The organism is Myroides sp. DF42-4-2 (assembly GCF_030326445.1).
Classification (GTDB): Bacteria; Bacteroidota; Bacteroidia; order Flavobacteriales; family Flavobacteriaceae; genus Flavobacterium.
Genome location: NZ_JACAKI010000020.1, coordinates 1 through 57,671 on the forward strand (window position 1 = coordinate 1; position 57,671 = coordinate 57,671).

The window sequence follows — 57,671 nt, forward strand, 5'->3', positions numbered from 1 at the left end:
TTAGTCGTATTGATCGACGACCAATCTATAGTTCCCTCTGTTCCATCGTCTTGGATGTAGTAGAATCTGTTCTCGTCTACATTGTAGTATACGTTTCCGTATTTGCCTTTTAGCTTGTTGACAATATTAGTAATCAACGTCTGATTATTCCCTACATTGGTAATAAACTCGTCATTAGTTGTCAACTCAGTGATAAAACTAGAATTGCTAGCGATCTCTTTAACGTCTAACTGCACTTTGTTGCCATCGGAATCAGTCACCGTCAACATATCCGCATCAAGCGTAAAGCTTACGTTAGTCGTATTGATCGACGACCAATCAATAGTACCCTCAGTTCCATCGTCTTGGATATAGTAGAACCTGTTCTCGTCTACATTGTAGTATACGTTTCCGTATTTGCCTTTGAGCTTGTTGACAATGTTAGTAATCAACGTCTGGTTATTCCCTACATTAGTAATAAACTCGTCATTAGTTGTCAACTCAGTGATAAAACTAGAATTGCTTGCAATCTCTTTAACGTCTAACTGCACTTTGTTCCCATCGGAATCAGTCACCGTCAACATATCCGCATCAAGCGTAAAGCTTACGTTCGTAGTATTAATTGACGACCAATCAATAGTACCCTCTGTTCCATCGTCTTGGATATAGTAGAACCTGTTCTCGTCTACATTGTAGTATACGTTTCCGTATTTACCTTTTAGCTTATTGACAATATTGGTAATCAACGTCTGATTATTCCCTACATTGGTAATAAACTCATCATTAGTTGTCAACTCAGTGATAAAACTAGAATTACTAGCGATCTCTTTAACGTCCAGTTGCACTTTGTTGCCATCGGAATCAGTCACCGTCAACATATCTGCATCAAGGGTAAAGCTTACGTTTGTCGTATTGATTGACGACCAGTCTATAGTTCCCTCGGTTCCATCGTCTTGGATATAGTAGAACCTGTTCTCGTCTACATTGTAGTAAACATTTCCGTATTTGCCTTTGAGCTTGTTGACAATGTTGGTAATCAACGTCTGGTTATTCCCTACATTGGTAATAAACTCGTCATTAGTGGTCAACTCAGTGATAAAACTAGAATTACTAGCGATCACTTTAACGTCTAACTGCACCTTGTTCCCATCTGAATCAGTTACCGTCAACATATCCGCATCAAGCGTAAAGCTTACGTTAGTCGTATTGATCGACGACCAATCTATAGTTCCCTCTGTTCCATCGTCTTGGATGTAGTAGAATCTGTTCTCGTCTACATTGTAGTATACGTTTCCGTATTTGCCTTTTAGCTTGTTGATGATTTCTGTGATGAACTCACTGTTGTTTGTAATTTTCGTTACAAACTCTTGATTTTGTGTAAGTTCCTCAATGAAGGTAGAGTTGTTCGCAATCTCTTTAACGTCCAGTTGCACTTTGTTGCCATCGGAATCAGTCACCGTCAACATATCTGCATCGAGGGTAAAGCTTACGTTAGTCGTATTAATCGACGACCAATCAATAGTTCCCTCTGTTCCATCGTCTTGGATGTAGTAGAATCTATTCTCGTCTACATTGTAGTAAACATTTCCGTATTTGCCTTTTAGCTTGTTGACAATATTGGTAATCAACGTCTGGTTATTCCCTACATTGGTAATAAACTCGTCATTAGTGGTCAACTCAGTGATAAAACTAGAATTGCTTGCAATCTCTTTTACATCCAGCTGCACTTTGTTCCCATCGGAATCAGTCACCGTCAACATATCCGCATCGAGGGTAAAGCTAACGTTTGTGGTATTGATCGACGACCAATCAATAGTTCCCTCTGTTCCATCGTCTTGGATGTAGTAGAATCTATTCTCGTCTACATTGTAGTAAACATTTCCGTATTTACCTTTTAGCTTGTTGATGATTTCTGTGATAAACTCATTGTTGTTTGTAATTTTCGTTACAAACTCTTGATTTTGTGTAAGTTCCTCAATAAAGGTAGAGTTGTTCGCAATCTCTTTAACGTCTAACTGCACTTTGTTCCCATCGGAATCAGTCACCGTCAACATATCTGCATCAAGGGTAAAGCTTACGTTAGTAGTATTAATTGACGACCAATCTATAGTTCCCTCTGTTCCATCTTCTTGGATGTAGTAGAACCTGTTCTCGTCTACATTGTAGTAAACATTTCCGTATTTGCCTTTGAGCTTGTTGACAATGTTGGTAATCAACGTCTGGTTATTCCCTACATTGGTAATAAACTCGTCATTAGTGGTCAACTCAGTGATAAAACTAGAATTGCTTGCAATCTCTTTAACGTCTAACTGCACTTTGTTCCCATCGGAATCAGTTACCGTCAACATATCTGCATCAAGCGTAAAGCTTACGTTAGTCGTATTGATTGACGACCAATCAATAGTACCCTCTGTTCCATCGTCTTGGATGTAGTAGAATCTATTCTCGTCTACATTATAGTAAACGTTTCCGTATTTGCCTTTTAGCTTGTTGATTACCTCCGTAATGAACTCGTTGTTGCTTGTAATTTTCGTTACAAACTCTTGATTTTGTGTCAGTTCCTCAATAAAGGTGGAGTTATTGGCAATCTCTTTTACATCCAACTGTACCTTGTTCCCATCGGAATCAGTCACCGTCAACATATCTGCATCAAGGGTAAAGCTTACGTTAGTCGTATTGATTGACGACCAATCTATAGTTCCCTCTGTTCCATCGTCTTGGATGTAGTAGAACCTGTTCTCGTCTACATTGTAGTATACGTTTCCGTATTTGCCTTTTAGCTTGTTGATGATTTCTGTAATGAACTCATTGTTGTTTGTAATTTTAGTTACAAACTCTTGATTTTGTGTAAGTTCCTCAATAAAGGTAGAGTTGTTGGCAATCTCTTTTACATCCAACTGTACCTTGTTCCCATCGGAATCAGTCACCGTCAACATATCTGCATCAAGGGTAAAGCTTACGTTAGTCGTATTAATTGAAGACCAATCAATAGTTCCCTCTGTTCCATCGTCTTGGATGTAGTAGAATCTGTTCTCATCTACGTTGTAGTATACGTTTCCGTATTTGCCTTTGAGCTTGTTGATGATTTCTGTGATGAACTCGTTGTTGCTTGTAATTTTCGTTACAAACTCTTGATTTTGTGTCAGTTCTTCAATAAAGGTAGAGTTGTTCGCAATCTCTTTAACGTCCAGCTGCACTTTGTTTCCATCAGAATCAGTTACCGTCAACATATCCGCATCGAGGGTAAAGCTTACGTTAGTCGTATTGATCGACGACCAATCAATAGTACCTTCGGTTCCATCGTCTTGGATGTAGTAGAATCTATTCTCATCTACATTGTAGTAAACGTTTCCGTATTTGCCTTTTAGCTTGTTGATTACCTCCGTAATGAACTCGTTATTGTTTGTAATTTTCGTTACAAACTCTTGATTTTGTGTCAGTTCTTCAATAAAGGTAGAGTTGTTCGCAATTTCTTTAACGTCTAACTGCACTTTGTTCCCATCGGAATCAGTTACCGTCAACATATCTGCATCGAGGGTAAAGCTAACGTTAGTCGTATTGATCGACGACCAATCTATAGTTCCCTCTGTTCCATCGTCTTGGATGTAGTAGAATCTGTTCTCGTCAATGTTGTAGTAAACGTTTCCGTATTTGCCTTTTAGCTTGTTGATTACCTCCGTAATAAACTCGTTATTGCTTGTAATTTTCGTTACAAACTCTTGATTTTGTGTAAGTTCCTCAATAAAGATAGAGTTGTTCGCAATCTCTTTAACGTCTAACTGCACTTTGTTGCCATCGGAATCAGTCACCGTCAACATATCCGCATCGAGGGTAAAACTTACGTTTGTCGTATTGATCGAAGACCAATCAATAGTTCCCTCTGTTCCATCGTCTTGGATGTAGTAGAATCTATTCTCATCTACATTGTAGTATACGTTTCCGTATTTGCCTTTGAGCTTGTTGATGATTTCTGTGATGAACTCATTGTTGTTTGTAATTTTCGTTACAAACTCTTGATTTTGTGTAAGTTCCTCAATAAAGGTAGAGTTGTTCGCAATCTCTTTAACGTCTAGCTGCACTTTGTTCCCATCGGAATCAGTTACCGTCAACATATCCGCATCAAGCGTAAAGCTTACGTTAGTCGTATTAATCGACGACCAATCAATAGTACCTTCGGTTCCATCGTCTTGGATGTAGTAGAACTTGTTCTCGTCAATGTTGTAGTAAACGTTTCCGTATTTGCCTTTTAATTTGTTGATGATTTCTGTGATGAAGGCAGGGTTTTCAGTTAACTTATTTACAAAAGTCAAATTACTAGCAATATCTTGCACAGCCAAACGAACAGATCGATTATCAAGATCCGTGATCATTAAGAAATCATCTTCTAAGGTAAAACTAACGTTTGTAGTATTGAGGTCTTCCCACGTAATTAGGATAGGTGCTCCGTTGTCATCGAGATAATAAAACTTATGATCTTCCGTATTGTAGTAAACATTACCGTATTTGCCTTTTAATTTATTTACAATTTCGGTAATGAAGTTTGAATTATTTACAATTTCATCCAACGACAGCGATACCGTATTTCCATCAGAATCGGTGATTGTCAGGTGATTATCAATTAAAGTGAAGCTTTGGTTGGTTGTATTCACATAGGATTGTGAATTTAACAGGCGAACCCATTTATCTTTTTTCCAGTAGTAAAAACCAGAAGGAAAATCTTCGTGTCCAAGGTTATAAACGAATAAACTTTCAGTTAGATCACCTGAAATTGCATCTTTATCCGTTTCACTGTTTAAAATGACTCTAGGAAATAAAACCCCCTTATTTGTAGAGACGATATCTAGTTGACTTGAATTAGCTGGAGTTACAGTTCCAATACCAACTTGGGCAGTTACAAAACCAGTTGCAAACAACGCCATCAATGGAATAACTTTTCTAATCATATTACAATTTTTAATAAATTTTACTCAATTTTTTATTAAATTTAAACACAATTACCCCATCAAAAACACCAAAAAAATAGAAAACCAACAAGCAAACTATAGTCTTCCATTAAATTATCTCTATTTTTAAACTTCATTTTGAGATTTATTCTCAACTTATTGTTCTCAAAAAGCACTTTTATTTAAAAATAAACGCTGAGAACTATAAGAATTAAGGGATATTGAATCGAAAAATGAAAAATCAAATAAGTAAAAAAGAAAGATAATGAGTAATTAACACCTAACTACTTCCCTTCCCCTAGGAAGCATATAGATAAATAACACCATAGTAAAATCGAAAAACACAAATAATAAACACCTTTTTAGATTCATCTAAATGCCTCAACCCCCCGTAATCCTTTGAAAACCACAGCTATTAGCTTTATTCTATATAGCAATAATTACTTTTACTTCTAAAAAGGGTGTTTTTTCACTCGAAGGAAGACAAAAAAAACACCCCAAAAAGCGCATGCTTTTTGGGGTGTTATATCTACGTATTGCGAATTTAAAATCTTACAATTTCTCTTCTCTAATTTTCTCAATCACTTCTGGATTGATTAAGGTTGATACATCTCCAAAGTCTTTGGTTTCTCCTTCAGCAATGGATCGTAAAATGCGGCGCATAATCTTTCCAGAACGTGTTTTAGGCAAGCTATCCACGAATTGAATTTTATCCAACTTCGCAATTGGTCCAATGTGACTGCTGATATATTGGTTGATTTCTTTTTTAACATTCTCTCGATCTCTGTACTCTCCTTCTACTTTGAGTGTAATAAATCCATAGAGGGCATTTCCTTTGATTTCGTGTTTATATCCTACGACAGCACTTTCTGCCACAGCTGGATGTTCGTTGATCGCATCTTCAATAGGTGCCGTACCTAAATTATGTCCTGAAACAATCACAACATCATCAGCGCGTCCTGTGATTCTGTAGTATCCTACTTCGTCTCTCAATGCGCCATCCCCTGTAAAATACTTTCCAGGGAACTGGCTAAAGTAGGTGTCTTTATAGCGTTGGTGATCCCCCCAAATGGTACGAGCCATCGAAGGCCAAGGGAATTTGATGCAAAGAGAACCGTCAATTTGGTTGTCGTCAATTTCGTTTCGCTTTTCATCCATTAAAACGGCTTGAATACCTGGCAATGGCAACGTAGCATAGGTTGGTTTTGTTGGGGTAATAAACGGCAAAGGAGAGATTAAAATACTTCCTGTTTCTGTTTGCCACCACGTATCCACAATGGGACATTTTTTCTTTCCAACATGATCATTGTACCAGTGCCATGCCTCTTCGTTAATTGGCTCTCCTACGGATCCAATCACACGTAGACTCGATAAGTCGTGTTCATTGACATACTTATAATCTTCTGTCATCAACGAGCGAATGGCCGTTGGGGCTGTATAGAATTGGGTTACTTTATACTTGTCGATGATATCCCAAAAACGGCTCGGATTGGGGTAAGTAGGTATTCCTTCAAACATAATCGTTGTTGCCCCGTTTAACAAGGGACCGTACACAATATAGGAGTGCCCTGTAATCCATCCACAGTCTGCCGTACACCAAAAAATATCATCGTCTTTGTAATCAAATATATTTTTAAATGAATAGGCCGTTTGTACCATATAACCTGCTGTGGTATGCACCATCCCCTTTGGTGTTCCGGTTGAACCCGAAGTATACAGAATAAATAAAGGATCTTCAGCGTCCATCACTTGAGCGACGTGATTCGTAGAGGCCGCATCTAATAAAGGGTTTAACCAAATGTCGCGTTCAGGCATCATCTCGATATCCGCTTCTGTGCGCTGCACAACTAGTACACGCTCAACCGAAGGACACGATTTTAACGCTTCATCAATAATGGGTTTTAAGGGGATACTCTTGCTTCCTCTAAAACTTCCATCAGAGGTGATAACAAATTGACAGGCAGCATCGTTAATTCGCTTGCTAACCGCTGAGGATGAAAATCCTGCAAAAATCACACTGTGCACTGCGCCAATTCGTGCACAAGCCAACATAGCCACCGCTAATTCTGGAATCATTGGCAAATAAATACAAACGCGATCGCCTTTTTTTACGCCTTGTTCTTTTAAGACGTTTGCCATTTTGCAAACGCGATTAAACAAGTCGTTATACGTAATGATTTGTGGATGTTCCTCAGGATTGTTCGGTTCAAAGATAATAGCGGGCTTCTCTCCTCTTTTCGCTAGGTGTCTATCCACGCAGTTTTTTACGATGTTTAATTTTGCGTTGACAAACCACTCAAACTTAGATTCTTCCATATCAAATTGAAAAACCTTATCCCAAACTTGATACCATACAAAGTTTTCTTCTGCTATTTTGCTCCAAAACTTTCTAGGTTCTCGCACAGATTTTTTATAATGCTTAAAATACTGTTCGAGATTCTCTATTTTATAATAACTCATATGTAGTGTGTGGTTTTTATTTTATTTCGTTTATGTTACTTCCTATAAAAATAAAAGATTATTAGTATATAGCAAAAAACCATACGAACTTTTTATTTAAAATTCGCATGGTTTCTCTTCTAGTATAAAAAAATAAATCACTCTTCTCAAACTAATGAAAGGTTGGATTCATTTACTTTGGTTAAAAATTAAACATTCGCTGTTTGGCTTGTTCAAATTCGCGCATAATAGTAGCGATAATAGCAGCTACAGGCTCGATGTGGTGAATTAATCCTGCCACTTGTCCTGCTTCTAATTCTCCTTCTACTAAATCGCCTTCGAACATTCCTTTTTTCGATCGTCCTTTGCTTAGGTAAGCGCGTAAATCTTCTTTGCTAGCTCCTGCTTGATACAGTTCTTCAATACCTTGATAAAACTCATTTTTTATCAAACGAACGGGCGCTAATTCTTTTAGGGTTAGAATGGTATCTCCTTCTTCTACTTGGGTCACCTTATGCTTAAACGCTTGGTGTGCTGAACTTTCCGTAGACGCGATAAAACGCGTACCCATTTGCACCCCATCCGCACCGAGAATCATCGCAGCTAACATACCACTTCCTGTTGCAATTCCCCCAGCAGCAATCAAGGGGATTTGTACCTTTTCTTTGACCATGGGAATTAACGTAAAAGTGGTCGTTTCCTCTCTTCCGTTGTGTCCCCCAGCTTCAAACCCCTCTGCAACAAGGGCATCGACTCCTGCATCTTGTGCTTTTAATGCAAATTTAGACGAGCTAACTACATGGGCTACTGTGATCCCATGTGACTTTAAGAAAGGAGTCCACAATTTGGGATTACCCGCAGAGGTAAACACAATTTTAACGCCTTCTTCTACAATAATATCCATCACTTCTTGTAGGTCCGGATACAATAGGGATACATTGACACCAAACGGCTTATCCGTCGCTTGCTTGCACTTTTGGATATGCGTTCTCAAAACTTCTGGATACATCGATCCTGCGCCAATTAGTCCTAATCCCCCTGCATTGCTTACGGCACTGGCAAGTTTATAGCCACTATTCCAAACCATTCCCCCTTGAATAATGGGGTATTGTATGTTAAAAAGCGAGGTAATGCTGTTCTTTGCCATCTGTTTTGATCTTTCTTTTAGTTTACTTTCGATATTACACCAGAGCCAATTAATTCTTCTCCGATATGCCAAGATACGAATTGTCCTTCAGTAATCGCTGATTGTGGCTCATCAAAACGCACATACATACCGCTATCCATTTTGTGTAAAGTCGCTTCTTGTAAGGGTTGACGGTAGCGAATACGCGCTTTTATACGCATTGTTTCACCTGATTTTAGCTGTAAATCTTCGCGTATCCAATGGATTTCACCCTCTTGTACAAAAAGCGTTTTATGGAACAAACCAGGATGTGTATTGCCTTGTCCTGTATAGATGATATTGTTTTCTACATCGGTTGCAATAACAAATAAGGGATCTACTGTTCCACCAACATTCAATCCTTTGCGTTGTCCTGTAGTGAAATAATGCGCGCCATAGTGATCTCCCACTTTTTTACCCATCTCTGGGGTATACTGAAACGCTTTGGCTTCAGCATATAATTCTTCTGCTAAGGCTGTAGGTGCTACTCCTGTACTAGCAAAAATCGGTGCATCTTTCGGAATCTCGTAGATAAAACCATCTTTGGGTTTTAATTGTTGTTGTAAAAATTCAGGTAAGCGAACTTTTCCAATAAAACACAACCCTTGGGAATCTTTTTTCTCTGCGGTAATTAAATCTGCCTCGGTGGCAATTTCTCTTACTTTTGATTTGTACAATTCTCCAACGGGAAATAAGGCTTTTGCCAATTGCTCTTGTGACAATTGACATAAGAAATAGGATTGATCTTTTGACGGATCAACTCCTGCTAATAATTTATATACGGTTTGGGTTGTGCCATCTGCAGCTACCACTTCTTCTTCCGCTTTTCTACAATAGTGTCCTGTCGCTACATAATCCGCGCCTAATTCTAAGGCAATTTTCATGAAAACATCGAACTTAATCTCTCTATTGCACAATACATCTGGATTTGGGGTACGACCATTTTCGTACTCCTTAAACATATAATCTACAATCTTCTCCTTATATTGTTCACTTAAATCCACGGTTTGAAAAGGGATGCCTAATTTCTCAGCAACCATCAGAGCGTCATTGCTATCTTCTAGCCAGGGACACTCATTCGAAATGGTAACGGTATCATCATGCCAATTTTTCATGAATAATCCGATCACTTCGTATCCTTGTTCTTTCAATAAGTAGGCGGCAACACTTGAGTCTACCCCCCCTGAAAGTCCTACTACTACTCTTTTCATATTTTAAAAAAACTAAGAGGCAAAGTTACGGAGAATTGCGGTAAACTCATGCGATTTTAGATTTTCTTTAGAATTGCTCTTTGCACTTTGCTCTTTGCACTTTGCACTTTGCTCTTTGCACTTTGCACTTTGCTCTTTGCACTTTGTTGTTTAGTGAGTGGTGAATAGTGAGTACCACTCACCACTCACCTATAATCCGATACTATAGCGCAACTGAATCCCAAAATTGTAATTTTTAAAAGCAGTGGTTGTACTTTCTTGTAGACTGTGATAGGTCAAAGCTTGCTCGCGAACAGGCTGATAAGCTACCAATTGTTTGGGTTTCTCACTTCCACTTGATTTTTGGTTGTTTAACCCCAAGTCAACATACAACCCTATATAGAGGTTTTGATTGTCTCGTAGGTTGTGTCTGACTCCAAACTCTCCAATCCAAGCCCATCGATTTTTTAATTCTGCATCGGGTTTGTATTCCACTTGTTCTTGATACCCAAATCCCGCATACAACAAATCTTGATCGAGGTGTAAATTGTATTGCGGAAAATATCCTGAAGTCTGCAATTGATTCCACGTCAGGGTAGCTTTGGTATTCATCATCAAGGAATACTGAACCCCAGTTCGAATATACAGTGCCGTTTCTCCTTTTCCGACATAGTGTACGGTTAAGGGAATATTGAGTTGGGAAACCTTCCATTGTTCTTTGTACTTTTTTCCGTCATAGCTAAACGTAAAAGCCTCGTTTTCCCAATCGGTTTCTTGACTTACTCCCTTGAGGTTTCTCCCTGTAAAATCAGTAGTTTGACTGGCATATTGAATGCCAACTCCCATACTCCAATTGGGTGTTAAATAGTAATCATACTGTAATCCAATCGCTGTCGCTACTTTTAAATCAGCCGCAATTGAATTGGGTAAGCTACCATAATTTTGGTGCATTCCCACTTTTACTGTTGCCCCTACTTCGTGATCCTTATAATAGTATGGCTTGTATTGCGCCTGCACGGGCACATAGCTCATTAAAAATAATCCTATAAAAAAATATACGTCTTGTTTCATCCTTATTGATTTTTGAAATTCCCCTGCATCAGAACTAAAATCCCCCTGTAATACAGAGAGAAATCTCCATTAGCCTTTGTTATTGAACAATAAATTGAATTCCCTGTTGTTTGCCTGCTCTATTCAAAACTAGATAATACGATCCTGCAGCAACTGTTGACGGAATTTCAATTCCCATCTTCCCTTTATCCAATGCTCCACTTTTAATTAGCTGCCCTGTGATGTTGTAGATCTTGTATGTTGTAGCTTCTTGACGAGCTTCCTCCTCTAGTCGAACATACAACCAAGCGCTCTTTTGTACGGGATTTGGATATACGGCCCAATTCTCTGTTGTTTTCCCTTGAATAAAGATGGGACAACTTCTTATTTTTTGTCCATTGTGTAGCGTCAGCTCCACGAGGTATTCTGCGTCAACATCTAAGGTTGTGCCAGCATCACCTTGCTCAGCATAGAATTGCTTTTTGCCAAGTGACATTCCATTTTTAAACCATTCATACCCACTGAATACGTAACCTCCGTTGGTTTGCTTGTTGTTGTTGACCAATAAAACTTTCTCGTATTTTTGGAATACAATACGTTCTGTTGGAATGCGCTTGTCTATGCGAATGGTGTAAGTTGTTGTGACTTGTCCATTTGCCGATTGTACCACTATGACTTGTTCGTGGATTCCATAGGTTGTCACGGGAACTGTGATATAGTTTGACGGACTTACTACTGCACCAACTTGGGTGATAATTTCCAAAATCACTTCTTCTTGTGGGGTCGAACAGTCTAAGACTAATTCTACTACTTTTTCTATTTTTCCATGGGAAACACCATCGACAAGGAGATTCCAAATGCTCGCATCTCTACTGCTTATTTCAATGGTTTGAGAAACTGGGGCTGCCGCTTTGTAATTGGCATTTCCTTCTTGATGTGCTGTTACGGTAACAACCCCTGCTTGTAGGAAGTGAATAACTCCTGCTGCATCCACTTGAGCAAGGGTTTGCTCGGCAGGATCATCTATTGTATACGTTACAGCCAAACCAGAACTAGCCACTGCTTGAAGTGGTAAGGATGGCGTATCCTCTAAGACAACAGTCGAAACGGCTCCAAAGCGAATGTGTTGTTCTGCCGGAGTAATGGTCAATGTTCCCACTAAACGCAAGGGTTCGTAGTTTGGTTCATCTGTAATCGTAGCCACTACAGTATAGCGTCCTACTTGGGTTTGTTCGTTGTTTTCATAGGTTACTACTGCTCCAAGACTCAAAGGTCCTTCTACCTGTAAATACTGAGGTTCCCCATCGTAAACAACCGTTTTTGAAGGCAAGATAAGCCCTTGTATTTCACCTCTTTTAATTTCAAAAGAGGCTGTTGTAAACGAGCGAATAGTGTAATTTGAGCGTGGAGCGAGACTACCTTGTACAATGGTATATTGACCTACTTCTTCACCAGGTTCGCGTTTTAATTGTCCCGTCATGGTGTTAGCCGGATAATCTCCACGTCTCAATCCTTGAATCTCATACCTCAATGCGGGATCTGCTTGTCCATAATGTTTGTATTGTCCTATTTCTACAACAATAGCAACTGGCGCTGGGGTAATCTCAAAGCGCTCTTCTGTATTCAAACGCAATACATAATTATTAGCGATGCTTTCCAAGCTTCCAAGTGTATATCGGTAGCGACCTACATTTTCACTTGTACTTCTACCTAAGGCACCGCGTAAAGCTGTTGCTATGGTATCTCCATTTCTTAATCCCTCTACAGTAAAAGCAAGAGTAGGATCATCAGTTCCATATTCCTTTTCTTGGTTTTGTTGGGGATAAATAACCAATTCAACGGGAAAAATGGTAAAATCAGCGGCTTGATACACAACCGTATAATCCGTTGATGCAGCCAAACTTCCCTGTTGGATTTCGTACGTCCCTACAGCTTCTCCTACTTCGCGAACTAAGCTTCCTGTAAGAGTATCTGTTCCCTTTAATCCATGAACCGTATAGGTTAATGTTGGATCTGTATCTCCATATACTTTGGTTTTTGCTTCTGCGGTTATGGTAACTGTGGCAGGTGTAATGGTTAAATCAGCGGCTTGATATACGAGGGTATAATCCGTTGATGCAGCTACACTTCCCTGTTGGATTTCGTAAGTTCCTACAGTTTCTCCTACTTCGCGAACTAAGCTTCCTGTAAGAGTATCTGTTCCTTTTAATCCACTTACTGTATAGGTTAACAAAGGATCCGTATCTCCATATACTTTGGTTTTCGCTTCTGCGGTTATGGTAACTGTGGCAGGTGTAATGGTAAAATCAGCGGCTTGATACACAACCGTATAATCCGTTGATGCAGCCAAACTTCCCTGTTGGATTTCGTAAGTTCCTACAGCCTCTCCTACTTCGCGAACTAAGCTTCCTGTAAGAGCATCCGTTCCTTTTAATCCACGAACTGCATAGGTTAACAAAGGATCCGTATCTCCATACACTTTGGTTTTTGCTTCTGCGGTTATGGTAACTGTGGCGGGGGTGATGGTTAAATCAGCGGCTTGATATACGAGGGTATAATCCGTTGATGCCACTACACTTCCCTGCTGAATTTCATAAGTTCCTACAGTTTCTCCTCCTTCGCGAACTAAGCTTCCTGTAAGTTGATCCGTTCCCTTTAATCCACGAACCGTATAGGTTAACAAAGGATCCGTATCTCCATACACTTTGGTTTTTGCTTCTGCGGTTATGGTAACTGTGGCAGGGGTAATATCTAAATCAGCGGCTTGATATACGAGGGTATAATCCGTTGATGCAGCCAAACTTCCCTGTTGGATTTCATAAGTCCCTACAGCTTCTCCTCCTTCGCGAACTAAGCTTCCTGTAAGAGTATCTGTTCCCTTTAATCCACGAACCGTATAGGTTAATGTTGGATCCGTATCTCCATACACTTTGGTTTTTGCTTCTGCGGTTATGGTAACTGTGGCGGGGGTGATGGTTAAATCAGCCGCTTGATATACGAGGGTATAATCCGTTGATGCAGCTACACTTCCCTGCTGAATTTCATACGTTCCTACAGCTTCTCCTACTTCGCGAACTAAACTTCCTGTAAGTTGATCCGTTCCCTTTAATCCACTTACCGTATAGGTTAACAAAGGATCCGTATCTCCATACACTTTGGTTTTTGCTTCTGCGGTTATGGTTACTGTGGCAGGTGTAATATCTAAATCAGCGGCTTGATATACGAGGGTATAATCCGTTGATGCCGCTACACTTCCCTGCTGAATTTCATAAGTTCCTACAGTTTCTCCTACTTCGCGAACTAAGCTTCCTGTAAGAGTATCTGTTCCCTTTAATCCATGAACCGTATAGGTTAACAAAGGATCCGTATCTCCATATACTTTGGTTTTTGCTTCTGCAGTTATGGTAACTGTGGCAGGGGCAATGGTTAAATCAGCGGCTTGATATACGAGGGTATAATCCGTTGATGCAGCTACACTTCCCTGCTGAATTTCATAAGTTCCTACAGTTTCTCCTACTTCGCGAACTAGGCTTCCTGTAAGAGTATCTGTTCCCTTTAATCCATTAACCGTATAAGTTAATGTTGGATCCGTATCTCCATATACTTTGGTTTTCGCTTCTGCGGTTATGGTAACTGTGGCAGGTGTAATGGTTAAATCAGCAGCTTCAAATTGCAACGTATACCCAGCTACTGCTGTCAATGTACCTTGGGTGATGGCATAACTACTTACATTTTCTCCTGGTTCACGAGACAAACTACCCATCAAGACCGTACTTGGATCAACTGCAGGATCCAATCCTGATACGGTATAGGTTAATGTTGGATCCGTATCTCCATAGACTTTGGTTTTGTCATTTGCCTGAACCACAATAGTGGTTGTTCGAATCGTTAGATTAGCTGGTTGGTACCGCATTGCATAATTCGCAGAAGTCAAGGCTAATGTTCCTTGCGTAATAGGATAAACCCCCGTTTCTTCTCCCGGATCTCTCGTTAAAGTACCAGTCAATACATCTTCTGCTAGTTCCCCATTTTTGAGTCCTGAAACCTGATAAGTCAACATAGGATCGGCTGCCCCCATTTCTTTGGTTTTTGCATCTGCATTTACCGTTAATGGAGCGGGTGAAATCGTCAAGGTGGCCGTAGTCATAATCAAACTATAATTCGAAGAGGTAGTTAGAGTCCCTTGGCGAATCGCATAAGAACCGACATTTTCACCTGGATCTCGAGCTAAACTTCCTGTTAATGGTATCTCACTATAGCCGCCATAAATCGTATACCTTAACTCAGGATCGGCATCTCCATAGTATTTGGTTATGGCTGTAGGAATAACATAAAGTGTTAATGGGTTAACAACCAAGGTAATTTTACTCCTTTTACTTTCACAGCCTGCTGTACTAAACGTACTGACCCAATATACATGGGTTCCTACGGGTAACACAGCTATATCGGGTGTAGGAATACTCACTCCACCTGTTTCCTCTTCATACCAAGTTAAAACGTATGGTCCCAATACACTTCTAATACCAACTAGTATCACTTGGGTCTGGGTGTTATATTGAAAAGAGGAAGATACACTAATCGAATTTAATTTAGGGTCCTCTATTTCCACTTGAATAGGAGTTCGACGCACACTCTCCTGTCCTCCAATAGTTTGAGTCGCATAATAGGTCCCACTGCTGAGCAGTGTAGACGGTAGCAATGCAGTGGTTGCTGTTTCACTCGCATACCACTTGATGTTTTCGCCAGTAGCGGTTAAATCGCTAACTTTTTTATTTTCGTTTTTACAAAACACTTGATCAACAGCCACAGGAGGTGGTGTCACTTCTAGAATCTTTACGGTATAGTCGGCCCATGTTCCATAATTATAACTGCCACAAGGGTCAGCTCCATCGTCCATACCTCCTGCATTCGCAATGCGATTCCAAATGCGCATGCGATAATTTCCCGTAGCTATAGTATTAGGTATAGTCACAGTAGCTGTATATACTTGGGTATAGTTAGGAATATAATCCGATAGCGCCGATACTTCTGTCTGTTGATCAAAAACGCCATCGTTATTAAAATCAATAGCCACTCCCATCCCCGTATACCCCGTTGTGGTTACATTAAAAGTATACGTATTTCCAACTGTCAAATCTGGAATAGACTCAGCTGTTCGATCTCTTTGGGTGTAAGAAGGGATTTGGTCGGTAAAATTAATTTCATCAATATTCACTACGGTAATTCGGTGATTAGAGGATCCATTTACATAGGTTGGCGTACACCAATTGGGAGTGAACGTTGCTGCATCTGTCCAATAGCTTTCCTCTGTTGCCGTACAATTCGCTTTCACATAAGCGTGATACGTTGTTCCTGCAACTAGATTAGCCAGGTTTACTGTCCTTGTATTTGAATCTACTTGTGCTGAAAAAGCTAAGCCAGTAGTTCCACTGCCCGCTTCTCCTGAAGTTCGTATTTCATAGGTATATCCTTCCGTATTGGGCGATGATGTTGCTGTCCAAGCGATCGTTGCAGTGTTTAAACCTACAGCTGAAACAGTCAAATCAGTTGGTACAAGGCACGAAGGAATAGGTTCAAAACGAATATCATCCATATAGATTGCTTGATACACATCGTTCAAACCATGGGCTAATCCAAAGTAATTAGCCGTTCCAGCCGGAAAATTGACGAAATACTCTTTGAATGACGTAGTCAATGGTATGGTTGCTAAAGATTGCATTCCGACAGTCGTATTGGGATCTTCTAAGGTAACTACGTTTAAGGTTGATAGAGCAGAAGCTGTACTCCTCGCTCGAAATCGAACGCGATACCCTCCATTACCCAACTGATTTGTTGGAGGAGAAACCACCAGTAAATCACCCGTATTTTGGTTGCTATTATATAAATATAAGCTGTGATTTCCGGAATAAGCAGAAGCACTACTGGTGTATAGATACCCATTACCAGTACTGATTTTTCCCCAACACCCAGGCAAACTAGCATTGTTAACTGTCCCTACAGGTTGGGACTCGAAATTTTCAATAAAAGCGCCTCGAGTTTCACACAAGGTAGTGAAAACAAAGGGACCTAGCCAATCTCCAAATTCTGTTGTACTACATTTAGATCTCACATAAAAATAGAAGGTTTCTCCACTAGTTAAAAACGGCAATTCAACGGTTAAATTGCTTGCAATAGTAGATCCACTTACTACGAATCCTGTATTTCCATCGCTAGGATTTCCATAGCTTCTCACTTGGAAATCATATCCTCTATCCGGTGCTATGTTCGGTGGAGTGATATTAGCCTTAGCCGTAGAGGAAGTAATTTGATTGATGATAATTGATGTCGGATTCGGACAAGAAGGAACCAACTCAGCTGTGGCGCCAAAAACACTACTAATTCCCTGTCCTTCTACATGCGAAAACGCAATAGACTTAATTGCTTTCGTTTGATTTTCAAGCGTAATAGGTATCGGAAATTGATACAATCTAGGGTTGGTTGTTGAATTTTCCAACATATTATTCATTCGATTGATTCTTCCAAATCCTTGAAAAGCAACTGACAGATTTGTTCCATTGTACCAATCAGGTAAAGTAATGCTCATCACTTGAAATGAATCATCTTCAAAAATCACCTTACATTCCAAAACAGAAGAACCAGAAGTAGAAGTAGCTAAAATGTAGATATTTTGGGATTTTACTTGCCCACCTACGTTAGATGTAATCGTATTCACAGTAGTTTTCAACCGAATAACATTATTACTACTGTAATCTTGAAGTTGAAACAGCAAATTCGGTGTCGTCGAGTCTTGAGAAGTAATGCTTCCATTCGTTGGCAAGCCACTTGTCATTGGTTGTGATTCGGCGGTTAACTTCCAATCCAAACTGCGAAGGCAATAGGATACACCATCTATATCATTTGTTGTACTCGACACAGCGGTTCCAATTCCATTGGCAATCACATCTTCATTAAACCCATCTAGACTTAGCGGTTGATAGGTTTGTGCATGAAGAACAACATTCCACAACAAAAATAGTGGAAGTAAAAAAGTAAGGGGTGCTTTTTTCATAGGATAGAGATCGAGTTTAATTGGCAATCCAGTAAAAATGAAGAACCAAATTTTTGTAAAATTATCTCTTTAGTTAAAAAAATGAAAAAATACGGGGTGGACAAAAGGGTGGACAAATCAATATAGCGCAATAAAATTAGATTAAACAACTATATATCAATATATTACAACATATCTAATTTTAAGACTTACTGCTTCAACTTCTAGACGTACACTGAACAAGAGCGGATAGTTCCTTTTAAAACTAAGCAAAAAACGGGTTCAGAAAAACCCAATGTCTATGATCTCACCTTTTTAAAAGCAAAAAGGATGCCCTATTGGACATCCTTAGCTGCTTCGCTTATGCGTTTTTCTCTTCTGCCATTTTTGTATACTCAGCGATTAAATAGCTTAAGTGATCCCATTTGATTGAGTTATATGGGAATTTCTGTAGAAATTCTTGGTTGTCTCCAAAAAGGAAATTGTAGTGTTCTTCAAATTCTCCTTTTTTAAGCCAAATCACTTCCTCACCTTTTTTAACGTAATAGGATTTAATTACTCCCCCACCGATGCTAGGTCCTCCACCAAAGCTAATAGAGGATGTTTCAGAAGCCATTGGATCTGCATATACTTCTATTTGACTACTAAAGCTTGGATTGATCAATTGCATCAAGTATTCCTTTTCCGCTTTTTTGTTTTTTAAAGAGGCGGTGATGTTTCTTACATACACTTCATCTGGATTGGTTGATTTTGATAAATTTTTACTACCCCAATTACGCGAATTCTCAAAATAGCTAGCTACTTTAGCTCCTTTTACAAATCCAGCAATAGGTAAATACATTTCTTCAATTTGATCCGCTTGGAATTCTACTTTTTTACCAGCAGCATCTTTCATTTTAATTGCTGTAATTTGACCTTTTTTTCTGGATACTCCAGTAACTGATCCCACCTTTTTGGTCCCATCTTTAAGAACAAGAGTAGAATTCTTTTTAGAACTAACACCGACGAATACTTCATCAAAAAGCATATCATCCATTATTTTTAACTGTTCTTTTGTGAATTTCACTTTGTCTTGCGCTTGCATTGGCGCATTCATCATTGTTGCAGTTGCTAAAAAGCTAAAAAGTATTAATTTTTTCATAAAATATAAATTTAACCAAAAGTAGCAATAATATAGAATCAATTCCTATTTCTAGTAAATATATATTGCATTAGGTATTGCCTAATCCCGATCGCGCGGATTTGCAATCCGTTCGCTAGATTTTTATTCGGGTCTTGTTCGAGTCATCTTCGAGTCAGCTTCGGTAAATCGAGGTTAAACCCCCGTAAATACGAATGTTTATCGAAGAAGACCCGAACAAAAGCAAAACAAAACCCAACAAACAACTCAATAACAGTTGTTTGCGTTGTTGGCAGAAGGAAAAACAAACCCATTTGTGCCTTTTTATTCCAATTATGGGAAGGGGATATTGTAAGTTAATTTAAAATGATGTAGGAATATAGTTTTAATCATGCAGAACGCGACTAGCAACAAAAGATAAAGAGCGGTTTACAACCTCGATTGCACCATAGGAGACCCCACTATACGGCACTATTATATAAAAAAAAACTCCTCTAAAAGAGGAGTTTTACATCAATACCTTCGTATTATTTTTTATTTTGATCTTTCAAGCGTTGTTGTTCCTGCGCTTGTTCCATCATTTCTTGCATTTTGCGTTGCCATTTTCCTTGTGGACGCTTCTTGGTTTTGTTCTCTTCGATTGTAGCTAAGATCTTTTCGTCTTTTACAATGTGATTTTTAATTACATACATAATTCCAATTGTAATCGAGTTAGAGATGAAGTAGTACAACGATAAACCTGATGCGTAGTTATTAAAGAAGAATAACATCATAATCGGAGATATGTAAATCATAATCTTCATGATTTTACTCATATCTGGCATCCCTTCTTGTGTTGGTTGTGCCATTTGTTGATCTCCCGTGGTCATCTTCATATAGAAGAAAATGGCAATTGACGCTAATAATGGGAATAAACTCACGTGATTACCATAGAATGGAATATTAAATGGCAATTGTAACACGGAGTCATAAGACGATAAATCGTCTGCCCATAAGAAGCTCTTTTGTCTCAAATCAAAGGAAGACGGGAAGAATTGAAACAAAGAATAGAAGATAGGAATCTGCAATAAGGCTGGAATACAACCTGCCATTGGATTCACTCCTGCTTTAGAGTACAATTTCATTGTCTCTTGTTGCTTCTTCATTGGATCATTCTTGAACTTTTCATTCAATTCATTCACTTCTGGGCGAATCATTTTCATTTTCGCTTGAGAAACATAAGACTTATAAGTCAACGGTGAAGTAAATAAACGAACCAAAATTGTCAATACAATAATACCAATACCGTAAGGTAAGAAACTAGTCAATAAACCAAATACGGGAATAAACAAGAAACGGTTAATCCATCCAAAGATTCCCCATCCAAGAGGTACGATATTGTCTAGGTTACGGTCATATGATTTTAATATTTTGAAATCCGATGGACCAAAATACCAGTTCATATCATAGTTTAACTCTCCATTGCTATAGTTTAATGGAATAACACTAGCAAATTGTTTAGTAAATACGGTATCTACTTTTTCATCAGCCACTAAATTTTTAGTATTTAATGTAGCTGTTTCAAAATTCTTATCGGTCAATAAGGCAGAAGTAAAGAAGTGTTGCTTATAGGCGATATAAGAAACGTCTTTCAACTCTTTTGTATCATCTTTGCTAGACTCACTTAGGTTGTTGTCTTTTCCTTTTTCGTGTTCATAGTATAAACGAACATATCTATTTTCATACGCAATACTTTTTTCATTGCGATACGTTTTCATTTCCCAGTTTAATTCTGGCGTTTTAGATGCGTCAACAATTTTACTCAATCCTTGTGTACGGATAGAGAAATCAAGCATATAATCATTCGGTTTTAATACATAACGATACTCTAAAAACGCTGTTTCAGAAGCTTTTAAACGCATAGATAATACTTGATTATCCCCTTCTTTACTCAAAGTAGGTTCAAAATACAAGTCTTCTGTATTGAAAACACGATTATCATTCGTGTGTAATTGTAAATTAAATTTCGCGTTGTGATCTTTGATTAAAGCAACAATTTCGTTTGAATCTTTGCTAAAACGCTTGAAATCATTTACAACAACTTGAGATAATTTTCCACCTTTATTATCAACTTCAAGAGTAAGTAAATCTGATTTTAAAGTTGTAGTTCCTCCTTTAGCTGCTGGTAACATGGCACTATAAGCGAAAGGACCGAATGTAGCGCGAATTTGCTCTGTTTGTAAAGAATCTCCTACAGGTGCCTCTAGTGCTTTCTCAAACGTAGCGGCTTGTTCTTGTTTTACAATTTCTTTCTCTGCTAATTCAGTATCTTTTTTTATTGACTCTTGCTCTTTATTAATGTTGTTTAACATCAACCAAACAAGCAATCCGGCAATAATGACAAAGCCTATAATACTGTTACGATCTAATTTTTTTCCTTCCATTACTTAATTTGTAAGTGATAAAATTTGTTATATAAAAAGTCTATTGATTAGTTGGATTTGAAATCAATAGCTGCTTTTACAAAATGAACAAAAAGTGGGTGCGGTTTTGCTACCGTACTTTTATACTCTGGGTGGAATTGAACTCCAACGAAGAATGGATGAGTATCCAATTCTACAATTTCGATCAATCCTGTTTCTGGATTCCAACCTGAAGCCGTTAAGCCTGCTTTTTCGAAATCCTCTAAATATTGGTTGTTGAATTCATAGCGATGACGGTGGCGCTCATTGATCATGCTCTCTCCGTAAATATCAAATACTTTAGAACCTTCTTTCAACTTACAATCCCATCCTCCTAAACGCATCGTACCTCCTTTGTCCGTAATGTCTTTTTGGTCTTCCATAAAGGTAATTACAGGGAATTGTGTACTCTCGTTTACTTCGGTTGTATTCGCCATTTGATAGCCCAATACGTTTCTCGCATATTCAATCACCGCCATCTGCATTCCTAAACAAATTCCTAAAAATGGAATTTTGTTTTCTCTTGCAAATCGCACTGTTTCAATTTTCCCTTCAATTCCACGTGATCCAAATCCTGGTGCAACTAATATCGCATCTAAGTTTTTCAACTTATCTCCAACATTTGCAGCCGTAATTAGATCCGATTGTATCGTGATAATATTTACTTTAGCTTGATTTTGTGCTCCTCCGTGAACTAAGGCCTCTAAGATAGATTTATACGAATCTTGCAATTCTACGTACTTCCCTACTAATCCAATGTTAACCACGTGATTCGGGAATTTTAAACGGTGAATAAACTCATTCCATTTTACTAAATCTGGCGTTTGCTTTTCTGGTAAATCTAAGCGTTTTAACGCCACTTTATCTAATCCTTCTTGCAACATCAAGTTTGGCACGTCATAAATCGTTTCCGCATCAATAGATTGGATTACCGCCTCTGGTTTTACATTACAGAATTGCGCTAATTTTTGACGGATTTCTGAACTTAAGTTGTGCTCTGTTCTACAAACTAAGATATCAGCTTTGATTCCGCTTTCCATCAACGTTTTTACTGAATGTTGCGTCGGTTTTGTTTTCAACTCTCCCGCTGCTGCTAGGTAAGGAACTAAAGTTAGGTGAACCACAATTGCGTTATTGTCTCCTAATTCCCATAACAACTGACGTACAGATTCTATATAAGGCAGAGACTCAATATCTCCAACAGTACCTCCAATTTCAGTAATCACAATGTCATAATCACCTGTTTTACCAAGCAACTGCATACGATCCTTAATCTCATTGGTAATATGAGGAACGACTTGAACCGTTTTTCCTAAAAACTCTCCTCTTCGCTCTTTCTCGATAACAGACAAATACACACGTCCTGTTGTTACGTTGTTCGCTTGAGAAGTTGGTACATTCAAAAATCTTTCGTAATGCCCTAAATCCAAATCTGTTTCTGCACCGTCATCCGTTACGAAACACTCTCCATGCTCATACGGATTTAACGTTCCTGGATCCACGTTGATGTAAGGATCAAATTTTTGAATTGTCGTCGAATAACCTCTCGCCTGCAACAATTTTGCTAGCGATGCTGCTATAATTCCTTTTCCTAAGGATGACGTAACGCCCCCTGTCACGAAAATATACTTAGCTTGTCTCATTTATGTGTTTTTGTTGTGTTGTAAAGAATAAAACTTGGCAAAAGTACAACTTTTCAAACGATTCTTCTAATTTTAGAAGTCGTAAAATAACTTTAAAATTTACTCGTTTCTATATAAAGCGGTTAGCGAACAAAAGAGAAGATCTTCTGATAAAAGAAGTACGCAAATTACTTGTGTTCTATATTTTTAGTTTAAACTATTTCTCTTGCCTCCGCTCTATTCTTCATCTTCCTCAAGTTTATATTTGTTTTTGGCCTTGGATGAACCTATACTTCGCTTCGGTTTCCCATGACCGCTTTTACTTGTCTAATCGCTTATCGATAATACGGTTAAAATAGTCTTGAACAAAGGCTTTACACTTCATCTCAATTGCTTCCATCTCTTTGTTTTTCTGCTTGATTAAATTGTGTTCCAATCCCTTATCATCAATGGCATAAAAACCCGTTACCTCTTTTCCGTTGAATCGAACGATATAGTTCCCCTCTTGATAGGTGTATTCATTTGCTCCATAATTAATTGTAAACGGCTGAACTACTGTATCATTCAACAAACTTCTCCCCCAACTTCTAAATGGTTTATCGTATCCAATCATATCCAATAAGGTGGGGTATATATCAATTTGCTGGGCCAATTCTTTGTTTACTCCTTTGTAGCGTTCATCTGCAGTATAGAACAAAATAGGCACTGCTGTACGATTGACTAGCTTGCGGTATTCATCGTAATCAATTTGATTGGTATGATCTGCAGTAATGACAAAAATAGTGTTCTCAAACCACGGTTCTTTGCTGCTTTCTTCAAAGAAACGCTTGAATGCATAGTCTGTATAACCTACTGTTTGGTGAATTTGCTGATTTCCTTTAGGGAATTTCCCTTCATACTCCGCAGGTACATGAAATGGTTCATGTGAGGAAACCGTGAATAAGGTCGCAAAGAAAGGACCTTTCTTTTCATTTAAGGTTTGACGCATGTATTGGAAAAAAGGTTCATCCCAAATTCCCCAAGTACCATCAAAATCCTCATCGTTATTGTATTCGGTTTTTCCATAATAATGATCGTAACCCAAGATATTTCCAAAGCCCAAGAATCCCATTGAACCATTAGGAGCTCCGTGAAAGAAAGAGGTATCATATCCCTTTGATTTGAGCGTAGAAACCAACGACTCTATTTTTTGTTTCGGAAATGGCGAAGACGTAAAGGCATCTTTAAATGACGGGATTCCCGCAATAACAGAAGACATCCCGTGAATCGACTTATATCCATTGGCAAATGCATTGGGAAAAATCAAACTGTGTTGGGCCAAAGAATCAATAAAAGGCGTATAACTTTGATAATTCGGAATATTCATGTCTTGATTAAAAGCACCAACATATTCTCTTGCATAGCTTTCTGTAATAAACAACACAATATTTGGCGTAGAAGGCGCTGTTGAGGAATACTGTTTACTTCCGCTAACATACTGATTCAACGTTGCTTCATCCATATACTCCACCTTTTTAAAACTCGTTTTACCAATGGTGCGCAAAATGGCAAAAGGCGTATTTAACACAATATCTGCATGTTCTGGCTTCTCTACATGACGATTGGCATCAATAATATTAAGCGGTCGAGTTGTTTTCTTTAAATCTCCGCGCACACCTGCAATAAATCCAACGGCAACGGCAACAAAGATAACAGCACTAGAAAGGAAGTAGTTCTTTTTCGTTGGCAATTCAAGTGGTCGGGTGAATTTTACGCGTTTGTACAGGTAAACCCACAAAACACAAAGACCAATGCACAAAGCAAATACATGCCAATAGTTGATCAAAAAGTTAAAAAACAACTGCCCTTTATTTGATTCGTGTTCTAAGCTATCAAAAACAGCTATCGTCGTACGTGCATAGATAAAGCGATAGTAGATAAAATCGATGAAATTGGTGGCATATGCCAATAAATTAGGAATAATATAGCTCCAAAATACTACTTTTTGATACCCTTTGCTTGTGCTTTTAAAAATAGGCACAATCGACAATAGGATAAATAAACCATTGACATAAAAAATGGCCATGCGATCAAATGTCAATCCGTGATAGGCTAACTTCAAAAACTGTCCGACCGAATCTACGGCAAGTAAATCGCTATTGTAAAAATAGAATAAAACGCGTGCGATAAAGTAAAAAAAGAAGGCCAAAAATAGTCGGTACAATAACACCAACATTTCATTTAATCTAAAGCGATTTGAAAGCATGATAGGTTCCTCATTTAAAAATTGATGTACAAATTTAATTATTTCTAGGGCTTTCGCTATGAGATAAGGTAATTCTTTTTGTGTTTTAGCTGAAGATTTGGAAATTACGCCAAACGAAGGCAAGAATTGATTGACAGTGAACGGTTAAAACTAGTAGAAAACGCAGAAAACTAATATAAAAAACCGATTGTAAATACTGCATTTACAATCGGTTCTTTGTTTCATTACCCTGCCAGAAATCAGCCTAAAGTTTTAAATACAGTGTTATTTTCTCTTTATAAGGCTAAGTACAAAAGGGTTTTATTCTACATGCTTTGTAGACATTCTCTTTGCTTCTACAAGCAATCGCTACTACTAGTGGCTATGCCCTCCTCCGCCTTCGTTCTTAATCAAATGGCTTTGCAAATAATATGCCCCTTGGGTTACGATGCTGTATTGGTTGGGCAAAGCTTCGAGAATATCAACTTGGGTATACCCCAACTCCTTTACTCCTGTTTTGACCTCCACGCGTTTGTAGTGAAAGTGCTCTTCGTGTTCTCCCGCCTCTTCAGCAATAAAGATAAACTCCCTTCCATCTGCTTTTACAATCGCTTGATTTGGCAGTGCCTTTACGGTATTTGCTCCCACGTCAATCAAAGCATTGACGTACAAACCAGGTATCAAATTATCGTGTACCTGATCGATGGAAGCATGTGCTATTACGGTTTTTGTACCTGGTTCAAACGCTTTTCCAATACTAAAAATCGTTGCAGTAACCTCGGATCGGTTGATATTCGTCAAGTTAAAAGACACTTTTTGCCCTTCGTGTACATAGGGAAGATCTTTTTCGTAAATCTTTAAATCCAAGTGGATTTTGGAATTGTCAACGAGGGTGAATAAGGTTTGACCATTGGTAATATTCGTTCCAATGCGAATGGGAATCGTTGCTACATTGCCCGTAATAGGCGCAACAATCTTTAAAGATCGTGCAGATCCCGTGCCCACCAAGGCCAATTGATTGGTCAGGGATTGGTACCTCGACTTCTCTATGTGTAATTCGGCCTTTGTTTTTTGATAGGTTTTTTCTGAATTGACATTTTCTGCACGAAGGGTTTCCTGCCTTTTGTACTCCAACTGTAAATACTCCAAATTGTTTTTTGAAATCTGATAATCCTCTTGTAATTTGATGTACGCTGGACTATCTGCAACGGCTAATACTTGTCCTTTGCTAACTCTATCTCCAATATTGACCATAATCTGCGTAATTGTACCACTCAAAAAAGTGGTTACATCAGCTTGATTTTGTGGTGGTAACTCAGTTTGTCCGTTGACTTTAATCACATCGGATAGGTTTTTGTCCTCCAGTTGTCCCATAACAATTCCTGCCGCCTTCTTTTGAGCCGTAGTTAATTCCACCTCTTTACTGGCGTTTTCATCATCTGTATGGGTTTCTTCCTGTGCAAATTCGGAAGCTACCTTTTGATTTTTATCTTGACAGCCTACAAATGACAAGCTACCTAAGGTAAGCAAAGCGATATATATTCTTTTCATGTTAAATTCGAATTATTGGTTCACTAAATAATGAAGTGTATTGTGTCCTAAATTGTATTGTAATACCGCATCTAAATAATTAATCTGAATGTTCAATGCTGTTTCCATTGACTGTATGTATTCTACATAGGAAATATCACCGTTGTTATAGGATTTATTAGCGTGATCCTGAATGATAGAGGCATTGCGCAATGCACTCTCCTGGTAATAGTCGATGACAGATTCCTGTGCGTTGATAATTTCCAATTGCTGTTGTACTGCTTCGGACAGTTGTTTTTGAAGGTATTCTTTCTCCAAACTCACCTGTTCAATACTGTAGTTCATCGCTTTTATCTTTTTTGATTGACTACCAAAAAAAAGGGGAATTGAGATTCCTAGGGTATAGCTAGGAATGCGCAACTCTCTTCCGTAATTTGTACCATTGGCGCGCAATCCTGCTTCGGATTCTATCGCATAGCCCAAAGTAATATCGGGCAACAAGAGCGATCGTTCCATACTGCGCATTGCTTCTATGCGTTCAATCTCCTTTTTTGCTACTTGTAGACTGTTGTTTTCTTCTAAATCAAACACTTCCAACGGATTGTGCTTGTCGTATTTTAGCGCCTCCTCCATCAATTCAAAATCGACTTCCAAATTCAAATAGGCCTTAATTTTTGATTTTTCATTTTGTAAAAACGTTGCATTCTGCGTAAGCAATACACTGATTTCCTGTTCTTTCGCTTGTGCGACATTGCTTTCCATCAAGGTTGTTTCTCCTGTTTCATAGCGCAATTTGGCCGATTTTGAAAAGGCTTTTAGCAAGGTAAACTGCTGTTCCAACAACTTCTTTTTAGACTGTGCGTACAGGATATTTTCCCAGGTTTGTCGAATCTCATATTCAATGCCAATCGTTTTTCCTTGCATTTGCAGTTCTGCACTTTCGTAATCTTTATGCAATACTTGCTTCTTTTTGCTATAGGTAAACGGACTAAATGACTGACTCACCGTTAGGTTAACGTCTTTCTGTCCTTTGCCGTTCAAATAGCCAAATCCCATCGATACATCTGTTTTGGGAATGTCATAGGCGGTTTTAACGAGTTGCTCCTGACTTAAAACATGGGCCTTTGCTGCTTTTAGTCCTTGGTTATTTTCACGGGCTAACGTTAAAGCTTGTTCCAGTGAAATTTTCGTTATCACCGTGTTTTGGGATGGATTTTGAGCTTGTGCAAATCCAGCAGTCAAACCAAAGAAAAGCGTCAAAACAACACTTGTGTTAGACGTTCCTTTGCTTCGCTTTCCAAAACCTCTTTCTTCGTAATAGTAGATAATTGGCAACACGATTAAAGTCAATAATGTTGCGGTAATTAATCCTCCGATCACCACTGTTGCTAATGGTTTTTGCACTTCTGCACCGGCACTAGTACTCAAAGCCATAGGTAAGAATCCCAAGGATGCCACAGAAGCGGTCAACAAAACGGGGCGCAAGCGAATTTTAGTCCCCTCTATAATGCGTTCATATAGTCCCATACCTTGTTCTTTTAATTGATTAAATTGACCGATTAGTACAATACCATTTAAAACGGCTACTCCAAATAGGGCGATAAATCCAACCCCAGCGGAGATACTAAACGGCATATCGCGCAACCACAAGGCTGCAACGCCTCCTATTGCAGAGAGCGGAATGGCTGTAAAAATGATTAGGGATTGCTTGACAGACTTAAACGTGAAATACAACAATACAAAGATGAGCGCCAAAGCAATTGGGACAGCAATCATCAGGCGATTGGTTGCTTCTACTAAATTTTCAAATTGTCCACCATAGGTAATATAATAACCCTCTGGAAGTTCTAATCGCTCGTCCAAACGCGCCTGAATATCGTGTACTACACTTTTCACATCGCGTTCTTTTACGTTGAATCCCAACACGATGCGTCGTCGTCCGTCTTCACGGCTAATTTGCTGTGGACCATCTTCATAGTCGATCTCTGCAACCTGGCTCAACGGAATTTGCTGACCATCTGCCAAAGGAATAAAGAAGTTTTTTAAATTTTCAATATCCGATCGCGACTCTTGGTCTAAGCGCACGACCAATTCAAATCGCTTTTCTCCTTCATACACCAAGCCGGTTGTTTCACCTGCAAATCCCGCGCGAATAATCTGACTGATATCGGCAATTTTCAATCCGTAAAGCGCCAATTTATCTTTGTCGTACTTAATGGAAATTTGTGGCAATCCCGTTACGCGTTCTAATTTTGGACTAGAAACCCCAGGTATGTCAGCAATCATCCCATTGATTTCGTCCCCAATACTCGCCAATCGATCCAAATCTTCTCCAAATACTTTGATCGCTACATCACTGCGAACACCCGTCATCAATTCGTTAAAACGCATTTGAATCGGCTGTGAAAATTCAGTCGTTACACCGGGAATCTCTTCCAAGGCAGCCTCCATTTTATCGATGAGCTCTTGTTTTGTTTTGGCCGACGTCCACTCTTTTTTGTCTTTCAAGACAATAATCATATCCGCCGCTTCCATAGGCATGGGATCTGTTGGAATTTCAGCGCTTCCGATCTTAGAAATCACCATCTTTACCTCGGGGAATTGCTCCATTAAGATCTGTTCGGCCTTAGTGGTCGTTTCGATTTCTTGTGATAGGGAACTACCCGATGAAATAATAATATGCGTCGCTAAGTCTCCTTCGTCCAAGGTTGGAATAAACTCACCTCCCATTTTGCTAAACACAACCAAAGCCAGGGCAAATAATCCAAAAGCAACCACTAAAACCAGGCGCTTCACTTGGAAGGCTTTTTCTAAAATAGGTTTGTATCCACTATACAATTTGTCGATTAATTTATCGCTAAAATTCGGCTTTACTTTTCCTGCTTCTTTCTTTAAAAACAAAGCAGAAGCCATTGGAACATAGGTCAACGACAGAATAAAAGCACCTAGAATTGCAAAGGACACCGTCATCGCCATGGGACCAAACATCTTACCTTCAATACCCGTTAGGGCTAAAATTGGCAAATACACAATCAGAATGATGATTTCTCCAAAAGAAGCACTTGTTCGTATTTTGGAAGCTGCAGTATACACTTCCGCATTCATTTCCTGCTGAGATAGTTTTCTGTTTTTCCCCAAATGCAGTCGATGGACAATAGCCTCAACTATGATAACTGCACCATCGACGATCAAACCGAAATCTATTGCCCCCAAACTCATGAGGTTTCCACTAACGCCAAACAGCTTCATCAAACTAATGGCAAACAACAAAGACAAGGGAATCACCGAAGCCACAATCAACCCAGCACGCCAATTTCCCAAGAGTAAAACCAAAACAAACACAACGATCAACGCCCCTTCTACTAGGTTTGTTTTAATGGTATTTACGGTTTTATCAATGAGTTTGGTACGGTCTATAAACGATTCAATGGCAACGCCTTCAGGCAAAGTTTTTTCGATTTGCGTCATTTTTTCCTTGACCAATTTCACCACTTCCTGTGTGTTCGCGTCTTTTAGCATCATCACCATGCCACTCACATCCTCGCCTTTTCCGTCTTTGGTTACGGCTCCATAGCGAATGCTACTCCCAATTTTCACTTCCGCTACATCACGTATTAAAATTGGCGAACCATTTACCGTTTTAACTACGATTTTCTCTATGTCCTCCATCGACTGAACCATCCCTATACTGCGAATAAAATAAGCATAGGGCTTTTTGTCAATATAAGCACCCCCCGTATTCTCGTTATTTTGTTCTAAAGCGTCGAAAATTTCAAGAATGGAAGTATTCATGCTCTTGAGACGATCAGGCTGTACAGCCACCTCATATTGTTTCAAATGTCCCCCCAAAGTGTTGACTTCTGCGACACCTTTTACCCCAATTAATTGAGGTTTGATAATCCAATCTTGAATGGTACGCAAATCCATACTGTTGTATTGATCTTCATACCCCTCTTTGGGATAAACAACATATTGATATATTTCTCCCAAGCCCGTACTAACAGGAGCCAACTCAGGCGTTCCTACATTTTTGGGAATTACTTCCTCTGCGGCTTTCAGATTTTCGTTAATCTGATTTCTCGCCCAATAAATATCGGTATCTTCTGTAAAAACAACGGTAACTACGCTCAAGCCAAAGCGACTGATCGAGCGGAGTTCGGTAATATTAGGGATAGGTTTTACCGCTTGTTCAATGGGATAAGTAATAAACTGCTCTACCTCTTGCGTTGCCAAAGTAGGTGAGCTCGTAATAATTTGCACCTGATTATTCGTAATATCAGGCTGTGTATCCATAGGCAAATGCATCAAAGAATAACTTCCTACTGCGATGATTCCCAGCACAAAGAGTCCTATAATGAATTTGTTTCGGATACTAAATTGAATGATTTTATCTAGCATCTTGGTATAAATATAAAGGGTAATAAAAGTGTTAACCTCTAAGGAGGTTCACGTTCATTAATCGATAAATTTATACGAGCTTAGGCGGTTGCCAGATGTGATAAACGAGGCTTTCTACAAAAGGATAAGGGTGTATTGTTTTCGCTGTACGAATCGTTTGCACAGGAATATCAAGTACGTAAAGCGATAAGCTTATGTTCACTGATACAGCACAACATACACATGCACAAAACGGAGAACATGCATCAAGCGCATCGGAACTGTGATTTACTTCGGTCACATGATCTGCCACATTCTCCACTTGGGGCACAGATGAAACATATCTATCCGCACATGGATAGAACGAAATAACCAAAACGATTATCGCTAAAAGTAAAGATACTATGTAATTGTATTGTTTCATCCCTACAAAAATAGCAAGAGTTTTTTAATTATAATACATATTCCCGCCTCTTTGCAACAGGATTGCAATACAAAGTATGATAAAAATAAATTTGGCATCATCTTTGTACAATGTTAAATATAAAAATTATTTAAAATTACCGTAACACAGTTCAAAAAATAATTTATTTTTGACATTCTGAGGAAAACAATAATACCCAAAATAGCCCGCTAGAAATAGCAAAAACAACAAACAACAAATGAATTAGCCTTTTCTTTCCCAGGAAAAGGCTTTTCTCTTTTTCTCAATCAACTGATTAATCAAAAATATGAGTCAATTTTACATTTTCACCGGTGGTCCTGGCAGCGGGAAGTCGTCTGTGCTTGAAGCTCTTGCCTCAATGGGATACACCACAGTTCCTGAAGTGGGACGTGCTATCATCAAACAGCAAATGCAAGAAGGAGGGGAAGCACTTCCTTGGCTGAATAAACAGCTTTTTTTTGAACAAATGCTCCATCAATCACAGACTGATTACCACAAGCAATCGAAAGATGTGCTTACTTTCTTTGATCGCGGCTTACTCGATAGTATTGGTTATGCCACCCTAGAAGAACTCCTTATCTCTCCCCTCCACCTCGACCTAGCGCAAGCGACAATCTATGCTCCTCTGGTTTTTATTTTTCCTCCTTGGCAGGCAATTTATCAAAACGACACAGAGCGTAAGCAAGACTTTGAACTCGCTGTTCGAACTTATGAAACCATGCAACTTACCTACCAAAGATTTGGGTATCAACTCCTAGAGGTACCCTATACTTCTGTCGAAAAAAGGGCAGAATTTATTGTAAATTCTCTCCATTTAAACCAATAGATGAACTACCTTTACGCACGAAATAACATAGGTTATTTTGTATTGTATGGAACTTGATATTATCTTCTATCTGTGTATAGTTGCTTTTTGTGCTGGCTTCATTGATGCTATTGCTGGCGGCGGTGGACTAATTCAAACGCCTCTAGGGCTTGCCTTACTGCCTGCACTTCCCGTATCTTCTGTTATTGGTACACTAAAAATACCCGCTTTTTCAGGAACGGCTATTGCTGTACTCCAATACCTCAAGCGAACCAAAATTCAATGGTCGTATTTTTTACTGCTGGCCATCCTATCTTGCGCAAGTGCCTTTTTCGGCTCGTATACGCTAACGATAGTAAACAACGACTTTATGAAACCCCTACTGCTCATCATTCTCGTTCTACTCTGGGTGTTCACCTATTTTAAAAAAGACTTTACAAAGAAACATTTAACTGAAATAACGGCCAAAAAAAGATATACCTATGGCATCATCATCGCATTGCTTATTGGTTTTTACGATGGATTTATTGGTCCCGCAACGGGAACCTTCTTTATCATGGGATTCGTCTTCTTAATCGGGTTCGACTTTTTTAAAGCTTCTGCATACGCTAAACTCATCAATCTATTTACCAATTTAGGAAGCATTTGCCTATTCTTATTAAAAGGACAGATCATCTGGTCCGTGGCTCTTCCTATGGCCGTTTGCAACGGAATTGGTGGGTATTGCGGCGCCAAATTAGCCATCCTAAAGGGACAACAATGGGTGCGCTATGTGTTCTTATTTATTATGCTAATCGCAATAGGTAGATTTGGCTATGAAGTGATTGTTTGATTTTTTCGGCTTTCGGCTTTTGTTGTTTGCCTTTTGGGTAGATTAATCTTTTACAAAGCAAGATATCTTGTAATTAAAAATATTCTTTTTACTATGCTTTTATATTTTTACCTCATTTTTTAAGTTGATAAATATCTTTAGTTACACTTCTAGCATTTTGACAAACATCTAATTTTTCAAAGTAATAGGTATACATATGGGATATTAAAATAATTATCCTATCATAAAGCAAAACGCATTCTGTTACTTTAGCTACTAAATAGTGAAAAAAGTGGGTATATAATTCTTTCCTGATGGATATACAAAGTAGAGAAGGAAAAATGAAAACTTGAATTAATCGATTTTTAATTTGTAAAAAGTATTTCATCGTTTCTCATACAAGGATATTTTTCTTACAAATTGTGGGCTCACCAAAAGCCAAACACCAAAACTACCTACCTAGATCTTCCTCAATCTTTTCTCTATCTTTAGCACTAATCCACAGCTGTCCAATTTTAGACATACGGATTCGCGTTAATACATCTTTTGTACGCCCGTAATGGTGAAACAACGCATAGAGTAAAATACCTATACCCAGTATATTTAAAAAGCCGAAAATAATTTTATTTGATGCGAGAATTGCATTGAGTTGTACGATGCTAAGGTTGAGATTTCCACCAGATTGAATCAGTAAAACATCATCCAAATACAAGGCGAGGTTATTCAAACTCTGCACTTGTAGTTTGTATTGCAACCACGTAAATAGCGAACTAAAAATCCCCAAAGAAATAAACGTACGCCACAACAATACGAAACCTATTAAACTCAACAAGCTAGGGATATCCAATTGATCTAGTGTGTAGTACCAAATCACAATAAACAAAATACTCATTCCCATGCCCTTGAAAAACATCGGCAAGAGCCACAGCTCATAATTTAGTTCAGGCACCATAAAGAAGTACATCATGACCGTATACAACATAAAGGAAGCAAACCCAACGAAAGTCAACATACGGATGGGGATGAGGCGATTGAACCATTGGTAAGCGATAATAGCACCAACGATTAGCCCGGGAATCATCATCATATTCAACGATGCGTTAGTCAACGCATTATAGCGCAATACCCCCATTGCAAATGTATTTTGTAAGTTGGTGGTTGCTAAATACATCCCCAAAAAGAATAGCATCACAATACCATGTCTCACGTTGTTCTTTTTAAATGCCTTTAGAGACAAAAAGGGACGAGTCAACAGCTGTTGTCGAAAGAAAAAAACAAAAGCCAAGAGTACAAAAGACACTGTTGCGTATTGAATATGCAGAGAATTAAACCAATCTTGTTGTTTGCCAAAGGCCAAGATATACCCCAAAATCATAAAGGCACTGACATACAACAATACGCTTATCCAATCGATGTAAAACAAAGGCACTTTTCGCATAAAGCGCTGATTGTGTTGAAAGAGCAAACACAGTAGTGCAGTTAATAAGCACAAAGAGGCGTAAAGCAAATAGGCAAATTGCCAATTAGAATAGTAGGATATTTTGGTTATATAGTATCCTGCGATTTGGGTGACAATCAAAACGGCAGTATAGAAAATGCTGTAAAACCGGCCTCTATTGCCATCTTTTGATAAAATAAACATCAAAGGAAGTACAACTTCCATCATACCGAGCATTTTAAATAGGCCGATTAAAAAGGAAGCGCCAATAATTACTTGTGGCTGATGAGTAGTTCCCATCACCATATACAAAAGTGCAATTCCCGTTAAACTGCCCACTAAAATTTCTTTGGTTCGAAAACGAGCTTTGATGCGGACAATCAAGGGCATAACCGTTCCCATGCCTACTACACTCGCATAATTTGCCCATAAATAATACTCACTCATTGCCCCTGTACTCCCTACCAGAAAGGTAATATTGGGTGTATAAATGGCGCTTACACCAAAGAAAATCAGTGCAATTACCACAAGAAGCAATAACATAACAGGTTTGGGAACCCAGGAGTGAAATAAACCTTGATTATACATAAATTGGTGGTTGTACTACTTATTTTTGAGTTGGACGTTCATATTCATTCCCGCTTTTAAGCGGTTAATTTCTTCTTCTTTATTTGCTGGAGTAAACTCAATACGCACGGGAATGCGCTGTTGTACTTTAACGAAATTACCCGTTGAATTGTCTGTTGGCATGCTAGAATAACGATTGCCTGTTGCAGCTGAAATAGCTGTCACAACCCCTTCAAATTGCACTCCACGTACTGCGTCAGCTGTCATGGTTAAAATTGTTCCGATTTGGATATCGGGCATTTGCGATTCTAAGAAGTTCGCAGTTACCCATTTATCGTTGTCGCGTACGATAGTTGTAATTTGCTGACTTGGGTTGAGCAGTTGGCCGACGCTGATATATCGTCTGCCTATGGTTCCGTCATAAGGGGCGCGAATCACCGTATAAGACAAATTGAGTTGCGCCATATCTAACATCGCCTTGGTGCGTTTGATATCGGCCTCGTTTAACGCCAATCGCGTATCTATTTCTGACACAGACAATCGCGAGGTGGTTTGTTGCTTTTTTAAGGCTTCATAGGCCGCTTTCGCTGCTTCATACTCTGTACTCACCTGATCGTATTGTTGTTGGGTTACGGCCTCCGCATCAACTAAGTGTTGAAAGCGTTTTTTATTTTGCTCCGCATTCCACAAACGCGCTTGTGCTCCTTGTATATTCGAATCAAAAACACCAATCGAATTACTTGCCGTTTGTCTAGCGGATAGCGTAACTTCTTTGGCGGCAAGCGCACTTAAATACGCCGCCTCCGCTTGTTCTACTTGGGTGCGGATCTCACTGTCATCCAAAAGAACCAACGTATCCCCCTGTTTTACGCTTTGGTGTTCAATAAATCGAATTTCTTTAATATAAGCCGAAACACGAGTGTTAATCGGATTAATATACTCCTCTACTTGAGCTGATTCGGTATAATCCTTATCTCCAATGTGAAAGTATTTGGTTAATAGCCAATAAAAAGCAAAGGCAATAACCAAAAAGGTCAAGGTATTTAGCAAAATAATTTTTCGCTTTTTAGTGACTTCTTGCTTGTGATTAATGGTAATCGGACCACTTTTTTTCGGTTGTGTTTCCGTAGGTGCTGTAGTAGTATTGTCTGTTTGTTCCATGTGAATAGTCGTTCGTTTCTTACAACGTTCCCGTTGCTTTTACTAAACTGTAGTATTGATAAAGTACTTGTATCTGAGCGTTAGCATAGTTCAATTCTGCTTCGAGTTTGGCATTTGTAGCGTCTGTCATTTCCGCTTGAATCGCCAATTGGTTGTAGTATTTGGACTCAATAATGCGGTAATTTTCCTGGGCCAACTGCTGGCTTTTTTGTAGTAAACTCGCCTGCTGAATTGATTCTTCGTATTTAGTATAAGCGGCGTGTACGCTCATTTCAACTTGTTGCATCGCCCATACTTTGGTCTCTTCCGCCTTTTGTTTTTGCAAGCGTTCTAACTTGATCTTTTTAGGTGCTTTATACAAATTGTCCAAGCTGTAATTTAACGATACCCCAACCTGCCATGTATTGGTATACATATCTAAAACTGGGGTTGACGTCGTCATCGGTCTACTCATCGAATAGCCTCCCACTGCAGCTAGAGCAGGATATTGATCCGTTTTGGCTAGCTCAATTTTTTTATCGGCAACAACTACCGCTTGATCCGATAGTTTTAAGGTTGGATGTTGCGCATAAGCAACATTCAAATACTCCTCATACATTCCTAGCAGTTCTTTTTCTTCCATACCTTCGGAAGGTAGAATTTTCGTTTGCGTATCTAATCCCAAGGCAATTGCTAAATTGTAGTTGACAATCGACAGCATATTGTTGACCACCAACAGCGCTTGATCGATGTTTTGCAACGCCAACTCGGCGCGAATGACTTCATTACGCGTCAACATTCCTTGGCTGTAAAACTGCTTGACATTTTCCAATCGAATCTGTCCCAGTTGTTTATTATTCTGATAGACTTGTTGCTGATTGATGAGCTTATAAAGGTCTAAATAGTTGGAAATCACTAAAAACTTAATGCTTTGTTGGTCGTTCATCCAATCCAACTCGGCCAATTGTTCACCAATTTTCGCAAGTTCAATGGATTTTTTAATCGCTCCCCCTTTGTATAGAAGTTCCGATGCCTGAATAGCATAAGAATTGCCAAAATGCGGTATGTCTGTTGTCGTTACTTTAGAGAAGTCTCTATCGAGAATTAAGGCATCCCCCAAATAAGCTGCTGTTGCAGAAACACCAATTGTCGGAAGTTGGGCTAGTTGGGCTATTTGGGTTTGTTGATTGGCAATATTTTTTTGTTGAGCACTGATTTTCAACTGTTGATGATTGGCTAATGCTAGCTCTATAGTTTCTTCTACTGTTAGTTTTTTGGGAAGTTGCTGTCCGTATCCCCAAGTAGTCGAAAGCAATAAACCGGCAAAACCACCAAAAATTGTGCGCCATTTACTTTTCATTCTTTCCTTTGTTTTAGGCTGACAAAGTTAAAAGCTATCGAAAGCAGGCACAATGATTGAAATTATCAATAAGATGTTCAAAAGTACTATTTCACACTATTAAACGAGGCGCTATATTGCGTTGGACTCATGTTTTGATGTTTTTTAAAGAAGTGAGTAAAGGCATATTGATCGCTAAAATGCAAGGTTGTCGCAATTTCTTTGAGCGAATTTGTTGATGTACTCAGCTGTGCTTTAGCCTCATTGAGAATAAATTCGCTAATAATTTGATTGGGCGTGCGCTGTGCTACTTCTTTTACAACGGCACTGAGATAACGGATAGAAATATGCATAGCATCCGCATAAAACTGAACACTTTTCTCTTGCAAATAGTGATCGGAAACCAAATGAAAGAAATCGTAGGCCAATTTTTCTTGCCGATTGAGTTGCTGTACTTGTTCTTCGTGCAAAGGAGTGACGATGCTAACCAAATGATACAACATGACGTTGAAATAGTTCTGGATAATCTGCTCTGCATAGGCAATCTCCTTGTAATGTTGGGTATAATAAGTCAACAATGCAAGGTTGTTCCAAAATACGGCAAACTCCTGTGCTGGAATAGTAAAAATACGTTTCAATTGATTTTTCAGGTCTTTGTAGACTTTTACACGATTGAGCTGAAAAGTACTGTGCTCTACAAAATCGCGATCATATCCCATCAGGCGAAATTGTGTATGAGGTTCAATCTCTAAAATCTCATAGACGTATTTGGTGTTGATTAAGAGAAAGGAAGCACTGCTCACTTCAATTTCTTGAATTTGTTCCTTCATGCGTACCCTTCCCTTGTATACAAATAATATAGAAGATCGCTTAGGACGATAGGGACGCCCTGGATAGGCCGTTTCAAATATGGTTTCCTCCGTATATATGCGAAGTGCCTCATAGTGTTCCGTCTCTTGTTCTTTTGTATCTGCCATCGTATTGCACATTGAGTGCACAAAGTACAAAATGATTCTATAGGTTGTTCGCTTTGTCCACTACAAAAATAAAAAGATCAAATACTTAGGCTTTAAAATCGCGTTTTCCATATGTATTTCAAATAATCATCCCTTTTTTCCCCTAAATAATTCGAAATAGGTACGTTTTTTGAGAAGTATAAAGTAGTGGTTTGCTTGGTCGACATACTCCGGGAAAAGGAAGAAATGTTAAAAAATCGAGATGTTGACCAAATGCAAACTGCTAGAGTTCTTTATACCCGCTTCAAGATCTCATTATTTTTACTACTATTTGTCATCAAAACACAGCTTAAAACCTGTGTTTACTAAATTGTTCTTCTATCTTTTTAGTGACAAATAGTAGTTTATTTTTGTAAGCTAACAGTAGAACTAGCTTGAACTTCTTTTCTGTTTTTTGTATCCATTTATCATGTCTCTTGTTATAGCCTATTTCTTGGGTGTGAAACAGCTTCAACTCTTGTGCTTGCTATTTTATCTAATTCTAAATAGCAAGTTCGAGACTAAGCGAACTAGTATTGCCACCTATTAAAGCACTATATTTGCATGCTTTTTTCTTTTTTGATAAACACAAGGTCAAAAAAGTAAGCGCCTCATCTAGAACATTCAATTATGGAAACAAAGTTAACGGTACCTTTTTCAAGGTATGAAAAGTTTGTCATCTTTATACTCGCTATTACTCAATTTACTGTCGTTTTAGACTTTATGGTCATGGCTCCTTTGGGAGATTTACTGCTAAAGAGTTTGGCTATGGATACGCAAGATTTTGGAATTGCGGTGTCGGCATACGCCTTTAGTGCTGGAGCCTCGGGCTTATTAACTGCTGGATTCGCCGATAAATTTGATCGCAAGAAATTATTGATGTTCTTCTATATCGGTTTTATTGTTGGAACACTGTTCTGTGGATTGTCCTACTCTTATGAAACCTTAGTTGCTGCTCGCATCTTTACGGGCTTATTTGGCGGGGTAATAGGTTCCATTTCCATGGCAATTATCACGGATATTTTTAGCCTACAGCAACGTGGACGCGTGATGGGATTCATCCAAATGGGATTCGGAGCTAGCCAAGTATTGGGCATTCCCATCGGTCTTTACATCGCCAATAAATGGGTATGGGAAGCGCCTTTTTTCCTAATTGTCGCACTCTCCATTGTTATCGCTCTGCTTATTTTCCTTTACCTGCGTCCAGTTAATGCACATTTGGCACTACAACAAGAAAACAAACCACTGATTCACTTGTGGAATACCCTCAAAAACAAAGAATATCGCATCGGTTTTGTTGCAACTACTTTTTTGTCCGTTGGTGGTTTTATGATGATGCCCTTCGGAACCATATTTGCCGTAAATAACTTAGGCGTACACCCCGATCAATTGCCGCTACTCTTTATGGTTTCCGGTGTTACCTCTCTCGTGTTTATGCCTTTTATTGGTAAACTAAGCGACAAAATGAATAAATACCTCCTTTTTAGCATTGCTTCTTTCTGGCTGATGCTCGTTTGTGTAGTTTATACTAATATGGCGCAAATTCCGCTTTGGTTAGTTATGCTGATCAACATTTTAATGATGTTTGGAATCATGAGTCGAATGGTACCTTCCTCTGCCCTAACAAGTGCGGTACCTGAAGGAAAAGATCGAGGTGCTTTTATGAGTATCAACTCCTCTATTCAGCAAATCTCAGGGGGAATCGCCGCTGCAGTAGCTGGTTTAATCGTTTACCAAGAACACAAAAATAGCCCACTCATGAACTACGACATCGTAGGTTATGTCGTAGTCGGGGTTTCTTGTTTGAGTATTGTGCTCATGTATCGCGTGAATCAATTGATTAAAACCAAAAGATAAACTGCTAGCTATCAGCCGTTAACCACTCTTCTGCATCGTGATAACCGAACACACAAATTTCGGGATGGTTTACAACAAATGCTTTTAATCGTTCGAGGGTTAGAAGGCGCTGTGTATTGTCTGCGGCTCTTGCCTTGGTCAATTCGTGTATTGGATGCGCGTCATCTGTTAATTCTGCGCGAAGATAATAAGCATCCCCCACATAAAAATAGGTTTGTTTTTCTACAGTAAATGCAACACCACAATGTCCCATTGTATGTCCAAATAAGGGAATCAACGCAAGAGATAAATCGGGATGCAAGGCTAGATATCTCGCCTCAAAGCCCAACCAAGTATCCGTTGAAGGGCCATAAGTATGAATCACAGGGCGATGTTGCAAAACAAAGTTGAGATACCTCTCTTCTGGCTTGTAAAAACTTTCTAGTTCTTCTACTCCAACGTGAACTTTGGCTTGCGGAAAATCGAGTAATCCACTACTGTGATCACAATCTAAGTGCGACAATACAATATCAGTGACGTTCAAGGGATTTAGTCCGAGATGTTCAATTTGTTCTTTAGCAGATTGGATGGCATCGAACTTGAATCCCACTTGTTGAATCAGCAATTCATCAAAATGAAGATGAGGATGAGCTATATCACAGCTACTAATACCGGCATCTAATAAGATCAATTGGTCCTCAATTTCGATTAGGACGCAATGTCCAATGGCACGGTCTCCTGTTGGAGATAGAATTTCAACGCAATTTAAGTGATGTACTTTCATTTGTTCTCTAGTTAAATGAGCAACAAACTACGCCTATTTGTAGGACAAAAAATAGAACAAAAACGACACGTTTTAGTGGGAGATAATTCGCAATCGACTACTGTTTAGTACTTCTCTTTCATTATACATCCACTGTTTATCCATAAATGCTTTAGGCGTATAGCCAGAATAGGATTTAAAAAAGCGACCAAAATGAGCTTGATCAGCATACCCTAGCGCATAAGCCAGTTCAACAATTTTTATATCTGGTTGTTTTTGCAAGTGATAGGCTGCCTGTTGAAACTTGAGCAACTGTTTATAGGCTTCAAAACTCAAGCCTACATACGCTTTAAAATCACGTTGAAACTTGCGAGTAGAGACGCGGTAGATTTGAGCCACTTGCTGGCTAGAGGAATTGAAATACGCCTCAAAATTAGCTATTATCGGAATGACAGATGGAAGGTGCTCTCGACAGAGAAAAGCGCTGAAATAGGCATTAAAATAAGAAATAAACGAGGTATAATCGGTAAGCTCTAGCAGGGGATCAATGCTTAAATCGAGAAAGAAGTCTTGCGCGTCCAAACAGCAGTCTGTTAGGGTGGAGGCATCCATTCCTGTCATTTGCTTCAAGGCATAAGGCTGAAATTGAATCCCAAAAAACAAAGTGTCCGCTGCACATGCATTCAAGCAGAATCCCTTAGATTTTTGTCCGTAGAGAAAACACAGCGGCAAAGCCTCAGTTCCTCTAAACAAACCTGAGGTTCCTTGTACATGTTGAAGGATTAAACCGGGATATCCGTCAGAAAAAATACGATAGTTTGGATGTTTGGAACAGGCTGCATCAGCATACCAATAACTTTTAATCAAAAAGCGCAGATGAGGAGGAGGATCAAACAGTTGTATATTCATCGCTACAGGAGTTAAACGATAAATTTAAGAAGATAATACAGCGCTAGAAACGTATTTTTCGAATATTTTTTTTGCTTTTTTCTTCGTCACCTCTTTTTTATAGGTATCGTGTTCAGAAAGATAGACTACGGGGGCCTTTTTACACATGCCTTGACATTTCATTTTACACAAGGCATAATCAGCTTCCATTCCGCTTTCTGCGAGCAGGTCTGCAAAGCAAGCTTTGGCTTCTTCATTGTAGCGGCAACATTTTTTTCCATCGCAAACGAAGATTGTTCGCTCTCCTTTCTTAACTTTACTCATCTGACCAACATTTGTTGCAAATATATGGTTATATTTATCTATTCTAAATAAATTTTTAGTTAAAAATGCGCGCAATAAAAGTAAGATACTACCTTTTCGGATTTGTTATATTCTTGATACTAAAAAACATACTAACAACGAATCCTCAATGGGTTGAGCAATACTATACACAGGGAGTTTATAGGTTTTACTTGCGTATCATCACGGCTTGCACCAACCTCTTCCCTTTTTCCGTAGGTGATGTACTCTACTTTGGTGTAGGGGTATTTCTCTTGTGGAAGATCCGTCAAATATGGAAGAAACACCCTCAGTTCAACAAGCGAATGCTCGCCTATGGGGGGTTAGTTGTCAAAAGTTGTTTGCTCTTTTACATGGCCTTTACCTTGTTATGGGGATTAAACAACTACAGTCTTCCTCTAAGCACACAACTCGACCTACAGCAAGGGTATTCCAAAGAAGAACTTCTGGATTTAACCCAGCAGTTGATAGGAGCGACAAATGATTTACAGCTGACCATTACTCGTGATACCCTCACCCCTGTTGTGATTCCTTTTGATAAAAAACAAATGCTAGCAGATGCCAAGCTTGGCATACAATCCTTGAGTAGATCTACCCAATGGTTTGCGTATGACAACCAAAAAGCCAAAGGATCTTTGTACAGCTTGCCTCTTACTTATATGGGGTTTTCAGGTTATGTCAATCCATTTACGCTCGAAGCACAGGTCAATACCAAAATTCCCGCATCTACTTTTATCGTCACTTCTTCCCATGAAATTGCGCATCAAGTGGGGTATGCCAAAGAGAGTGAGGCTAATTTCATCGGTTTTCTGGCAGCAAAACAACAACAAGACCTTCGCTATCAGTATTCGGCTCATATCTTTGCCCTGCGCTATTGCCTCAAAGCGCTTGAATCAGAACAAACAGAAGAAGAATTCAACGCCATATGGCAAAGTATACACCCTGGTGTACATACCAATTTAATGGAGAATACGCTGTTCTGGCAGTCGTACAAATCAGCTACCGATGCCGTATTTAAATTCATCTACAGCAACTTTTTGAAAATCAACAATCAAAAAGAAGGCATACGCTCTTACAACAAATTCATTGATCTCTTGATACACTACAATAAAAAAGAGCCTATTTTCTAAACAGGCTCTTTTAATTTATTCATCTTTGCTTCTAAAGCTTTCTTCATTTCTTCTCTTATACGGACGTACGATCAAACGCGCTTGACGATCAAACATCAAATAGTTATACATCCAGTTCCAGAACACCAAGAATTTATTTCTAAATCCGATCAAAGACATCAAATGCACAAACATCCATACAAACCACGCAAAGAATCCACTGAAATGGAAGTTTGGTAAATCCACTACGGCTTTATTTCTACCAATGGTCGCCATAGATCCTTTGTCGTTATACGCAAATTTCTTTAGTGGTTTTCCGTCTCTCAACTGAATTAAATTCGTCGCTAATAACTGTCCTTGTTGAATCGCAGGCTGCGCCATCATCGGATGCCCCATTGGCGATTTCTCTGTAATCATCGCTGCTACATCACCGATGGCAAAAATATCTGTAAATCCTTCTACTTGGTTGTATTCATTTACTTTTAATCGATTTCCTCTTTGAATCACATCAGCCTCAAATCCATCGATCACAGCTCCCATTACACCTGCTGTCCAAATCACTGTTTCGGCTTTAAATTCTCTTCCTGATTTGGTTACCACTGTCTTGCCGTCGAAATCTGTTACAATTTCATTGACCCAAACATTCACACCTAGTTTTTCTAAAAATTCTTGTGCTCGACTCGAAGACTTGTCTGACATGGCATCCAGCACTTTAGTCCCCCCTTGGATGACATTAATCTCCATTTGGCGGATATCTAAATCGGGATAGTCTTTGGGCAACACGTGTTTCTTCATCTCAGCTAAAGCACCTGCAAGCTCCACTCCTGTTGGTCCTGCCCCTACAATAACGAAATTCATCAACGCGCGTTTTTCCTTTTCATCATTAGTCAATAGCGCTTCTTCAAAGTTCTCCAACACCAAACTCCTGATATTCAACGATTGTGGAATCGTTTTCATCGCCATACTGTTTTGTTGAATGGCTTTGTTGCCGAAGAAATTGGTTTTAGATCCCGTTGCAATGACTAAATAATCAAAAAATATAGTTCCGATATCGGCAATAACTTTTTTGTTTTCCGTATCAATACGCTGTACTTGGGCAACGCGAAAGAAAATACCTTCGTAATTCTGAACCACTTTTCGGATCGGAAACGCAATAGAACCCGACTCCAACCCTCCTGTAGCTACTTGATACAGCAACGGTTGAAACGTGTGATAATTGTGTTTATCTAATAGTACGACCTGAAAATTTTTGTTCTTCAATTTTTTAGCTAATGCTAATCCACCAAATCCACCTCCAATAATTACTACTCTCGGGCGATTCGATGTAGGAATATTCATCATAACTACGCTATTTTATATGACAAATTTACGACTATTTATCAAGTTTTGCGTTTCCCATTGCCACTTCTTCAACAATCCGAATATTATATTTTATTATCTACACAAAAAATAAGGCTTATTCCTATTTAATCGACAAAAAAAGAGCATTAAATTATCGATTCAGAAAAATTAACGAGGATAAACGCCCTTTTATACATTTAGGAAAAAAAGTGGTTTAAAGAAAAAATTAACACTCTCAGCCCTTTATTTTCCGCGCTTTTCATCCCATTCACCACAAAGAATAGCTACAAAAAAAAACTGACCTCAAGGTCAGTTTTACTTCGTTTAAAAGTTGTTTCGAATGTTTCGAATCAACGGTTCAAGTCCATTTAATTTTAACTCGTATACCAAGGCCAATTGTTGTCCTAATTTTCCTTTTGGAAAGCCTTTGTTGTGATACCAAACCACATAATATTCAGGCAAATCGATCAAGTACTTTCCTTCGTATTTACCAAAGGGCATTTTGGCCTTCGCCAATTCAATCAGCTCTTTTTGATTGTCAAGCATTACTTTTGCGTCCAATTAAAGGTTACCACTTTTTCGATTTCTGGATGTAAACTCAACAATACAGGACAATGCATCGCTACGCGTTCTAAGATAGTGCGTTGCTTGTCATCTGCCGTACTGACCATGGCGATATGCAAGGTAATCTTCTTGATTCGCCTTGGATCTGCTTGCATCTCCTTATGCACTTCAATTGTTGATCCTACAATATCTACGCCCATTTCATTGGCTTTAATCCCCATAATGGTCATGGCACAAGATCCTGCTGCATTGGTAACCATATCTGTCGGAGAAAAAGCTTGCCCCTTTCCGTGGTTGTCCACCGGTGCATCCGTGATGATTTGCTCTCCTGATTGTAGGTGGATGGATACTGTTCGCAAATCGCCTAAATACTCTATTTTTGATAACATTATTCTACTACTTTTACGGTTAAATCATCATTGTATTGTAAGATATATACGCCTTTATTGCGCACTGTTCCCTCTGGGTTTTTGCTGTAAACGAATTTGTTTTCAATTTCTGTAGACTTCATTCCAATAGAACCTGCAAATCCATCGCGTTGGAACATACGCAAAATAACGTCTAAGGTAACGTCATACCCGCGAATAGCAAAGCGATTAGGCATAGTGTTATTCTGTGCTTTGTACGCTCGTGCAAAGGTGGTGTCTAAACTTGTTTCGCTATCTCTAGTAACTGAAGGGAAAGTATAGTGCAAAGCCACTAGGGTTTCTATTTTAATTTCGCTATAGTCGAAGACCTCACTCTTCTCAAAAGAAGCGACCTGAATGTCGAATTTATCTGTTTTATTTTTCAGCTTATCTGTCAATAAAAGAGCAGATTCAATACTGTTTGAATCCAGGATAAACGCATTGTTCTTTCCAGCGATTAGCGTTTTGTCAATATCTTTCAACTCTTTTGCGTCAATCACCTTAATATCGGGATAATAGCGCTGCATAAAGCGTTTTGTAGAGGCTTTTTTCTCATCGACAATAACCGTGACTTTGCTGTTATTGTTGATGAGGTGATCCAAAAGTGCCTGTTTCAACACATCGCCATAAGGCATGGTTTGCACCAATTGAGAAGATGGATTCGCTTTTTCATTCGACAAAGGAGAAACCAACACAATATCGCTATTAGGCAATGCTTTTACGGCATCATCTACATTGCTTTGGAAGAATGGACCAATGATTACTTCCGTTTGACTGAAATCCTCTCCTCTCAGGAGGCGTTGAACATCGGAGCTATTTTTGGTTTCATTGGAATCATACACTTTTACAGTAAGCGGCAATCCCATGCTCGCTGCTTTGTCAATCGCCAATTTTGCGCCTAGATAAAAATCCATCGTCATATTCAAGAAACCATCAGTCTTCATGCGTTCATTTAGATTATCTCCTAGGCGAGCGGTATTAAAAGGCAATAAAAGCACGAGTTCTTTTGCCGTAGAACGATTCACACTAGCGCTCAAATCGACAAAGGTTCCACTAGGTTCTGTATCCCATTTGGTTGTTGATACAGGCGTAGAAGTAGACGTTAATTCCTTGCCTACTTTTAATTCCATGCCAATTTGCAATCCTGTCTTTCTCAATTCAGGATTCATTTCTACCAATTCTTCTACCGATAGGTTGTATTCCTTAGCAATGCTAAAAAGCGTTTGCTTCGGCTCAATGACAATGGTTTGATAGGATACACTCGTTGATGTTTCCGATGTAGTAGGCTTTGTTTCCGCAGTTGTTGTAGTCGTTGTTGAAGCTGTTGCCTTCCCTGTCGTCGGCACTTTTAGGCGCTGTCCGCTTTTTAGCCCATCGCTCAATTCTGGATTTAACTCCATAATTTTTTGCACGCTGGTTTGATATTCTACAGCCAGACTGTACAACGTTTGTCGGGGTTCAATTTCAATTTCTTTATATCCTACTTTGGCTTTATCTAAAGGAGTATCTGCTTTTGTAGCTGGCAACATCACCGTAACATTGGCTGATTGGTCAGTTGCCGCAGTGGTTGCAGAAGGAGAAACATAAAGTTGACTTCCCGCTTTTAATCCATTTCGCTCCAATTCGGCATTCCATTGATACAAGTCTTGTACGCTAACGTTGTACAAGCGACTAATGCCAAATACTGTTTCTTTGGGTTGAACGACATGTGTTTTTCTCTTAGAATCGACAACTTGTTGGGTATTCTTTACCGCTGTATCTGTATTAGTAGCAGTTTTTGCTTGCGTACTACTAACAGGAACACGAATAAAATCACCTTCTTTGATTCCCGTTTTTGCCTCGGGATTCAACCGCAAAATTTCACTAACCGAAATTTTGTTTTCACGGGCAATTTTGCTAATTGTCTCCCCTTTACTCACGCGATAATTGGTGTAATTTTGCTCTTGAGCGATTGCTATTCCACTGGTAAAAATAAACGCTGTTGCAGCTATAACAAGTTTCTTTTTCATCTTAGTAATTTTATAAAAGCGAATAAGTCGCTATACAAATATACAGCGACTTATTTATTTTTCTAATTTTTATTCCCACTCAATTGTTGCAGGTGGTTTAGAACTGATATCATATACCACTCTATTTACCCCTTTCACTTTGTTGATGATCTTATTTGAAATCTCCATCAAGAACTCATACGGTAAGTGTACCCAGTCTGCGGTCATTCCATCTGTAGAAGCTACTGCGCGCAAAGCCACTACTTTTTCATAGGTTCTTTCATCTCCCATTACTCCTACTGAATTCACAGGCAATAGGATTGCACCTGCTTGCCAAACCGAATTGTATAAGCCGTGTTCTTTTAATCCGTTGATAAAGATTGCGTCTACTTCTTGAAGTAAGCTCACTTTTTCTGGAGTGATATCTCCTAAAATACGGATCGCTAAACCAGGACCAGGGAATGGATGACGTCCTAATAACTCCGGATCAATACCCAAAGAAGCACCTACGCGACGTACTTCATCTTTGAACAACATACGCAAAGGCTCCACGATTTTCAACTTCATAAAATCAGGTAATCCTCCAACGTTGTGGTGTGATTTGATCGTTGCTGAAGGGCCTTTTACTGAAATTGATTCAATTACATCTGGATAGATTGTTCCTTGACCTAAGAAGGTAGCGTCTTTAATTAATTTAGACTCATCGTCAAAAACTTCGATAAACACACGCCCAATGGTTTTGCGCTTTGTTTCTGGATCATCTTGACCAGCCAAAGCATCCATAAAACGTTGAGAAGCATCCACTCCTTTCACGTTTAATCCCATTCCTTCGTATTGCTTTAATACGTTTGCAAATTCGTTTTTACGCAACAACCCATTGTTTACGAAAATACAGTGTAAGTTATCTCCAATTGCTTTGCTCAATAAAACAGCTGCAACGGTAGAATCAACACCACCAGAAAGCGCTAAAACTACTTTTTCACTTCCTACTTTTGCACGTAAATCAGCAATTGTTTCATCTACAAAAGAAGCAGGTGTAAAATCTTGTTTTACGCCAGCGATGTCTACTAAAAAGTTCTTTAATAATTGTGCTCCATCCGTTGAATGGTACACTTCTGGGTGAAATTGGATTGCATAGGTTTGCTCCCCTTCAATTTTATAGGCTGCATTGGTCACATCTGCCGTGCTCGCTAATAAAACAGCATTTGTAGGTAAAGCTTTGATTGTATCACTGTGGCTCATCCATACTTGGCTGTTTTGTGGAATATCTTTTAAGAAAGGATCCGCTGCAATAAAAGCAAGATTCGCTCTTCCATATTCACGCGTATCAGACGGCGCTACTTCTCCTCCAAAGAAATGAGCTAGATACTGAGCACCATAACATACCGCTAATAAAGGCAATTTACCTTTGATTTGCGTTAAGTCTGGATGCAGCGCTTCTTCTGAACGAACAGAATAAGGACTTCCTGATAAAATTACTGCGTTATACGCTGATAAATCCTCGGGTATACCGTTATAAGGTAGGATCTCGCAGAATATATTTAATTCTCGAACCCTTCTCGCAATTAACTGTGTGTATTGCGAACCAAAATCTAAAATAAGTACATTGTGTTGCATATGCAAAAATAGATATTTCACACAGACTACAAAAAAGTTTTCTCTCATTTTTTTCACTACAATAAAGCCAATGCATTCTGCGAATAAAATAGGAAAATTTAATATTTTCACAGTTTACCCTATATAATACCTAAAAAACAATAAAAAAGCATTTTAGGCGGTACAAAATCACTTGATCTTTACTTATATTTGCGCTATAGGTATACCCGTTATCCCTTGTAACAGAAAGATAAAAATTAAATTTTTCAATATGGAGTTTGGAATTTACGAGACTTTGATGCTAGCTTGTTTGGTCCTTTTACTAGGACATTTTATTGTATCAAAAGTAAAATGGTTACAAAAATACAATATTCCAGAACCCGTAGTTGGTGGATTCCTTGTCGCACTAATTACTTGGGGTTCGCATTCTTTTTTGCAAATGGATTTTCACTTTAACGAGGCCATTCAGCAAAGCATGATGCTTGTTTTCTTTTCGTCGATTGGATTGAACGCTGATTTTTCAAAATTACTGCAAGGTGGAAAATCCTTGATTATATTCTTAATTATTGCGGCTTTATTCATTGTATGCCAAAACTCTCTAGGTGTTATCCTAGCAAAAATACTCAACCTTGATTTGCGCTTTGGCTTGATTGCTGGATCGATTACCTTAACTGGAGGTCATGGAACAGCAGGTGCTTGGGCAGATGATTTTGCCGTTAGTGGTAATCCGCTGTTAGGGGCTAAAGAAATTGGGATGGCTTGTGCCACATTCGGATTAATTTTCGGAGGCTCTATTGGAGGTCCACTAGCTTATCGCTTGCTCAAAAAAAACAACTACAAAGAGATTGATCCTGAAACAATTGAAAAACAAGAAGAAGAACAAGATATTACTAAATCTAAGAACTTCTCCCCTATCAGCTATACAACTATGATGCACACCGTTACAATGGTTGCCATCTGTTTAGTTATAGGACAATGGTTGGCTGATTGGAATGGGCAATATGCATTTAAACTTCCAACCTTTGTTTGGTGTCTGTTTGTCGGACTCATTATCCGAAATAGTTTGACTCATATCTTCAAGTACAAAGTACACAGCAGAAATATCGATGTTGTAGGAAATACAGGTCTATCCATCTTCCTAGCTTGTGCATTGATGTCGCTAAAGTTGTGGTTAATTGTAGACCTAGCTCTCCCTATTTTACTGATTCTACTGATTCAAGTCGTCTTGATGCTTTTCTTTGCAGCATATGTCACTTATCGCTGGATGGGTAAAGATTACGATGCGATCGTCCTGAGTGCTGGACATTGTGGTTTTGGACTGGGAGCTACCGCAACAGCTGTAGCTAATATTCAGGCTGTAACAAATCGATTCGGCCCGTCCTACAAGGCTTTTTTAATCATTCCTTTAGTAGGTGCTTTCTTTATCGATATCATTAATGCGTTGATTTTAAATGTGTTCTTGACTTTTATATCTTAATTGTTGATGTGACGATAAGATGATTAGTGATTGAACAAGACCATTTTGCAAACCGAGCAAACATCAAATTGAACAAAAGACATATATAAACTAAGTGCAATAAACCGCTCAAAAAATAAAAAACTATGATACAACGAATGATCGCTATTATCGTTATTCTATTGGGAATCTATATGATTTTCCTAGGGATTAAAGCAGATATGCAACCTCCTCTTATTACGGGAATCGGATTTATTCTTATTGGATTTTTATTCTTAACTAAAAAGTAAGAAGTGGGTTTATGTGTTTGGAGTGAAAGGAAACCTCAAACAAAGCGCGTGAAAGACATAGGACAAAAAAATAACGAACAAAAAAACCAACCTCAAAAAGGTTGGTTTTTTTTAGTTTGTATGTTTGTAAATAAGTTTTGTATTGGAAAGGTTATTGATTACCTTTTGCGTAATCCGCTAAGAATTGAGCTAATCCGTTATCTGTTAAAGGGTGTTTCAACAAACCTAAAATTGCAGATAAAGGTCCAGTCATTACATCAGCGCCGATTTTCGCACAATTAACGATATGCATCGTATGACGAACTGAAGCAGCTAAAATTTGTGTTTCATATCCGTAGTTGTCATAAATTTGGCGAATTTCTTCAATTAGCACTAGCCCATCTGTTGAAATATCATCTAATCTACCAATAAAAGGAGAAACATAAGTAGCACCTGCTTTGGCAGCTAACAACGCTTGTCCAGCAGAAAACACTAAAGTAACATTTGTTCTAATACCTTTTGATGAAAAGTATTTACACGCTTTTACTCCTTCTTTCGTCATTGGTAATTTTACGACGATTTGAGGGTGTAAAGCAGCAAGCTCCTCTCCTTCTTTAATCATTCCTTCGTAGTCAATCGCAATCACCTCAGCGCTCACATCACCTTCTACGATATCGCAAATAGCTTTGTAGTGGTTTAAGATGTTTGCTGCACCTGTAATGCCTTCTTTAGCCATTAGCGAAGGATTCGTAGTCACTCCGTCTAATACTCCTAATGCTTCAGCTTCCTTAATTTGATCTAAGTTAGCCGTGTCAATAAAAAACTTCATAAATTTAAACTTAAAATTCTTGTTATGTTGTGTGTCAAAAATACAATATTAATTTGCGTTTACGGCATTCCGTCTCTTTTTTTTAGCCTTTAATTTTGTAGTGATTCATCAGGAGTTTTTCATATCGCTTTCCTGGGAGAATTTTTTTCAAAAACAGTGAAAATTTCTGCATTGGAGCACCTACGACATAGCGTACTTTAGGTTTAGGGGTTTGAATAATCTTGTAAATTGCTTGTGCCATTTCGATAGGATCCCCTCCCTCGTCAACGTGTTCATTCATCATATCCAAGGACATTTTGTAGATTTCTTCATAGGGTGAATTTTCAATTACAGGGGCGTGATAACGACCCGCAGCAATATTGGTAGCAAAATCTCCTGGCGCAACATTGGTTACCTCAACCCCAAATGGCTTTACTTCCATACGCAAGGATTCGGTTATTAGCTCCAAAGCACCTTTTGAAGAAGAATAATACCCGCGAAACGGCAAGCCCATATAACCCGCAATTGACGTAACGTTGATGATTAAGCCTTTTCTTTGCTTGCGCATCGTTGGTAAAACAGCTTTTATCACTGCAATGGGACCAAATACATTGGTTTGAAAGTTATTGACAATTTCTGAAGTAGGCACTTCCTCGATGGCCCCCGTAATTCCCACACCGGCATTGTTGATCAGAATATCAATACGACCTTCTTTAGCCACTACCGTTTGAATTGCTTGGGCAATACTCGCTTCATCCCTCACGTCTAATTGTACCAAGGGAAACACAGAAGCAGCTACTCGCTCTGGATTTCTACTGCTTCCATATACTATAAATCCCTTTTCATGTAGAAAAGTCCCTACTGATTTTCCTATTCCCGATGATCCTCCTGTAATAAAAACTACTTTAGTCATGTTTTCGCTTTGTTTTCAACAAATATAACACAACTACCAATAAAGACAACCGTCCGCCTAGGTTTAAACCGCTAGTGCATTAAAAAACACTGCTGTCTAACAGAAAATTATTAGTATTTTTGGTCCATCTATACAACTTTTAGTTCTTAAAATAGACCGCTCATGAAAAGAAAGATAATACTGACAACCATAAGTATAGTTGCTTTGGGTTTACTGCAATGCCAATCGCCACAAGCCTTGGTCAATCAAGGCCCATCACCTGAAAAAGCGCTGTATTTCAACCGCATTTCTTCTGATTCTATTCAAAAAAGCATGATGGTTTTGACGGCAGATAGTTTAGAAGGCCGCCGAACGGGAGAGCCGGGTCAAAAGAAAGCAGCCCATTTCCTCGCTCAGTACTATAAACAACTGGGGATTGCCATGCCACCTCAGGCGACGAGTTACTTCCAACCTATTCCGGCTTCTTTCATGAGAAATTGGCAAATGCGCTTAAAAGATAGCGAAAATGTGTGGGCCTATATCGAAGGCAGCGAAAAACCAGAAGAAGTATTGGTCATTTCTGCCCATTTTGATCATATGGGAATACTGTTAAACAAAATATACTACGGGGCTGATGATAACGGTTCTGGGACTTCTGCGGTCATGGAGATCGCTCGTGTGTTTCAGTCTTTAGTGCAAGAGGGAATTAGACCAAAACGCTCTGTGTTATTTTTACATTTAACCGGTGAGGAATTTGGACTATTTGGTTCTAAATATTACACAGCGAACCCCATACTCCCTCTGAATCAAACGATTGCCAATTTAAATATTGACATGATTGGCAGACGTAGTGAAGAACATCCCACTACAGCAGACTATATCTTTTTAGTGGGCTCAGACAAGCTGAGTCAGGACCTACACGATATAACAGAAGAGGCGAATAGCGAATCAGTTAACCTTGTTCTAGACTACACCTTTAACGATGATAATGATCCTCAACGCATCTATTACCGTTCGGATCACTATAGTTTTGCTCAGCACAATATTCCTGCTGTATTCTTCTATAACGGGACACATGACGACTATCATTTGCCTTCGGATACATACGACAAAATAGATTTCCCTATTTTGACTAAGAGAACACAATTTATTTTTGAAACCGCTTGGAAATTAGTCAATGCAGAACAGCGACCACAACTCAACAAATAGCAGTAGAATAAAATGGGCAAAGACGATAGATATTACCCTCTTTGCCCTATGTTTTATCCATTTATTCTTGTGGATCATGCGAGCGTCTTATGTCACCGGTTCCTATACAGGAGTATGGACCACATGGGTTTACCATCACTTGTACACCCCTATGTACTATGGGCTTTACATCCTACCCGTTGCTTTGGGAATCAGTCAGATCAACCGCAAACTAGCGGTAGATTCATTCGCTTTTTTATCGCTTAAGTCACTGGTTATTACGTATTTTATTATTTTTATTCTGATTTAAAACGCTCAAGCTTAAACAGTACTACTTCGAGATATATCGAGGATCAATATACTCGGTCAACCAAACGCCATTTGCTGAACAATAGAAGAGCAATCCATCCGCTTGCATTTTTCCTGCAAGTATAGTTAGAACCACTACTTTCCCATGACGAGAGCCAACAGCAATCGCTGTTTCTTTATCTGCACTAAGGTGTACATGTTGACGATTCATTTTCTTAATTCCTTCTCCTTTGATGGCAGGCAAAAAACGATCTGCTGTTCCATGATACAAATACATGGGGGGAACTTGGGGTGTAAATTCGAGATCTACCGCAATCGAATGACCTTGATTGGCTCGTATATTAGTACCATCCTCACTTAGAGTATATCTTTTTTTGTTGTTAGTTTCTACAATTTCATCCAATTCATCCCTTGTAAATACAAGGCGATGTTTGGCACATTTTTGTATCAATTCACCTACATCTGCCCATCCATTCGCATCCAATTGAATACCAATTTTACTAGGTTCGTGTCTTAGTATAAGCGATAAGAACTTTCCAATGCTCTTTTTTCTTTCTTCTTTCATTTAGTTTACTAGATCTGCTATTGTAAGATTTTTTTCTTTTAAGCGATGATTTAAATTTATCATAATGTAATTATCCTCATCTCTGTCTTTGTACTGGTGATATACCGTTTGATAGGCCTGTGTCAATCGGTCATCTTCTACCCCGCTTAAGGCTTGCAAAGCATACAGAACAACCTGATCTTCTTCATCCTGAAGGGCTGCAATAAAAGCAGTTGCGTATTGTTGTTTGTCTGTTGCTTTTCCTAGCGAATAAACCGCCTGACTGCGGATGCCACTCAATGGTGAATAAAGCCCAGGTAAAAGTAAAGGTGGAAAATCGGCTGTTGCTTTTTGGGCGATATAGGTAAAGAAGCGATACGTTTCTTCTTCATCTATCTTATTTTTATAGGCTTCTAAAACGGGTAACCAAGCGGCTTCATCCGCACCATACCAGTGAATGCGTTGCAAGACAAACAAGAGGTTTATTTCCAACTCCCTTTCCAAAAACGGAATTGACTCTGGATAGTCAGCTTTGGATAAAACGGAAATCAATTGGTGGCGTACAGCCGTTGTCTTCGCCTGAGGTATTGCCTCTTTAAGGGCTTGAACAAGCTGCTTGTCTATGTTTTTCTTGTTGATTAATCCCTCCAAATACGTTAGCTGCTCCTCTTCTTCTGTGCATGTTTGATACGCATTCCATAAAAATTCGGCTGTACCTCCTCTATTGTAAGCAAACCAACCGGCGTTTTCGGCAAGTAAATCACCCGAAATAATTTCATCTAACCAGCGTTCGTACCAATCTAAGAAGTGAGTTTCGAAGGCAAATTGAGGTTTATAATCCTCATTGATATACAGCAACCTTCCGCGGTGTTCACCATTCAAAACTAAACATGTTGTGATGGCACAACCTTGCGTACCAAGGGGGAGCAATCCACCAAACAAAGGTCCTACAATGGCGTCATAGGCTTCGTCTGATAAGTTATCCTCGTACATTTCACTGGTTCGTGATTTCCATTCCTCATCTGTCATCCTAGGATGCAACAAACAAGGATAAGAGAGGTATCGCTTTCCATCACCAATAGGCAAGTCTTCTACCCCCTCTCCAAAAGGATAGATCCCATAGTAAGGTCCTGCAGCACTGCCCATATAGGCTTCTTCTTGTGTATTGCCATTGCCAATTTGAGTAAGGAAGGCAACATAAGCTTCTGGCAATTCAACGCCATACTGCTTTTCAAAAGCTGTTATCTCTTGATGGCTGATACACCCTCCTATTTGATATTCATGTGAATCTGCACCAAACACCTCCCGTTCCTTGTCATAGGATTCAATTGTGGCTAATTTTTCTTTTATTCTATTTACTTGTATATCCAATGGTGTGTATTGTTTTATTGTTTCTCTTTTTTTCTTTCCTCCATAGACCAATATCCTACAATTAATTGTTGGTAAAATTCAATGTCTATAGTCTTTTTGTTTGGGTTATTCAACAGTAAACAATCCCATGGATATAGCTGAAAGGATTGGCTATTCACGACCACTTCAGCTTCTTGGAGTGCAAATAGAAACACAAAGGGTTGTTCCGTTTGAAAAGGTTGATATCGAACTTCGACTACCTCATCGACAATCCGTTCATTCAACATGAGATTGAAATCTGTTCCTTGTGTAAAGGAAGTTATAGATGCTGTGGATGGAAAAGTAAAGAGCTGGTGTTTTGTATAGGTTTGATCTTTTCCCTCTTGTGTTAGCTGGAGATTGCCATCTAGCATTGCCAAATAGCGACGATAGCCTTTAAATTGGGTAAATACAGAGGGAATAGCTTCGATGGTTGCACTGCTAATGCGAAAATCAAACGCTCGATCGGCATATACTGCCCCTGGGGGATATATAGCGTATTCACGGGTTTCTCCCCCAGACCAACGACTTACGGCTACATTTTCTTTACGGATTACATCAATTTTCATAGGTAAAATGTCCTTAGCATTAAATGCTAAAATTACTACCTTTTTTTGGCTTAGGAACTCCCTAATTCTAGTTGATTTTTAATTAGGTTGTAATACGCTCCTCTTTTTGTCACTAGGGTTTGATGATTCCCCTCTTCGATACATTGCCCCTGTTTTAGTACGATGATATGATCGGCTTGTTTAACAGTGGACAAACGATGGGCTATGATTAATACAGTTTTTCCTTTAAAAAAAGCTTGTAAATTGTCGTGAATTACCTTCTCATTTTCAGCGTCTAAAGCGGAAGTTGCTTCATCAAAAAAGAGATAGGGTGGATTTTTATAGACCGCACGTGCAATTAGAATCCGTTGTTTTTGTCCACCTGAAATACCATTCCCTGCTGCTCCAATTTTGGTATTGTATCCCAGGGGCAAAGTATTAATAAATGATTCAATATTAGCTATTTGAGCAGCATAAGACAACTTCACCTCGTTTATCACTGTATCACTTGTAGCTATATTTCGCGCAATGGTATCTGAAAAAATATAACCGTCTTGCATGACCACACCACAATTTTCTCTGATACTTTTTGGTGATAAGGCTGTACTCACCTCATTATTGTAATAGAGGGAGCCCTCACATGGGTCATAAAATCGCAAGAGGAGTTTCATTAGGGTTGTTTTACCACTTCCACTTGCCCCTACGATGGCAGTTACTTTTCCTTGAGGAAAAAATAACGTAATATCCTTCAATATATATGGAGATTGAGGTCCTTCATACTGAAAAG

At 38.9% G+C, this 57,671-nt stretch carries 38 protein-coding genes (1 of these 38 running past the window's edge); 8 read left to right on the forward strand and 30 right to left on the reverse strand.

Annotated features, from left to right (window positions below):
* The 12 genes from HX062_RS13340 to HX062_RS13395 form a co-directional block, all read right to left on the reverse strand.
* Positions 1–4,922: phage tail-like protein (locus HX062_RS13340; RefSeq protein ID WP_286467736.1), on the reverse strand; the 4,922-nt coding region annotated here is incomplete at its 3' end.
* Positions 4,923–5,474: 552 nt separating this feature from the next.
* Positions 5,475–7,382 carry an acetate--CoA ligase gene (acs, locus tag HX062_RS13345; protein ID WP_182627722.1) on the reverse strand — a complete coding sequence of 636 codons (1,908 nt, stop codon included), beginning with the start codon at positions 7,380–7,382 and terminating at the stop codon, positions 5,475–5,477.
* Positions 7,383–7,563: 181 nt separating this feature from the next.
* On the reverse strand, positions 7,564–8,508 hold the full coding sequence (locus HX062_RS13350; RefSeq protein WP_182627724.1) for an NAD(P)H-dependent flavin oxidoreductase: 945 nt from the start codon (positions 8,506–8,508) through the stop codon (positions 7,564–7,566).
* Positions 8,509–8,525: 17 nt separating this feature from the next.
* Entirely contained in the window at positions 8,526–9,737 is a 1,212-nt protein-coding gene (gene mnmA / locus HX062_RS13355) for a tRNA 2-thiouridine(34) synthase MnmA (RefSeq protein ID WP_286467737.1), read from the reverse strand.
* A 189-nt stretch (positions 9,738–9,926) separates the two neighbouring features.
* Positions 9,927–10,787: an outer membrane beta-barrel protein gene (locus HX062_RS13360; protein WP_286467738.1), complete on the reverse strand. Its 861-nt coding sequence runs from the start codon at positions 10,785–10,787 to the stop codon at positions 9,927–9,929.
* 79 nt (positions 10,788–10,866) lie between these two features.
* The gene (locus HX062_RS13365) at positions 10,867–17,814 is read right to left on the reverse strand and encodes an MBG domain-containing protein (protein ID WP_286467739.1); all 6,948 of its coding nucleotides are present in this window, start codon (positions 17,812–17,814) and stop codon (positions 10,867–10,869) included.
* A gap of 340 nt (positions 17,815–18,154) precedes the next feature.
* The gene (locus HX062_RS13370; protein WP_286467740.1) at positions 18,155–18,934 is read right to left on the reverse strand and encodes a hypothetical protein; all 780 of its coding nucleotides are present in this window, start codon (positions 18,932–18,934) and stop codon (positions 18,155–18,157) included.
* A 506-nt stretch (positions 18,935–19,440) separates the two neighbouring features.
* Entirely contained in the window at positions 19,441–21,336 is a 1,896-nt protein-coding gene (gene yidC, locus HX062_RS13375) for a membrane protein insertase YidC (protein WP_182626554.1), read from the reverse strand.
* A gap of 47 nt (positions 21,337–21,383) precedes the next feature.
* The gene (gene pyrG, locus HX062_RS13380; protein WP_182626555.1) at positions 21,384–22,997 is read right to left on the reverse strand and encodes a CTP synthase; all 1,614 of its coding nucleotides are present in this window, start codon (positions 22,995–22,997) and stop codon (positions 21,384–21,386) included.
* A gap of 298 nt (positions 22,998–23,295) precedes the next feature.
* Positions 23,296–25,221: an LTA synthase family protein gene (locus tag HX062_RS13385; protein ID WP_286467741.1), complete on the reverse strand. Its 1,926-nt coding sequence runs from the start codon at positions 25,219–25,221 to the stop codon at positions 23,296–23,298.
* A gap of 354 nt (positions 25,222–25,575) precedes the next feature.
* The gene (locus tag HX062_RS13390) at positions 25,576–26,751 is read right to left on the reverse strand and encodes an efflux RND transporter periplasmic adaptor subunit (RefSeq protein WP_286467742.1); all 1,176 of its coding nucleotides are present in this window, start codon (positions 26,749–26,751) and stop codon (positions 25,576–25,578) included.
* Positions 26,752–26,763: 12 nt separating this feature from the next.
* The gene (locus HX062_RS13395; protein WP_286467743.1) at positions 26,764–31,128 is read right to left on the reverse strand and encodes a CusA/CzcA family heavy metal efflux RND transporter; all 4,365 of its coding nucleotides are present in this window, start codon (positions 31,126–31,128) and stop codon (positions 26,764–26,766) included.
* Positions 31,129–31,838: 710 nt separating this feature from the next.
* Between HX062_RS13395 and HX062_RS13400 the strand changes: the two genes are divergently transcribed.
* Positions 31,839–32,378, forward strand: coding sequence for an AAA family ATPase (locus HX062_RS13400; protein ID WP_286467744.1), 540 nt, complete (start codon positions 31,839–31,841; stop codon positions 32,376–32,378).
* Between the two features lie 46 nt (positions 32,379–32,424).
* On the forward strand, positions 32,425–33,189 hold the full coding sequence (locus HX062_RS13405) for a sulfite exporter TauE/SafE family protein (protein WP_182626560.1): 765 nt from the start codon (positions 32,425–32,427) through the stop codon (positions 33,187–33,189).
* A gap of 430 nt (positions 33,190–33,619) precedes the next feature.
* Here the strand turns inward: HX062_RS13405 and HX062_RS13410 are convergent, their stop codons facing one another.
* The 4 genes from HX062_RS13410 to HX062_RS13425 all read right to left on the reverse strand — a co-directional run bounded on the left by HX062_RS13410 (position 33,620) and on the right by HX062_RS13425 (position 38,629).
* Complete coding sequence (locus HX062_RS13410) at positions 33,620–35,194, reverse strand: MFS transporter (protein ID WP_182626561.1); 1,575 nt, start codon at positions 35,192–35,194, stop codon at positions 33,620–33,622.
* Between the two features lie 15 nt (positions 35,195–35,209).
* Positions 35,210–36,334: an HlyD family secretion protein gene (locus HX062_RS13415; RefSeq protein WP_182626562.1), complete on the reverse strand. Its 1,125-nt coding sequence runs from the start codon at positions 36,332–36,334 to the stop codon at positions 35,210–35,212.
* A gap of 19 nt (positions 36,335–36,353) precedes the next feature.
* On the reverse strand, positions 36,354–37,673 hold the full coding sequence (locus tag HX062_RS13420) for a TolC family protein (RefSeq protein ID WP_182626563.1): 1,320 nt from the start codon (positions 37,671–37,673) through the stop codon (positions 36,354–36,356).
* Between the two features lie 86 nt (positions 37,674–37,759).
* Positions 37,760–38,629, reverse strand: a complete 870-nt coding sequence (locus HX062_RS13425; protein WP_286467745.1) for a helix-turn-helix domain-containing protein — start codon at positions 38,627–38,629, stop codon at positions 37,760–37,762.
* A 648-nt stretch (positions 38,630–39,277) separates the two neighbouring features.
* Between HX062_RS13425 and HX062_RS13430 the strand changes: the two genes are divergently transcribed.
* Complete coding sequence (locus HX062_RS13430; protein ID WP_286467746.1) at positions 39,278–40,504, forward strand: MFS transporter; 1,227 nt, start codon at positions 39,278–39,280, stop codon at positions 40,502–40,504.
* Positions 40,505–40,508: 4 nt separating this feature from the next.
* Here the strand turns inward: HX062_RS13430 and HX062_RS13435 are convergent, their stop codons facing one another.
* From HX062_RS13435 to HX062_RS13445, 3 genes are all read right to left on the reverse strand, one after another.
* Positions 40,509–41,267 carry an MBL fold metallo-hydrolase gene (locus HX062_RS13435; RefSeq protein ID WP_286467747.1) on the reverse strand — a complete coding sequence of 253 codons (759 nt, stop codon included), beginning with the start codon at positions 41,265–41,267 and terminating at the stop codon, positions 40,509–40,511.
* 72 nt (positions 41,268–41,339) lie between these two features.
* Positions 41,340–42,155: an AraC family transcriptional regulator gene (locus HX062_RS13440; RefSeq protein ID WP_286467748.1), complete on the reverse strand. Its 816-nt coding sequence runs from the start codon at positions 42,153–42,155 to the stop codon at positions 41,340–41,342.
* A 24-nt stretch (positions 42,156–42,179) separates the two neighbouring features.
* Positions 42,180–42,458 carry a (2Fe-2S) ferredoxin domain-containing protein gene (locus HX062_RS13445; protein ID WP_182626568.1) on the reverse strand — a complete coding sequence of 93 codons (279 nt, stop codon included), beginning with the start codon at positions 42,456–42,458 and terminating at the stop codon, positions 42,180–42,182.
* A gap of 65 nt (positions 42,459–42,523) precedes the next feature.
* Here HX062_RS13445 and HX062_RS13450 point away from each other — a divergent pair, with 65 nt between their 5' ends.
* Positions 42,524–43,606 carry a DUF3810 domain-containing protein gene (locus HX062_RS13450; protein ID WP_286467749.1) on the forward strand — a complete coding sequence of 361 codons (1,083 nt, stop codon included), beginning with the start codon at positions 42,524–42,526 and terminating at the stop codon, positions 43,604–43,606.
* Positions 43,607–43,621: 15 nt separating this feature from the next.
* Here the strand turns inward: HX062_RS13450 and HX062_RS13455 are convergent, their stop codons facing one another.
* The 5 genes from HX062_RS13455 to guaA all read right to left on the reverse strand — a co-directional run bounded on the left by HX062_RS13455 (position 43,622) and on the right by guaA (position 49,502).
* A complete protein-coding gene (locus HX062_RS13455; RefSeq protein WP_182626570.1) occupies positions 43,622–44,926 on the reverse strand; it encodes an NAD(P)/FAD-dependent oxidoreductase in 1,305 nt (434 codons plus the stop codon).
* A 324-nt stretch (positions 44,927–45,250) separates the two neighbouring features.
* On the reverse strand, positions 45,251–45,472 hold the full coding sequence (locus HX062_RS13460; RefSeq protein WP_002985168.1) for a DUF3820 family protein: 222 nt from the start codon (positions 45,470–45,472) through the stop codon (positions 45,251–45,253).
* Positions 45,472–45,879, reverse strand: a complete 408-nt coding sequence (locus HX062_RS13465) for an OsmC family protein (RefSeq protein ID WP_182626571.1) — start codon at positions 45,877–45,879, stop codon at positions 45,472–45,474. Before HX062_RS13465 ends, HX062_RS13460 begins: the two co-directional genes overlap by 1 nt.
* Positions 45,879–47,906 carry a LysM peptidoglycan-binding domain-containing protein gene (locus HX062_RS13470; protein ID WP_286467750.1) on the reverse strand — a complete coding sequence of 676 codons (2,028 nt, stop codon included), beginning with the start codon at positions 47,904–47,906 and terminating at the stop codon, positions 45,879–45,881. The genes HX062_RS13465 and HX062_RS13470 overlap by 1 nt, the downstream gene beginning before the upstream one ends.
* 69 nt (positions 47,907–47,975) lie before the next feature.
* Positions 47,976–49,502 (reverse strand): glutamine-hydrolyzing GMP synthase, encoded by a 1,527-nt coding sequence (gene guaA / locus HX062_RS13475; protein ID WP_182626573.1) that lies wholly within the window; start codon positions 49,500–49,502, stop codon positions 47,976–47,978.
* 250 nt (positions 49,503–49,752) lie between these two features.
* On the opposite strand from guaA, the gene gltS reads away from it, so the two are divergent.
* Both gltS and HX062_RS13485 read left to right on the forward strand, forming a co-directional pair.
* Positions 49,753–50,958 carry a sodium/glutamate symporter gene (gene gltS / locus HX062_RS13480; RefSeq protein ID WP_182626574.1) on the forward strand — a complete coding sequence of 402 codons (1,206 nt, stop codon included), beginning with the start codon at positions 49,753–49,755 and terminating at the stop codon, positions 50,956–50,958.
* A 125-nt stretch (positions 50,959–51,083) separates the two neighbouring features.
* Complete coding sequence (locus HX062_RS13485) at positions 51,084–51,227, forward strand: hypothetical protein (protein WP_286467751.1); 144 nt, start codon at positions 51,084–51,086, stop codon at positions 51,225–51,227.
* 151 nt (positions 51,228–51,378) lie between these two features.
* On the opposite strand, the gene fsa is transcribed toward HX062_RS13485, so the two are convergent.
* Positions 51,379–52,035 (reverse strand): fructose-6-phosphate aldolase, encoded by a 657-nt coding sequence (fsa, locus tag HX062_RS13490; RefSeq protein WP_182626575.1) that lies wholly within the window; start codon positions 52,033–52,035, stop codon positions 51,379–51,381.
* Between the two features lie 82 nt (positions 52,036–52,117).
* The gene (locus HX062_RS13495; protein ID WP_286467752.1) at positions 52,118–52,927 is read right to left on the reverse strand and encodes an SDR family oxidoreductase; all 810 of its coding nucleotides are present in this window, start codon (positions 52,925–52,927) and stop codon (positions 52,118–52,120) included.
* Between the two features lie 162 nt (positions 52,928–53,089).
* On the opposite strand from HX062_RS13495, the gene HX062_RS13500 reads away from it, so the two are divergent.
* Positions 53,090–54,115, forward strand: a complete 1,026-nt coding sequence (locus HX062_RS13500) for a M28 family metallopeptidase (protein ID WP_286467753.1) — start codon at positions 53,090–53,092, stop codon at positions 54,113–54,115.
* Complete coding sequence (locus tag HX062_RS13505; protein ID WP_286467754.1) at positions 54,084–54,404, forward strand: hypothetical protein; 321 nt, start codon at positions 54,084–54,086, stop codon at positions 54,402–54,404. The genes HX062_RS13500 and HX062_RS13505 overlap by 32 nt, the downstream gene beginning before the upstream one ends.
* A 21-nt stretch (positions 54,405–54,425) precedes the next feature.
* On the opposite strand, the gene HX062_RS13510 is transcribed toward HX062_RS13505, so the two are convergent.
* The 4 genes in view from HX062_RS13510 to HX062_RS13525 are tightly spaced (at most 50 nt apart) and all read right to left on the reverse strand, a layout consistent with a single transcriptional unit that may run on beyond the window.
* Complete coding sequence (locus tag HX062_RS13510; protein WP_286467755.1) at positions 54,426–54,968, reverse strand: RNA 2'-phosphotransferase; 543 nt, start codon at positions 54,966–54,968, stop codon at positions 54,426–54,428.
* Positions 54,969–56,318 (reverse strand): SMI1/KNR4 family protein, encoded by a 1,350-nt coding sequence (locus tag HX062_RS13515; protein WP_286467756.1) that lies wholly within the window; start codon positions 56,316–56,318, stop codon positions 54,969–54,971.
* Between the two features lie 14 nt (positions 56,319–56,332).
* Positions 56,333–56,905: a HutD/Ves family protein gene (locus HX062_RS13520; protein WP_286467757.1), complete on the reverse strand. Its 573-nt coding sequence runs from the start codon at positions 56,903–56,905 to the stop codon at positions 56,333–56,335.
* Positions 56,906–56,955: 50 nt separating this feature from the next.
* Positions 56,956–57,671, reverse strand: the end of a protein-coding gene (locus tag HX062_RS13525; RefSeq protein ID WP_286467758.1) for a peptidase domain-containing ABC transporter. 1,489 nt of this gene lie beyond the right edge of the window; 716 of the gene's 2,205 nt are visible here — the last part of the coding sequence; its start codon lies off the right edge, out of view — the gene reads right to left on this strand; the stop codon is at positions 56,956–56,958.

Coding starts and splice junctions, on each gene's coding strand:
- acs (WP_182627722.1), bottom strand. CDS start 7,382: ATGAGTTATTATAAAATAGAGAATCTCGAACAGTATTTTAAGCATTAT.
- HX062_RS13350 (WP_182627724.1), bottom strand. CDS start 8,508: ATGGCAAAGAACAGCATTACCTCGCTTTTTAACATACAATACCCCATT.
- mnmA (WP_286467737.1), bottom strand. CDS start 9,737: ATGAAAAGAGTAGTAGTAGGACTTTCAGGGGGGGTAGACTCAAGTGTT.
- HX062_RS13360 (WP_286467738.1), bottom strand. CDS start 10,787: ATGAAACAAGACGTATATTTTTTTATAGGATTATTTTTAATGAGCTAT.
- HX062_RS13365 (WP_286467739.1), bottom strand. CDS start 17,814: ATGAAAAAAGCACCCCTTACTTTTTTACTTCCACTATTTTTGTTGTGG.
- HX062_RS13370 (WP_286467740.1), bottom strand. CDS start 18,934: ATGAAAAAATTAATACTTTTTAGCTTTTTAGCAACTGCAACAATGATG.
- yidC (WP_182626554.1), bottom strand. CDS start 21,336: ATGGAAGGAAAAAAATTAGATCGTAACAGTATTATAGGCTTTGTCATT.
- pyrG (WP_182626555.1), bottom strand. CDS start 22,997: ATGAGACAAGCTAAGTATATTTTCGTGACAGGGGGCGTTACGTCATCC.
- HX062_RS13385 (WP_286467741.1), bottom strand. CDS start 25,221: ATGCTTTCAAATCGCTTTAGATTAAATGAAATGTTGGTGTTATTGTAC.
- HX062_RS13390 (WP_286467742.1), bottom strand. CDS start 26,751: ATGAAAAGAATATATATCGCTTTGCTTACCTTAGGTAGCTTGTCATTT.
- HX062_RS13395 (WP_286467743.1), bottom strand. CDS start 31,128: ATGCTAGATAAAATCATTCAATTTAGTATCCGAAACAAATTCATTATA.
- HX062_RS13400 (WP_286467744.1), top strand. CDS start 31,839: ATGAGTCAATTTTACATTTTCACCGGTGGTCCTGGCAGCGGGAAGTCG.
- HX062_RS13405 (WP_182626560.1), top strand. CDS start 32,425: ATGGAACTTGATATTATCTTCTATCTGTGTATAGTTGCTTTTTGTGCT.
- HX062_RS13410 (WP_182626561.1), bottom strand. CDS start 35,194: ATGTATAATCAAGGTTTATTTCACTCCTGGGTTCCCAAACCTGTTATG.
- HX062_RS13415 (WP_182626562.1), bottom strand. CDS start 36,334: ATGGAACAAACAGACAATACTACTACAGCACCTACGGAAACACAACCG.
- HX062_RS13420 (WP_182626563.1), bottom strand. CDS start 37,673: ATGAAAAGTAAATGGCGCACAATTTTTGGTGGTTTTGCCGGTTTATTG.
- HX062_RS13425 (WP_286467745.1), bottom strand. CDS start 38,629: ATGGCAGATACAAAAGAACAAGAGACGGAACACTATGAGGCACTTCGC.
- HX062_RS13430 (WP_286467746.1), top strand. CDS start 39,278: ATGGAAACAAAGTTAACGGTACCTTTTTCAAGGTATGAAAAGTTTGTC.
- HX062_RS13435 (WP_286467747.1), bottom strand. CDS start 41,267: ATGAAAGTACATCACTTAAATTGCGTTGAAATTCTATCTCCAACAGGA.
- HX062_RS13440 (WP_286467748.1), bottom strand. CDS start 42,155: ATGAATATACAACTGTTTGATCCTCCTCCTCATCTGCGCTTTTTGATT.
- HX062_RS13445 (WP_182626568.1), bottom strand. CDS start 42,458: ATGAGTAAAGTTAAGAAAGGAGAGCGAACAATCTTCGTTTGCGATGGA.
- HX062_RS13450 (WP_286467749.1), top strand. CDS start 42,524: ATGCGCGCAATAAAAGTAAGATACTACCTTTTCGGATTTGTTATATTC.
- HX062_RS13455 (WP_182626570.1), bottom strand. CDS start 44,926: ATGATGAATATTCCTACATCGAATCGCCCGAGAGTAGTAATTATTGGA.
- HX062_RS13460 (WP_002985168.1), bottom strand. CDS start 45,472: ATGCTTGACAATCAAAAAGAGCTGATTGAATTGGCGAAGGCCAAAATG.
- HX062_RS13465 (WP_182626571.1), bottom strand. CDS start 45,879: ATGTTATCAAAAATAGAGTATTTAGGCGATTTGCGAACAGTATCCATC.
- HX062_RS13470 (WP_286467750.1), bottom strand. CDS start 47,906: ATGAAAAAGAAACTTGTTATAGCTGCAACAGCGTTTATTTTTACCAGT.
- guaA (WP_182626573.1), bottom strand. CDS start 49,502: ATGCAACACAATGTACTTATTTTAGATTTTGGTTCGCAATACACACAG.
- gltS (WP_182626574.1), top strand. CDS start 49,753: ATGGAGTTTGGAATTTACGAGACTTTGATGCTAGCTTGTTTGGTCCTT.
- HX062_RS13485 (WP_286467751.1), top strand. CDS start 51,084: ATGATACAACGAATGATCGCTATTATCGTTATTCTATTGGGAATCTAT.
- fsa (WP_182626575.1), bottom strand. CDS start 52,035: ATGAAGTTTTTTATTGACACGGCTAACTTAGATCAAATTAAGGAAGCT.
- HX062_RS13495 (WP_286467752.1), bottom strand. CDS start 52,927: ATGACTAAAGTAGTTTTTATTACAGGAGGATCATCGGGAATAGGAAAA.
- HX062_RS13500 (WP_286467753.1), top strand. CDS start 53,090: ATGAAAAGAAAGATAATACTGACAACCATAAGTATAGTTGCTTTGGGT.
- HX062_RS13505 (WP_286467754.1), top strand. CDS start 54,084: ATGCAGAACAGCGACCACAACTCAACAAATAGCAGTAGAATAAAATGG.
- HX062_RS13510 (WP_286467755.1), bottom strand. CDS start 54,968: ATGAAAGAAGAAAGAAAAAAGAGCATTGGAAAGTTCTTATCGCTTATA.
- HX062_RS13520 (WP_286467757.1), bottom strand. CDS start 56,905: ATGAAAATTGATGTAATCCGTAAAGAAAATGTAGCCGTAAGTCGTTGG.